Genomic DNA, 57,671 nt, shown 5'->3' with positions numbered 1-57,671 from the left:
CGTTGATCCTTGTTGCCCTCACTTTCCTGCCCATGCTCGCGCTCGGGCCTCTCGCTGAAGGAATCCATTGATGACCGCGACCGTCGATTCGGCTGCGCCGACGCAGCCCTCGCCCTCGCCCAACAAAAAACGGGTGCAGGGCGGCCTTCTCGACCCGAAGATGTTGTGGAAGTCAACGCCGGATGCGTTGCGCAAACTCGACCCGCGCACGCTGTGGCGCAACCCGGTGATGTTCATCGTCGAAATCGGCGCCGCCTGGAGCACCGTGTTGGCGATCATCAGCCCGACCTGGTTTGCCTGGTTAACCGTGGTCTGGCTATGGCTGACCGTGTTTTTCGCCAATGTCGCGGAAGCGGTGGCCGAAGGACGCGGTAAGGCTCAGGCCGAAACGCTGCGCCGAGCAAAAACCCAGACGATGGCCCGGCGGCTGAAGAATTGGGAAGCCGGCACGCCTGGAGTCGAGGAAGAGATCGCCGCACCGCTGCTGCAACAGGGCGATGTCGTCGTGATCGAGGCCGGCCAAGTCATACCGGGCGACGGCGACGTCGTGGAAGGCATTGCCTCGGTGGACGAATCGGCGATCACCGGTGAGTCGGCGCCCGTGATCCGGGAGTCCGGGGGCGACCGTTCGGCGGTCACCGGTGGCACCACCGTGCTGAGCGACCGGATCGTCGTGAAAATCACCCAAAAGCCTGGGGAAAGCTTCATCGACCGGATGATCGCGCTCGTCGAGGGCGCCAACCGGCAGAAAACCCCCAATGAGATCGCCCTGAACATCCTGCTTGCCGCGTTGACGATCATCTTCGTCTTTGCCGTCGCGACCCTGCAACCGCTCGCGATCTACTCCAAGATGAACAACCCCGGCGTCCCAAATACCGAGGCGCTCAACACAAATGGCGTTACCGGGATCGTGATGGTATCGCTATTGGTTTGTCTGATACCCACGACAATCGGCGCACTTCTGTCCGCCATCGGCATCGCCGGCATGGACCGGCTGGTTCAGCGCAACGTGTTGGCCATGTCCGGCCGCGCGGTGGAAGCTGCGGGCGACGTGAACACCCTGCTGCTCGACAAGACAGGCACCATCACCTTAGGCAATCGCCAAGCAGCTGCCTTCATCCCCCTCGACGGCGTCACCAATGAGCAGCTGGCCGATGCCGCGCAGTTGTCCAGCCTGGCCGACGAAACACCGGAAGGTCGCTCGGTCGTCGTGTTCGCCAAACAGCACTTCGGGCTGCGCGCGCGCACTCCGGGCGAGCTGACCCATGCTCACTGGGTGGAATTCTCAGCGACAACCCGGATGTCGGGTGTCAACCTCGACGGGCACCAATTGCGCAAGGGCGCGGCCAGCTCGGTCTCGGAATGGGTGCGCAATCAAGGCGGCACGGTGTCGCACCAGCTCGGCGAGATCGTTGACGGGATCTCCGCCAGCGGCGGCACCCCCTTAGTCGTCGGTGAGATCCGCGACGGCGAGGCCGCAGTGCTGGGAGTCATCCACCTCAAAGACGTTGTCAAGCAAGGCATGCGGGATCGCTTCGACGAGATGCGGAAGATGGGAATCCGAACGGTGATGATCACCGGCGACAACCCGTTGACCGCCAAGGCGATTGCAGACGAGGCCGGCGTCGACGACTTCCTCGCCGAAGCCACGCCCGAGGACAAACTGGCGCTGATCAAACGCGAACAAGCCGGCGGCAAACTGGTCGCGATGACCGGTGACGGCACCAATGACGCCCCGGCGCTGGCCCAGGCCGACGTGGGCGTGGCGATGAACACCGGCACCTCGGCCGCCAAAGAGGCCGGCAACATGGTCGATCTTGACTCAGACCCAACGAAACTCATTGAGATCGTCGAGATCGGTAAGCAGTTGCTGATCACTCGCGGCGCGTTGACGACGTTCTCAATCGCCAACGACATCGCGAAGTACTTCGCGATCATCCCGGCCATGTTCGTCGCGCTGTTTCCCGGTCTAGATCTGATCAACATCATGCGGCTGCACAGCCCGCAGTCGGCGATCCTGTCCGCGGTGATTTTCAATGCGGTCGTGATCGTGGCGCTGATCCCGCTGTCGCTGCGGGGTGTGCGCTACACGCCAAGCAGCGCGTCAAAGCTGTTGAGCCGCAACCTCTATATCTACGGGCTCGGCGGAATCGTCGCCCCGTTCGTCGGGATCAAGCTGATAGACCTCGTTATCCAATTCGTCCCCGGGATGTCCTGACATGAAGTTTTCAAATTTCGTCCGCGTGCACTGGGCAGCCTTCCGTGCACTGCTGGTGCTGACCGTGATCACCGGCTTGGCTTATCCCCTGTTCATCTGGCTGGTCGCGCAGATCCCCGGATTGCATGACAAGGCAGAGGGATCGATTCTCACCGTGAACGGCAAGCCGATCGGCAGCCGGCTGATCGGTCAGCTGTTCACCGACAAGGACGGCAACGCACTGCCGCAGTACTTCCAGAGCCGACCGTCGGCGGCCGGCACCGGGTACGACCCGACGTCGACGAGCGCGAGCAACCTCGGGCCGGAAAGCATCGTCGACACACCGGCCGACCCAGCGCAATTGGCGGCGGGGAAGTCCGCCTCGGACGCGGGCTTCAAGCCGAGCCTGCTGACACAGGTGTGCACGCGTAGCGCAACCGTGGGCCAGCTGGAGGGTGTGGACGGTTCGCGTCCGTTCTGCACCGGCGGTGGTGTGGGCGCGGTGCTCTCCGTGATCGGCTCCCGCGACGCACGCGGAAACGTCATTCACCCCACCCAAGTAATCAGCGTCAACGAGCCGTGCCAGACGACGCAGACGCCGTTCCTCACCAGCTACCAGGGCGTGCGGGTGCAGTGCGCGAAGTACGGCGAGGACTACTCGCTCGGGCAGATCGTGCCCATCCGTGGGGCCGCACCCGCCAACCCTTCCGTACCCGCCGATGCGGTCACCGCCAGCGGTAGTGGGCTCGACCCAGACATCTCGCCGGCCTACGCCGACATCCAGGTCGCCCGGGTGGCCAGGACTCGCCATGTCAGCCCCGATCAGATCAAATCGATCCTGGCCCAGTACCGCAGCGGCCGCGACCTTGGATTCTTCGGAGAGCCCACGGTGAACGTGTTGCAGCTCAACCTCCAACTCGACCGCAAATATCCGGTATCGAGCTAGCGGCTTAGGGGGATGATGGTTGACGTGAGCGACGTCTCCCTCAAAGACCACCATCCCAAGCGGGGCGAGCTGCGCATTTACCTCGGTGCCGCACCGGGTGTCGGCAAGACGTACGCGATGCTCGGCGAGGCACACCGACGGCTGGAACGCGGCACCGATCTGGTTGCCGCCGTGGTGGAGACCCATGGCCGCCGCAAGACGGCGGAGATGATCGAAGGCATCGAAACCATCCCGCCGCGGTACATCGAATACCGGGACAGCACCTTCCCCGAACTCGACGTGCCCACCGTGCTGGCACGTCATCCGCAGGTCGTGCTGGTCGACGAACTCGCCCACACCAATACACCGGGCAGCAAGAACCAGAAACGTTGGCAGGACGTCGAGGAACTTCTCGACGCCGGGATCAGCGTGATCTCCACGGTCAATATTCAGCACCTGGAAAGCCTCAACGACGTCGTCGCCCAGATCACCGGTATCGAACAGAAGGAGACGATCCCGGATTCGATCGTCCGCGAGGCCGCGCAGGTCGAGCTCATCGATATCACGCCGGAGGCGCTGCGGCGCAGGCTTTCCCATGGCAATGTCTATGCCCCTGAACGTATCGACGCCGCGCTGTCGAACTACTTTCGCCGCGGAAATCTCACGGCCCTAAGGGAATTAGCGCTGTTGTGGCTGGCCGACCAGGTGGATACCGCCCTGGCAAAGTACCGCGCGGAGAACAAGATCACCGATATGTGGGAGGCACGCGAGCGCGTCGTGGTGGCGGTCACCGGTGGTCCGGAATCGGAAACGTTGGTTCGGCGAGCTTCTCGCATCGCGTCGAAATCCAGCGCCGAGTTGATGGTTGTGCATGTTATCCGGGGCGACGGGCTGGCCGGCCTGTCCGAGACCCGGATGCACAAGATCCGCGAACTGGCCAACAGTCTGGACGCGTCGGTGCACACCGTGATCGGTGACGACGTCCCCACGGCGCTATTGGATTTCGCCCGCGAGATGAACGCCACTCAGTTGGTGATCGGCACCTCGCGACGGTCCCGATGGGCCCGCATCTTCGAGGAGGGTATCGGCACGACCGTCGTCCAGCAGTCGGGCAAGATCGACGTGCACATCGTCACCCACGACGAATCCAAGCGGGGTTTTCATTTCACGTCGTTTGCCCCTCGTGAGCGACGCATCGTATCCTGGCTGGCCGCAATCATCGTGCCGTCGCTCATTTGCGCCGTCACGGTGACGATGCTGGACCCCTATCTGGACACCGGCGGGGAAAGCGCGCTGTTCTTCGTCGGAGTCTTGCTGGTCGGCTTGCTGGGAGGTGTTGCCCCGGCGGCTCTTTCGGCGGTGCTGTCCGGACTGCTGCTGAATTACTTTCTGATTGCTCCGCGGCACAGTTTCACGATCGCCGAACCCAACAGTGCCATCACCGAATTGGTGCTGTTGCTGATCGCTGTCGCGGTCGCGGTGCTCGTCGACTTCGCCGCCAAACGCACCCGCGAAGCCCGACTGGCGGCTCAAGAGGCCGAGCTGCTGACGCTGTTCGCGGGTTCGGTGCTGCGCGGCGCGGACCTCGAGACGCTGCTGGAACGGGTGCGCGAAACCTACACCCAGCGCGCGGTGAGCATGCTGCGCGAGCCCAGCGAGGAAGCCCGCGCCGCCGGCAAGAAGAGCTACATCGTCGCCTGCGTGGGCAAAGATCCTTGTGTGACGGTCGATTCCGCGGATACCGCGATCGAGGTCGGTGACGACGAATTCTGGATGTTGATGGCGGGACGCAAGCTGTCCGCCCGCGACCGCAGGGTGCTGACGGCGGTGGCCAAGCAGGCCGCCGGCCTGATCCGTCAGGGCGAGCTGGCCGAGGAGGCCAGCCGAACCGAGGCGGTCGTGCGTGCCGACGAGCTGCGGCGCTCGTTGCTCTCCGCGGTCAGCCATGACTTGCGCACACCGCTGGCGGCGGCCAAGGTCGCGGTGTCCAGTCTGCGCGCCGAAGACGTCGCGTTCTCCGCCGAGGACACCGCCGAATTGCTGGCCACCATCGAGGAATCCATCGATCAGCTGACCGCGTTGGTCGGAAACCTGCTTGATTCTTCGCGTCTGGCAGCGGGCGTGGTCTGCCCGGACCTGCGCACGGTCTATCTTGAGGAATCCGTACAGCGTGCGCTGGTCAGTATCGGCAAGGGCGCCACCGGCTTCTACCGATCCGCGATCGACCGCGTCAAGGTCGACGTGGGCGATGCGGTGGCGATGGCCGATCCCGGGCTGCTGGAACGGGTGCTTGCCAACCTGATCGATAACGCGCTGCGTTACGCACCCAACTGCGTGGTTCGGGTCAACGCCGGGCGGGTCGGCGATCGGGTGCTGATCAATGTGATCGACGAAGGCCCCGGAATCCCGCATGGGGCCGAAGATCAGATCTTCGAGGCATTCCAGCGGCTGGGCGATCACGACAACACCACCGGTGTGGGACTGGGTATGTCGGTGGCCCGCGGCTTCGTGGAAGCCATGGGAGGCAGCATCGCGGCCGGCGACACTCCTGGGGGTGGACTCACCGTCGTCGTAGAATTGGCCGCACCGCCGCAACCGATTGGTGTCCGATGACCAGAGTCTTGGTGATCGACGACGAGCCGCACATCTTGCGCGCGCTGCGCATCAACTTGTCGGTGCGCGGCTACGAGGTCGTCACCGCGGCGACCGGTGCCGGCGCCCTGCGCGCCGCGGCCGAACACAAACCCGACGTGGTGATCCTCGATCTCGGCCTGCCTGATATCTCGGGCATCGAGGTGCTCGCCGGTCTGCGCGGGTGGCTGACGGTACCGGTGATCGTGTTGTCCGCGCGCACCGATTCTTCCGACAAGGTCGAGGCGCTGGACGCCGGGGCTGACGACTACGTCACGAAACCCTTTGGGATGGACGAGTTTCTGGCTCGGCTGCGGGCAGCGGTGCGCCGCAATGCCGCGGCGTCCGAGTTGGACGAGCCGGTGGTGGAAACCGACGCGTTCACCGTCGACCTGGCCGCCAAGAAGGTCACCAAGAGCGGCGCCGAGGTGCACCTCACCCCGACCGAATGGGGCATGCTCGAGGTGCTGGTACGCAATCGCGGGAAGCTGGTCGGCCGCGAGGAATTGCTCAAAGAGGTGTGGGGGCCAGCGTACGCTACCGAAACCCATTACCTGCGTGTGTATCTCGCTCAGTTGCGGCGCAAACTCGAAGACGACCCGTCGCATCCCAAGCACCTGCTGACCGAATCCGGCATGGGCTACCGCTTCGAGGCCTGAGTGCGCGCCCAGGGCATCAAGTGCGCGCCCAGGGCGGCGGCACGCCGGGCGGAGCCACCGTGGGCGCACACTGAAAGACGTTAGTCGGCAGCTACTACGCGATCGACAGCACGATGCCGTCGAGGATGTCGTGTTCGCTGACGGTCAACTCGTCGATGCCGGCCCGGGCGCGCAACTCACGGGCCAGCTCCTGCACCACGATCGCGCCGCCACCGATCACATCGGCGCGGCCCTCGTGCATCGGCGGCAGCGCGACGCGCTGCGCTCGTGTCATGCCGATCAGCCTCTCGCACACCGACATCAAGTCATCGCCGGAGACCCGCGAAAGATGAATGGCCGCAGCATCATACGTCGTCATGTTGTGTGCCAGCGCCGACAGCGTGGTCATCGTACCGGCCAGCCCGACCCAGGTCCGGGCTCCCTCGACGGGTACGGACCGCAGCGCGGGCCCCAGCCGCTCGCGCACGAACGCGCGCGCCGCATCCACTTCCTCAGCCGTCGGCGGGTCCGAGTGCAGGCAGCGTTCGGTCAGCCGGACACAGCCGATATCGGCCGAGTAGCTCGCGATCACCCGGTCTGCGCCCAGCACGATCTCTGTCGAGCCACCGCCGAGATCAACGACGACGAAAGGCCCACGGGCGCTGTCTAATTCACCGACCGCGCCGCGGAACGACAACTCGGCCTCTTCGGCTCCGGTGATCACCTCGGCGACCGTGCCGGGCAGCACCCGACCCAGCACGTCGGCGGTCATCGCGAAGAAGTCGTCGCGGTTGCTGACATCGCGAGCGGCCGAGGTGGCAACCATCCGAACCCGCTCGACGCCATGGGCTTTCATCAGCTCCGCATAGTCGACGAGCGCGACCCTGGCCCGCTCGATCGCCTCCGGGGCGAACTGGCCCGTGGCGTCGACGCCCTGACCCAAGCGCACGATCCGGGTCTCGCGGTGCACGTCACGCAGCTGCCCGTCGGAGACGTCGGCGATCAGCAACCGAATCGAGTTGGTGCCGCAGTCGACACCGGCGGCTCTCAGCGCCACAACGCACCGTCCAGGATCGTGGCCATGGCCGGCTCGGCGGCCAGCAACGCGACCGCCTCGTCGCCGAGCGGATTGACTCCGGGTCCCTTGGCCAGCGAATGCGCGATCAGCACGTGCAGGCATTTGACCCGGTCCGGCATACCGCCGCCGGAGAAGGTCGTCCCGAGTGGTTCGATCGCGTCGCGCTCGGCCAGATACGACTCGTGCGCCCGCCGATACGTGGCGGCCAATTCTGGGTTCGTGCCCAGCCGCTCGGTCATATCCCGCATCAGTCCAGTGGTCTCCAGCCTGCTCGCGGCGGCGGTGAGCGCGGGATGCGTCAGGTAATACAACGTCGGAAACGGTGTTCCGTCAGGAAGTTTCGGCGCGGTCTTCACCACACCGGGCTCGCCGCTGGGGCATCGGTAGGCGATCTCCAGCACGCCGCGCGGCTCGCGACCGAGTTGGCGTGCCACCGCTTCCAGGTCGGCACGATCAACCACCGGGAGTCGTGGGCTTCGGTGATTGCGGCGCCGGCGCGGGCTGGCCGGGTTCGGATGGCGCCGGCGCCGGCGCGTTGGCCGGTGGCAGGTGCGGCGCGTCGGCGATGGTGTGCCACAACGAGGAGTACCACGGCGCATTGCTCGACGTCTTCGCCGTCTCGGCGCCCGGCTGAGGGGACGCCGCCGCGCCGGGCGGCAGCTGGACCTGGAACGGTGTGTCCCCCGGCATCACAAACCCCAGGCGCTCGCGGGCCTGCGCCGCGATATAGGCCGGATCGCCGAGCTTGACCTTCTTTTGTTCGAGGTCGGCGATCTGACGGCGCAGCGCCGCTTCACTGGCGTTCAGCTGAGCCATCTCGGTGCGCTGCGCGAAATAGGTGCGCACCGGTCCCGCGATTGTCAACGTCAGCACGCAGACCACGGCGGCCAGCACCGCCGCGCGCCGGGCGGTGAAACCGAGCCGCTGCTCGGATCGTTGCTCGACGGACTCGGCGATCTGACGCTTGATGGGTTCGACGATGTGCTCGGCCGTCGCCCGGGCAGCGGCGGCGTTCTGCGCGAGTTTCGACGTTCGCGACGACGGCTTGGACGACGGTTTGGCGGCCCGACCCCGCCGGACCGAATCGCCGGCTTTCCCCGGGCGCGATGCCGGGGAGCGGCGCTTCGGGTCTGGCCGTTTCGCGTCGGGCATCGGACGCCTAGCCGTGTTTGCCGTTGACGGTCAAGCTATTTCACATCCAGTACGTAGCGCGGGAAGGCCAGGTCGCCGGCGTAGCGGGCGGCGTCGCCGAGGGCTTCCTCGATGCGCAGCAGCTGGTTGTATTTGGCGACCCGCTCGCTGCGGGCCGGCGCGCCGGTCTTGATCTGCCCGCTGCCGACGGCCACCGCCAGGTCGGCGATCGTGGTGTCCTCGGTTTCGCCGCTGCGGTGGCTCATCATCGTGCGATACCCGCTGTGGTGGGCCAGCGCGACGGCGTCCAGCGTCTCGGTCAGCGTGCCGATCTGGTTCACCTTGACCAGCAGCGCGTTGCCGGCGCCGCGTTCAATGCCTTCTTCGAGGCGCTCCGGGTTGGTGACGAACAGGTCGTCTCCGACGATCTGGACGCGGTCGCCGATGGCCGTCGTCAACGCCACCCATCCGTCCCAGTCGTCCTCGGAAAGCGGATCCTCGAGGGAAACCAGGGGGTAGCTGTCGAGCAGGCTCGCGTAAAACTCGGACATCTGCTCGGCGCTGCGGGTCTCTTTCTCGAAGCTGTAACCCGCACCGTCAGTGAAGAATTCGGTGGCCGCCACATCGAGCGCCAAGGCCACGTCGGATCCCGCCTTGAACCCGGTCGCTTCGATCGCCGACAGGATCAGGTCGAGCGCCGCCTTGGTGCCCGCGACGTCGGGCGCGAAACCGCCCTCGTCACCCAGCCCGGTGCTCAGGCCCTGCTTCTTCAGCACCGACTTCAGCGAGTGATACACCTCGGCGCCCCAGCGCAGCGCCTCCTTGAAACTCGGCGCACCGATCGGCGCGACCATGAACTCCTGGACATCGACCCCGGTATCGGCGTGGGCGCCACCGTTGAGGATGTTCATCATCGGCACCGGCAGGATGTGCGCGTTCGGGCCGCCGAGGTAGCGGAACAGCGGCAGCTCGGCCGAGTCGGCGGCGGCCTTGGCGACGGCCAGCGACACACCCAGGATCGAGTTGGCGCCGAGCCGGGACTTGTCCGGGGTGCCGTCCAGATCCACCAGCGCCTGGTCGACCAGCCGCTGGTCGTCGGCGGCCAGGCCGATCACGGCCGGGCCGATCTCGTCGAGCACGGCCTGCACGGCTTTGTCCACACCCTTGCCGCCGTAGCGCTCACCGCCGTCGCGCAACTCGACGGCCTCATGCTCGCCCGTCGACGCGCCGGAAGGCACCGCCGCGCGGGCAAAGGTTCCATCGATCAGGGCTACCTCGACCTCGACGGTCGGGTTACCTCGGGAATCGAGGATCTCGCGGGCCCCGACCTGCTCGATAATCGGCACTAGGATCTCCTTGCCTGAACGTGTCCATTAGCTGATGCCTGCCCCGGGCCGGCCTTCAGCCTAAAGCCTGGGTCGGTGATTCATCCTTCTACAGCGGGTGACCCGCCGCATAGGCGGTCGCCCAGTCCCGGACGGCACGCGCGTAGACGCCGGAGTTGTTGTAGGCGCGCAGCGCGGTGACCCATCCGCGGGCCGTCGCGAGATCCTTTCCGCGCCAACATAAGTACCCAGCTGCCGCGAGGGCGGCGTCGTCGATGTTGTCCGGGCTCAGCCGGCCGTCGTTGTGGGCGTCGACCCCGTACAACCGCCAGGTCTCCGGAATGAACTGCATCGGCCCCATCGCGCGGGCTATCGCGGGCTGGCTGTCCGTGGTGTCCTGCGCGGCATCGACAATGCGCAGGTTGCCGCCGCTGCCGTCCAGCTGGACACCCCGGATGGGTGGATTCACATCCCCGTTGGGCGACAGGGTGGCGCCGCGATAGGTGCCGTGGTGGCTCTCGACCTGCCCGATGCCGGCCAGCGTGGTCCACGCGATGTGACACTTCGGGTTTTCGACCTCGGCGACCCGGGCCGCGTACGCGTAGGCCTCCAACGCGATGAGCGGGATCTCCAGGGCCGCGGCGCGGGGCCGCGCCCAGTCCCGCAACTGGTCTGCGGGCCGACCGCTGGCATGAGTGTTCACCGCGGGCACCGGATCCCCGAATGGCGGCGGCACGCCGGCGGGAATGAAGAGGCTGAGTTGCCAGGTGCAGCTGGAGGCCATGAGCATCGCGGTCGCGCCTATCACGGCGGCCGCCCGCAACCAACGCCTCGGCGACACCACGTTCCCCTTAACTTCCCCTACACCAACGTCACCCACTGATTATCGTCCCATGACCCTTCGCCGTAACCGGTCGCATTGAGCCGGCAAACGCGGTTTCAGCCAATTTGTCGCTTAGCTGCCGCTTGCCGTGGCTAGCAAAGCGCGAACAATGCCGACCACTGGGATTCACCAACTCACAAGCCACATTACCCGTCGTGGCCACGGAAAACGGCAAACATCGCGGCGATCGCTGGTCGGCAAATCTGCGCGCGCGATTTCAACCGGCATCAGCCTCGGTCTCGGCTCCGCTTGGTGCCTTTGCCGGACTTCTTGGATCCCTTGTCGGTCTCGCCGTCTGTCTGGGCGTCCTGGCGCCCATCGGCTTCGTCGGACTCGTCTTCGGACTCGTCGTCCTCGTCGTCGTCCGAATTCGCGTCGACGTCTTCGTCCTCGAAGTCCTCGTCCGCCTCGTCGGCCTCGTCCGCCGCCTCGGGCTCGAGGTCATCGGTCAGCTCGGATGGCCAATGCTCGCGCCACTCCGCCTCGGTGACCTCGCCCAGCGGGGCCACGTCGAACTCTTCGGGCACGCTGTCCCCGCGGCGCGTGGCGGCGAGCGAGCGCTCGACCGCGCGGACCATGTCCACGAATTCCAAAACTGCTGTGCGCAGCCCACTTTCGGCGTCGGTATCCGTCGACACCGAGATGGAGGTGATCTCGGCGGGAATCAGATCGGCGGGCAGGCCGGCGGCATGCGCGCGCTGAATCACCTTCTGCGCCAGCGCTAACGCCGGCTGGCCGGTATGGACGTCGTCCATCACCGAATTGCGGGGTTTTTCAGCGGCTTTGCGCTCTTCCCATTGGGCCAGTTGTTCTTCGAGCGAAATCGATTGGCCTGCAAGAACTCCCGGCACGCGGTTACCCAGCTTTCGCATCAGCGTGGTGGCAACGTCGTCGATGTCGAACGGGAACTGCCGCGCCTCCTCAGCGATGCGGGCGTGGAAGAGCACCTGCAGCAACACATCGCCAAGCTCTTCGCACAGTGCCTCGGCGTTGCCGCTGCGGACCGCGTCCAGCAGCTCGTAAGTCTCCTCGAGCAGGAACCGGCGCAGCGAGTCGTGGGTTTGCTCGCTTTCCCACGGCCCGGCGGTGCGCAGTTTGTCCATCATCGCGACGGCGTCGACGAGACGTTCACCGCGCGGCGTGTCCGGCGCCGAGATCAGCCGGGCGCCGGCGGCCAGCCGCGCGGTCACGGCGGGGTGGTCGGGGTCCGACGACAGCAACACCGGCGCTGGATCATCGGGGCCCCCGGTGTCCACCGGACGCGCGGAGGACAGCGACCAGGGCACCGCGACGGGCATCTCCTCGGTGTACTGGATCTCACCGGTCAGGTGCTCGATCGCCTCGACGGGCACCAGCGATGGCCGACGGGGGTCGAACAACACGACGATCATGTGCGCCGTTCCTCCTCATCGCTTCGTCCCCCGCTAGCGGGCGGTGCCCCCACTGCATCGTCACCGGCGCGGATCATCGCGCCTGTCGCTCCTCCCCGGTTATCGGCGCAGGTGACGAACTCGTTATACCAATTTCTTGCTGCGGTTTCCCTTGCAGGGCGGTCACCAAGTTGGCCACCATCTGCACCAACTCGACATCGCGAAGCCGCGGCGCGCCCACGCCGCCGGCTCGCGGAATCGGAACCTGCACCGTGGACGTGGTGGCGCGGTAGTTGGCGGCCGGATACATCCGCTTGAGCCGCACCTGGGCAGAATCTAGCAGCGTGATCGGCGACAGCCGCACCGTCGCCCCAGATGGGGCCGATACCTCGGTGATGCCCGAAGCCCGGCACAGCAGCCGCAACCGCGCCACCGCCACCAGCCGCAGGGCCGGTTCGGGCAGCGCGCCATACCGGTCGGTCAGCTCCTCGACGACGGCGTCGACGGCCGCGTCGTCGGGCGCGGCGGCCAGGCGGCGGTAGCCCTCCAGCCGCAGCCGGTCACTGGCGATGTAGTCCGGCGGCAGGTGCGCGTCCACCGGCAGGTCGATGCGGACATCCTTGGGTTCCTCGGGTGTGGTCACCATGTCACCGTCGGCGGCGGCCTTGTAGGCCTCGACGGCCTCACCCACCAGCCGCACATACAGGTCGAAGCCGACCCCGGCGACGTGCCCGGACTGCTCAACGCCCAGCACGTTGCCGGCGCCGCGGATTTCCAGGTCCTTCAGCGCGACCATCATGCCCGCTCCCAGCTCGTTGTTCTGCGCGATGGTCGCCAGCCGGTCGTAGGCCGTCTCGGTCAGCGGCACCTCGGGCGGATAGAGGAAGTAGGCGTATCCCCGTTCCCGGCTACGGCCCACCCGGCCGCGCAGCTGGTGCAGCTGGGACAACCCGAAGGTGTCGGCGCGCTCGACGATCAGCGTGTTGGCGTTGGAGATGTCCAGGCCGGTCTCGATGATCGTGGTGCACACCAGGATGTCGTATTCGCGATTCCAGAACCCTTCTACGGTGCGCTCCAGCCGTTCTTCGGGCATCTGTCCGTGCGCGACGACGACCCGTGCCTCGGGCACCAGCTCACGGACCCGGGCCGCCGCCCGGTCGATCGAGCTGACCCGGTTGTGCACGTAGAAGGCCTGCCCGTCCCGCAGCAGTTCCCGGCGCAACGCGGCGCCGACCTGTTTGGCGTCGTCCGGGCCGACGTAGGTCAGCACCGGGTAGCGCTCCTCGGGCGGCGTCAGGATCGTCGACATCTCACGAATCCCGGCCAGGCTCATCTCCAGGGTGCGCGGGATCGGGGTGGCGCTCATGGTCAGCACGTCGACGTGGGTGCGCAGGCTCTTGATGTGTTCCTTGTGCTCGACGCCGAACCGCTGCTCCTCGTCGACCACGACCAGGCCCAGGTCCTTCCAGCGCACCCCGGTCTGCAGCAGCCGATGCGTGCCGATCACGATGTCCACCGACCCGTCGGCGAGGCCGTCGATCACGGCGCGGGACTCGGTGGGATCGGTGAAGCGGGACAGCCCCTTGACGGTCACCGGGAAGCCGGTCATCCGATCGCTGAACGTCTGCAGATGCTGGTCGGCGAGCAGCGTGGTGGGCACCAGCACCGCGACCTGCTTGCCGTCCTGGACGGCCTTGAATGCCGCGCGCACCGCGATCTCGGTCTTGCCGTAGCCGACGTCGCCGCAGATCACCCGGTCCATCGGGATCGGCTTTTCCATGTCGGACTTGACCTCGGTGATCGCCGTCAGCTGGTCGACGGTCTCGGTGAAACCGAACGCGTCCTCCATCTCGGCCTGCCACGGGGTGTCGGGCGCGAACGCGTGGCCGGGGCTGGCCTGCCGCTTGGCGTACAGCGACACCAGCTCCCCGGCGATCTCGCGCACCGCGCGGCGGGCCTTGGTCTTGGTGTTGGTCCAGTCGCTGCCGCCGAGCTTGCTCAGCGCCGGCGCTTGCCCGCCGACATAGCGCGACAGTTGATCCAGCGAATCCATCGGGACATAGAGCTTGTCGGTATTTTTGGTGCCAGTCCCCTTCCTGCTGGAGGCGTATTCCAGCACCAGGTACTCGCGCCGGGCGCCGCCGACGGTGCGCTCTACCATCTCCACGAAGCGCCCGATGCCGTGCTGATCGTGCACCACCAGATCGCCGGCGGTCAGCGCCAGCGGGTCGACGGTGTTGCGCCGCTTGGCCGCCAGCCGCTTGCCTTCCGGCGACGTCGCCCGGTTTCCGGTCAGGTCGGTCTCGGTAATGACCACGAGGTTGGCGCCGGGGACTATCAGGCCGTCGTGCAGCGGGCCCTTGAGCACCCCCACCACCCCGGCCTTGGGAGCCGCACCGCAGTCCAGCATCGCGGCTGGTGTGTCGGACTCGGCCAGCCGCTCCACCACGCGATGAGCGGTGCCGGTCCCGGGCGCGACGACCACGGCGTAGCCGCCCGTGGAGACGTGCGCTCGCAGCATCGCGAATATGCTCTCGATGTCGTGCTGGTGCCCGCGCGCCGACGGCGCCGCCCGGACGTCGAGCTCCACGGCTGACTCGTCGGACAGCTGACTCAGCGTCCACCACGGATGCCCGGCCCGGCCCGCCGCGGCCCGCACCTCGTCCAGTTCGGCAAAGCCCGAGCCGCTCAGCTGCTCGACGTCGACCGGCGCGTCCGCGCCCATCGCCGCGACAGACCACGACGCCTCGAGGAATTCGCGGCCGGTTTTGATCAGGTCGGCGGCGCGGCTGCGCACCTTCTCCGGATCGCACAGCAACACCGGGGTGCCCTCTGCCAGCTGATCGGTCAGCAGCGCGTGAGCCCCCTTTTCTGGGGGATGCAGCACCGAGGCCAGCGCCTCCATCCCGTCGACCGGGATGCCTTCGGACAGCTTGGCGAGCATGTCGGAGACAGTGCCGCTGATCGCGCCCTCGGCCGCGGGATGGCGGGCAAGCAGCTCGGCGGCCCGTGCCTTCACGTCGTCGGTCAGCAGCAATTCGCGGCAGGCGACCGCGACGAGTGTGTCGACCTCGATCTCCGGGATGGACCGCTGATCGGCGACCGCGAACATCCGCATCTCGCTGACCTCGTCGCCCCAGAACTCGACGCGCACCGGGTGTTCGGCCGTGGGCGCGAAGACGTCGAGAATGCCACCGCGAACGGCGAATTCACCGCGCCGGCCGACCATGTCGACCCGGGTATAGGCCAGTTCGACCAGGCGGGTGATCACGCTCTCGAATTCGACTTCCGCGCCGACGCGCAATGTGACCGGTTCCACAAGACCCAGCTGCGGCGTCATCGGCTGCAACAGCGAACGCGCGGCGGTCACCACGACCCGCAGGGGCGGACCCAGCGTGGTGTCGTCGGGATGCGCCAGCCGGCGCAGCACCAGCAAGCGGGCGCCGACCGTGTCGACGCCCGGCGAAAGGCGTTCGTGCGGCAGCGTTTCCCAGGATGGGAACAACGCCACCGCGTCGCCGAACACGCCGCGCAGTTCGGCGCTCAGATCGTCGGCTTCGCGCCCGGTGGCGGTGACCACAAGCAGCGGCCCGCGTCGCGCCAGGGCGCTGGCCACGAACAGGCGCGCGCTGGCCGGGCCGACCAGGTTCAGTTCGTCCGGCGCGGCGGCCGCATCCGCGGCCAGCTGCTGGAAAGTGGGCGCCGTCAGCGCTAATTCAACGAGCCCCGCGATCGGGGTTTCTGGGCGAGCGGGCCCCGGTGCGGTCATGATGCACCCATTCTAGGTGCGGCGAAAAATGCACAGAACAACGTCAATATTGCGCCCGCGGCCGTCAAGGCATCGTAAGGATTCCGCCATGCGGCGCCGGCCGGGCGCACCTTGAAGGCATGACATTGCTCGACATGCTGCCCTCCATCGGTCGGGCGGCGCCCCGACGGCTGGATCCCGCGATCTGGCCTGTCACTACGCATTCCGATGAGGAAGGCCGGCTCTGCATCGGCGGCGTCACGCTGTCGGATATCGCCGACGAGTTCCACACCCCCACCTACGTGATCGACGAAACCGACTTCCGCTACCGCGCCCGTCGCTACCGCAAGGCGTTGCGCGACCGCAATATCGCTGAGATCGTCTACGCCGGAAAGTCTCTGCTGACCACGGCGGTAGCACGCTGGGTCCGCGAAGAAGGCCTGGGCCTCGACGTGTGCTCGGCCGGTGAGCTGGCCGTCGCGCTGGCCGGCGGAGTGAATCCCGCCCGGATCATCATGCACGGCAACGCGAAATCGCCCGAGGAGTTGCAGGAGGCGGTACACGCCGGGGTCGGGCGCATCGTGCTGGATTCCTGCATCGAGATCGCGTACTTGGCCGGATGCGCCCGCAAGAGCCAGCCGGTGCTGATCCGGGTGACCCCGGATATCGACATCCATGGGCACCGCGCGGTCACCACCGGCATCAGCGATCAGAAGTTCGGCCTGACGCTGCACGGCGACCGCGCCGACGTCGCGGCCCAGCGTGTGCTGGCGCATCCGATCCTTGACCTGGTCGGGCTGCACTGCCATATCGGCTCGCAGGTCACCGACGCCACCCTGTACGGCGAGGCCATCCGCCGAATGATCGCCGCCATGGCCGACATCCGCGCCCGGCACGGAATCATCCTCACCGAGCTGAACATCGGGGGCGGCCATGCGATCCCCTACCTCCCGGGCGATCGCGAACTCGACATCGACGACCTGGCCGTCGTCCTCGAAGACGCGCTCGATGAGGCCTGCGCCGCCGAGCATTTCCCGCGGCCAACCCTCGTGGTGGAACCCGGTCGCGCGATCAGCGGCCGGGCCGGCGTGACGCTGTATCGCGTGTGCTCGGTCAAAACGCAACCGGGTGGGCGCACCTTCGTCGCGGTCGACGGCGGCATGAGCGACAACCCGCGGGTGTTGTTGTACGGCGCCCAATACACCGTCACGCTGGCGAACCGCCATTCGGGGGGACCCAAGCAGCGGGTCACGGTCGCCGGCCGGCACTGCGAGGCCGGCGACGAGATCGCCCGCGATGTGGAGCTGCCGGTGGACCTGCATCCCGGCGACCTGCTGGCCGTGGCGTGCACCGGCGCCTACCACCACAGCATGGCGTCGAACTACAACATGGTGTGCCGGCCGCCGCTGGTGGCCGTCAAGGACGGTCGGGTCCGGCAACTGGTTCGCCGCGAGACGGTCGCCGACCTGCTCGCACGCGACTGCGGCTGACTGGGCCCGCGGGGCCAGGGGGCGACTGGCCTCGCAGGCGCGCGCGGCGAAAGCCCTACTCGTCTTGCAGCCGGGGATCGGATTCCAGATGGGTCAGGCCGTTCCACATCAGGTTGACCAGGTGTGCGGCCACGACTTCCTTCTTGGGCTCACGGGTGTCGAGCCACCACTGCGCGGTCATCGACACCGAACCCACCAACGCCTGCGCGTACAGCGGCGCCAGATCCGGATCCAGGCCGCGGCGGGCGAAGTCGCCGGCCAGGATCGACGACACCTGGCCGACGGCGTCGTTGAGCAGGCTGGAGTAGGTGCCGGTGCTGATCGCGGCGGGCGAGTCGCGGATCAGGATGCGGAAGCCGTCGGTGCGTTCCTCGACGTAGGTGAGCAGCGCCAGGGCGACGCGCTCGACCCGCACCCGGGACCGGTTGTTGGTCAGCGACGAGGTGATCCCGTCCAGCAGCGCCGACATCTCCCGGTCGACAACGACGGCGTACAGGCCCTCCTTGCCGCCGAAGTGCTCGTAGACGACCGGCTTGGACACGTTGGCGCGCTGCGCGATCTCCTCGATCGAGGTGCCGTCGTATCCACGTTCGGCGAAAAGCGAGCGCGCTATGCCGATCAGCTGGTGTCGGCGCTCGCTGCCGGTCATCCGGGCGCGTGGCGCGCGCACTTCTTTGTCCGGGGCTGCCACGTCACTCAGGGTATCGGTTTGGCCTGGTGAAATTGCCCAGGTTCGACTGCGGGCCGCTGATGGCTTCCACACCGTCTAAAGTCTTGGTGGCGCGGTAGGCGGTCAGCCGCCGTCGGCCGCGATCCGCAGTCCGTCGTGGTGTAATCGGCAGCACCTCTGATTTTGGTTCAGATAGTTCAGGTTCGAGTCCTGGCGACGGAGCTTCGGTTGCTTGTCTTGCCAGGGGGCACGGGATGAGATTTTTGCCACCGGTGCAGGTGAATGACAGTCTTGACGACGTGGCGGCGCTGCGGCGTTCCGCCCGGCGTGGGACACAGCACGAGGAGAATCGATGTCGTTTCGCGGTGACATTGCGGTCGTCGTTTTAGCGGCCGGGCCAGGCACCCGGATGCGCTCGGATACCCCCAAGGTGCTGCACGCGATCGCCGGCCGCAGCATGTTGTCGCATTCAATCCACGCGATCGCCAAGGTGGCGCCGCAGCGGCTGGTCGTGGTGCTCGGCCACGAGCACCAGCGCATCGCGCCCATCGTCGCCGACCTCGCCGAGACCCTCGGCCGTCCGATCGACGTCGCCCTGCAGGACCGCCCCCGCGGCACCGGCCACGCCGCGCTCTGCGGCCTGTCCGCGCTGCCGCAGGACTACGCCGGCGTCGTCGTGATCACCTCGGGCGATACCCCGCTGCTGGACGCCGACACCCTGGCCGATCTGATCGCGACCCACAACGCGGCGTCGGCCGCCGCGACGGTGCTGACCACCACGCTGCGCGATCCGTTCGGCTATGGCCGCATTCTGCGCACCCAGGACGGCCCCGAAAAAGGCCAAGTGATGGCGATCGTCGAGGAAGCCGACGCGTCCGACTCGCAGCGCAAGATCGGCGAGGTCAACGCCGGTGTTTACGCCTTCGACGCCGTGGCGCTGCGCTCGGCTCTCGGCCGGCTGAGCTCCGACAACGCCCAGCAGGAGCTGTACCTGACCGACGTCATCGCGATCCTGCGCGGCGACGGCCGGCCCGTGCACGCCCGCCACGTCGACGACAGCGCGCTGGTGGCCGGGGTGAACAACCGCGTCCAGCTCGCCGCGCTGGGCGCCGAGCTCAACCGCCGCATCGTCGCCGCCCATCAGATGGCCGGCGTGACGGTGATCGATCCGGCCACCACCTGGATCGACGTCGACGTGACGATCGGCCGCGACACCGTCGTCCACCCCGCGACCCAGCTGCTGGGCCGCACCCGGATCGGGGGTGGCTGCGTCGTCGGCCCCGACACCACGCTGACCGACGTCACCGTCGGCGACGGCGCCTCGGTGGTCCGCACCCATGGCGACTCGGCGGCGATCGGCGGCGGCGCGACGGTCGGCCCGTATACCTACCTGCGGCCCGGCACGGTGCTGGGAGCCGACGGCAAGCTCGGCGCCTTCGTCGAGGTCAAGAACTCCAACATCGGGACCGGCACCAAGGTGCCGCACTTGACGTACGTCGGCGACGCCGACATCGGCGAGCACAGCAACATCGGGGCGTCCAGCGTGTTCGTCAACTACGACGGGGAGACCAAACGGCGCACCACCGTCGGCTCACACGTCCGCACCGGCTCGGACACCATGTTCGTCGCACCGGTGACCGTCGGCGACGGCGCCTACACCGGCGCGGGCACCGTGTTGCGTGACGATGTGCCGCCGGGGGCGCTGGCCGTTTCCGCCGGCCCGCAACGCAACATCGAGAACTGGGTGCAGCGGAAACGTCCAGGCAGTGCGGCCGCGGAGGCAGCGGACAAAGCCGCTCAGCAATCTAGGACGGCGTCTGGGCCGTCCGCACCCGAATAGACACCATGAATTTGGTGCCTGGCAACCCGGCCGTCCTTCCGTACCATTCGCTACGTACGATGGGCATTTCCAATTTCGATCCCGAACGGCGAGGGCAGCACGGTGAGCCACGACTGGACCGATAACCGCAAAAATCTGATGCTGTTCTCCGGCCGGGCGCACCCCGAGCTGGCCGAGCAGGTCGCCAAGGAACTGGACGTACACGTCACCGCGCAGACGGCGCGGGAGTTCGCCAACGGCGAGATCTTCGTGCGCTTCCACGAGTCGGTGCGCGGGTGCGACGCCTTCGTGCTGCAGTCGAATCCGGCGCCGGTGAACAACTGGCTGATGGAACAGCTGATCATGATCGACGCGCTGAAGCGGGGCAGCGCCAAGCGGATCACCGCCGTCATGCCGTTCTATCCCTACGCCCGGCAGGACAAGAAGCATCGCGGCCGCGAGCCGATCTCGGCCCGGCTGGTCGCCGACCTGCTCAAGACCGCGGGGGCCGACCGGATCGTGACCGTCGACCTGCACACCGACCAGATCCAGGGTTTCTTCGACGGGCCCGTCGACCACATGCGCGGCCAGACCCTGCTCACGACCTACATCAAGGACAACTACCCCGACGGCAACATGGTCGTGGTCTCCCCCGACTCCGGCCGGGTGCGCATCGCCGAGAAGTGGGCCGATTCGTTGGGTGGCGTCCCGCTGGCCTTCATTCACAAGACTCGCGACCCGCGGGTGCCCAACCAGGTCGTCTCCAACCGCGTCGTCGGTGAGGTCGACGGCCGCACCTGCGTACTGATCGACGACATGATCGACACCGGCGGCACGATCGCCGGCGCGGTGAACCTGCTGCGCTCCGACGGTGCCAGCGACGTGATCGTCGCGGCCACCCACGGTGTGCTGTCGGAGCCGGCCGCCGAGCGGCTGGCCTCCTGCGGCGCCCGCGAGGTCATCGTCACCAACACGCTGCCGATCGGCGAGGAGAAGCGCTTTCCTCAGCTGACGGTGTTGTCGATCGCGCCATTGCTGGCCAGCACGATTCGCGCTGTCTTCGAAAATGGTTCTGTCACAGGACTATTCGACGGAGACGCCTAGATGGCTGCCGAGGCTGTCATCTACCACAATCCCAAGTGCAGCACCTCGCGCAAGACGCTGGACTTGTTGCGGGACAACGGTTTAGAGCCAGAAGTTGTTCAGTACCTGAAGACTCCGCCGTCGCGCGCCGAACTCAAGAAGATGATCCGCGACGCGGGAATCGAAGTACGCACCGCGGTGCGTAAGCGTCAATCGCTGTATGCCGAACTGAACCTCGTCGACGCAACGGACGATCAGTTGCTCGACGCGATGGCCGAACATCCCATCCTGATCGAGCGCCCGTTCGTCGTGACGGCCAACGGCACCCGGCTGGCCCGTCCGATCGACGCGGTCCACGAGATTCTGTGAGACGGCTTGCGGCCGCCGCCTCCATTACCGCGCTGACGACGGCCATGCTCCCGGTGGCCGGTTGTGGCCCGAAAGCTCCTGACTACTCCACGGTTTGGACGACGAGTTCGACGGCGACGACCACCACTACGGTCGAGAAACCGGTTCCCTTGTCGCAGTATCTGAACAGCATCGGCGTGACGGGCAAGCAGGTGGCGCCGAGCGCCCTGACCGATCTAAAGGTGTCGATACCGACACCGCCGGGCTGGTCGGCGTTCACGGATCCGCATATCACGCCCGAGACGGTGATCCTGGCCAAGGACAAGAAGTATCCGACCGCGCGGCTGGTGGTGTTCGCCCTCAGCGGGGACTTCGACCCGGCACAGGTCATCAAGCATGGCAACGACGATGCCCAATTGTTCGACAACTTCAAGCAATTGGACTCCTCGACGGAGCCCTACAACGGCTTTCCCTCGGCGATGATCCAGGGCAGCTATAACGGCGACAACGGCACCCGGCTGCACAGTTGGAACCGGATCGTGCTGCCGACCGGGTCGCCGCCGGCCAAGCAGCGCTACCTCGTTCAGCTCACGATCACCGGCCTGGCCGACCAGGCCGCCGCGCAGTCGACCGACATCGACACGATCATCCACGGATTCGTCGTCGCCGCTAAGTGATCAGGCACTAGCCAAGCCGGGGAAGTTCACTAGGGTTGTCACTCATGACCGACTGGACCGCCGCCGATCTGCCGTCATTCGCCGGGCGCACCGTGATTGTCACCGGCGCCAACAGTGGGCTGGGTGCCATCACCGCACGTGAGCTGGCCCGAGTCGGCGCGACGGTCATCATGGCCGTCCGCGACCCACGCAAGGGTGAGAAGGCCGCTCGCGACATGCGCGGCCAGGTCGAGGTGCGGCAACTCGATCTGCAGGCCCTGACGTCGATCCACCTGTTCGCCGAGGGCCTCGACAAGGCCGACGTGCTGATCAACAACGCCGGCATCATGGCTGCCCCGTTCGCCCTGACCGCTGACGGCTTCGAGAGCCAGATGGGCACAAACCACTTCGGTCATTTCGCGCTGACCAACCTGTTGCTCCCCAAGCTGACCGACCGGGTGGTGACGCTGACATCGATGGCGCACTGGCCCGGCCGGATCGACTTCGACGACATCAACTGGAAGAACCGGCGCTATTCGCCCTGGCTGGCCTACAGCCAATCGAAGCTGGCCAACCTGCTGTTCACCAGTGAGCTGCAGCGCCGGCTCAAGCTGGCCGGTTCACCGCTGCGCTCCCTGGCGGCCCATCCCGGTTACTCGCACACCAACTTGCAGGGCGCCACGGGCCGCAAGCTGGGCGACGCGATGATGTCGGCAGTGACCCGGGTGGTTGCCACCAGCCCCGAGTTCGGCGCGCAGCAAACGCTGTACGCCGCGTCGCAGGACCTGCCCGGCGACACGTTCATCGGCCCTAAGTTCGGCTGGATCGGCCGAACCCAACCCGTCAGCCGCAGCCGGCATGCTCAGGATCCGACCACCGCGACCGCGCTCTGGGACCTATCCGAGCAGCTCACCGGCATCAAATTTCCGCTCTGAGGCGCCGATGCGCTAACCTTGCCGGGCGTCACGGCGAGGGTGGCAGGCGTCTAGCCGGCACCGTTATCGACGGAGATCGACATATGTCGCGATCCTGGCCGTGCCTGGAAACCTAGGTACAGAGCACACAGGAGCGACACGATGGCGAAGTCCGCAGTCAACCAACTCACGGCCACGGTGCGAACCGAGACGGGCAAGGGCGCGTCGCGGCGGGCCCGCCGCGACGGCAAGATTCCCGCCGTCCTCTACGGCCACGGCGCCGACCCCCAGCACCTGGAATTGCCCGGGCGTGACTTCGCGGCCGTGCTGCGGCACTCCGGCACCAACGCGGTGCTGACTCTCAACATCGCCGGCAAGGAACAGTTTGCGTTGACCAAGGTGCTCGACATCCACCCGATCCGCCGCACCATTCAGCACGCCGACCTGCTGGTCGTGCGTCGCGGCGAGAAGGTCAACGTCGAGGTCAACGTCGTGATCGAGGGCGAGGCCGGACCGGACACCCTGGTCACCCAGGAGACCAACACCATCGAGATCGAGGCCGAGGCCCTGTCGATTCCCGAGCAGTTGACCGTGTCGGTCCAAGACGCCCCGCCCGGCACGCAGTTCACCGCCGGACAGATCACACTGCCCTCGGGCGTCAACCTGGTCTCCGACCCGGAGATGCTGGTGGTCAACGTCGTGAACGCGCCTACCGCCGCCGATCTCGAGGAAGAGGGCTCGGGCGACACCGGCGAGGCCGCCGCAGCCGCCGAGGAAGAGGCGGGCGAGGGCGACACCTCCGACCAAGAGTCCGAGTAGGCGGCCGTCGAGGTGGCCGATCCTCTTTTGGTGGTCGGCCTGGGCAATCCCGGAGACAACTACGCCCGCACCCGGCACAACCTCGGGTTCATGGTCGCCGACCTACTCGCCGCGCGACTGGGCTCAAAGTTCAAGCTGCACAAGCGCTCCGGCGCCGAAGTGGTCAGCGGTCGGCTCGCCGGGCACTCGGTGCTGCTGGCCAAGCCGCGCTGCTACATGAACGAGTCCGGCCGCCAGGTCGGCCCGCTGGCCAAGTTCTACTCCGTGCCGCCGGCCGACATCATCGTCGTCCACGACGAACTTGACCTCGACTTCGGTCGCATCCGGCTCAAGCTCGGCGGCGGCGAAGGCGGCCACAACGGGCTGCGTTCGGTGGCCTCGGCGTTGGGCACCAAGGACTTTCAGCGGGTGCGCATCGGGATCGGGCGTCCGCCCGGACGCAAGGATCCGGCGGCGTTCGTGCTGGAGAATTTCACCGCCGGCGAGCGGCCCGAAGTCCCGACGATCTGCGAGCAGGCCGCCGACGCCACCGAGTTGCTGATCGAACTGGGGTTAGAGGCCGCGCAGAACCGCGTGCACGCCTGGTAATTCACGTTCAGTGCGCGCCCACGGCGATCGTCCACGTCGAGTGCGCGTCCAGGGCGGCGTGGTACGGCGTGTCGCCGCCGTCAGCGCACACTCGGCGAAAAAGAGGGGCCGCTAGCGGAAAGCCGAGCAGCTACCTGGTGGTGACCAGCGTGACGGAGGTGGACCGGCGCAGCTTGCCCGACGGCGTCTTCGGGATGGTGCCCGGACCGAGCACCACGACGTTGCGGGGCCGCATGTCGACCTCTTTGAGCACCTCGCGGGCGACCTCGTGTTCCATCCGGCGCACCTCGGCCGGGTCCTGGAACGCGTTGGACTCGACCGCGACGGCGAACGACTCGCGTGAGTGGCCGGCGTCCAGGCGAACCGCCACGGCGCAGCCCGGGCGGACACCGTCGACGCGGCAGGCGGCCCGCTCGATGTCGGTCGGGTAGACGTTACGGCCGGCCATGATGATGACGTCCTTGACGCGGCCGCAGACCACGATGTGGCCTTCTTCGGTGATGTAGCCGAGGTCTCCGGTGTCGTACCAGCCGTGCTCGTCCTGGGCGGAGATGAAGCCGCCCATGGTCAGGTAGCCCGGGGTCAGCGACTCGCCGCGCAGCTCGATCACGCCGACGCCGCGCGGGGCCATCACGTTGCCCTGCTCGTCGATGATGCGGGCCTCAAGATCCTTGAGCAGTGGACCGAGCGTCGCCAGCCGGCGGGTGTTGCCCTTGGTGGCGGGCACGGCCCGGCGCAGGGCGGCCAGCAGGTCGGTGTCGACCTCGTCGACGACGAGGCCGGCGTTGCACTCCGAGAACGACACCGCCAGCGTCGTCTCGGCCATACCGTAAGCCGGCAGGATCGCCGAGGACCGCAGGCCGAACGGCTTGCCCGCGTCGAGCAGATCCTCGACATCGGCGGGCTCGACGGGCTCGGCGCCCGACAGCGCGAAGCGCAGGGTCGACAGGTCGAACTCACCGGGCTTGGCATTGCGACGCAACCGCTTGGCCAGCAGCGCGTAGGCGAAGTTGGGCGCCGCGGTCATGGTGCCCTGGTACTTGTCGATCAGCTTGGCCCACAGCAGCGCGTCGCGCAGGAAGTCCATCGGCGTGACCTTGACCAGCTCCGCGCCGAAGTACATCGGAATGGTGAGGAAGCCGACCATGCCCATGTCGTGGAAGCAGGGCAGCCAGCTGACCATCACGTCTTTGTCGATGTCGTACTGCGCGCCGATGAACATCGCCTCGGCGTTGGAGTAAATGTTGCGGTGCGTGATCTGGACGGCCTTCGGCGAGCCGGTCGAACCCGACGTCAGCTGCATCAGCGCCAGGTCGTCCTCGCCCACCTCGACGGGGTCGATCGGCTCGGACGCCAGCAGGTCGGTGACGGTGAGGACCTTGATGCCCTTCGCTTCCAGCACCGGAATCGCGACCAGGAAGGGCTCGGAGACGATCACGACCTGCGCCTCGATCATGCCGATGACGTTCATCGTGTCCTCGGCCCACACGGCCAGATCCGTGCGCGGGGTGGGCTGGTGGAGCATGGTCAGGCTGGCACCGCGCATCCACAAGCCCTGTGCGGTGGGGGCGATCTCTACCGGATAGCCGGCGAGCACGCCGACGGCGTCACCGAGGCCGATGCCCGCGGCGGCCAGGCCGCCCGCGATACAACGCGCGCGCTCGTGGACCTCGCCCCAGGTGTGGCGAACAGGCTCGTGGGGTTCACCGGTGACCATGCCCTTCTTCGAGACGCGCGCGTTGTGGAACATCTTCTCGGTAAACCTGCTCACGCAAACCTCCTCGGTTCCGGCGCTATCCCCAAGACCCGAAATTTCATGTTCCGCTCGCCAGGCAAGACTTTGCAGCAGGCGCGCGAGCACAGTTGGGAAGCGGTTAGATCTCGAAATAGTGATTGGCCAGCAACCCCGTATCGGGTTGCCCGATCAGCACGACGACCCCGGCCCGTCAAGCCCGGCCAGCATCGATCAATCGGCCGTCCACCGCGACTTCCGGCGGACGGCCAGACCGAATCCTCGAGCTGATCGATAGTCGTCACCGCGAGTTATCTTAAACTCCTCTTAAGTAACAACCCACCATTTCGGCAATTTGAGTCCGATTTCACAGCTTGTTCAGTCGTCGGTCATCGGTGTCGGGACCACACGGGCGCCCGGTACCGGACCGCTGGCGACGCGCACCGTGCGGCACACCCCGGCACCGGACAGGTGCGTGCCGACGTCAACCGCCGAGACCGCCGAGGTGCACAGGAATGCGCACGTCGGGCCCGAGCCGGACACGATGCCGGCCAGCGCCCCCGCCTCTGCACCGGCGCGCAGCGTGCGCCGCAGCGCGGGATTCAGGCTGACCGCGGCCGCCTGCAATTCATTGCCCAGCAGCGGCGCCAGCTGCTCGGGATCGCCGGCGGCCAACGCGGCCAGCACCGGCCCGGGCTCGGCGAGCCGCGGCGTGTCCGCGGTTTCCCGGAGCCGGTCAAGCTCGCCGAACACCTTTCGCGTGAGCAGCTCGCCGTGGGCGAAGGCCAGCACCCAGTGGAAGGTGTTGCGGGAAAGCACCGTGGCCAGCTCCTCACCGCGCCCGGTGCCCAACGCGGTGCCACCGTGCAGGGCGAACGGCACGTCGCTGCCCAGCTGCGCGGCCAGCATGCGCAGATCGCGGCGCGGCACGTTGAGCTCCCACAGCGAGTTCATCGCGACCAGCACCGCCGCCGCATCGGCGCTGCCGCCCGCCATACCGCCGGCCACCGGGATGGATTTGTCGATCATGATCGAGACGTCGGGCGCGCGGCCGACGTGTTCGGCCATCAGCTCGGCCGCCTGCCAGGCCAGGTTGCGTTCGTCGGTGGGCAGCTTGTCGGCACCCTCGCCGACCAGCTCGAGTGACAAGACGTCGGCATTGCGCACGGTCAGCTCGTCGAGCAGCGAGACGGCGTGAAACACGGTCGTCAGCTCGTGATACCCGTCATCGCGCCGATCGCCGACCCCGAGGTACAGGTTGACCTTTCCGGGCACGCGGACGGTGACGGACCCGGTGGGCACCCACTGCGCCGCGGTGCTGCCGTCAGACATCCCCAACCACCGCCACGGCAGCAGACTATCGCTGTGGCACGCGAACCACACGCAACTGCGCCTTACCAGGCGCCTTAGAAGGGGCGCAGTCAGCTGCCGAAAGCCTGCGGGTGCGCGGGGTCGCCGGACCGGCGCAGCAGCCGGACGAAGTCGTCGATGGACAGCGTCTCGCCGCGGCGGGCGGGATCAATGCTGGCCGCCAGCAAGCGATTTGCCGATTCATTGCCCGAGCCCGCCCACTCCGAGAACGCGTTGCGAGACGTCTTGCGCCGTTGCGCGAAGGCGATGTCGACCAACTCGAATACCTGGCGCCGGAAGGCGTCGTCGGTGGGCCACGGCGCGCTGTCGTACCGGTCGATGCGGACCAGTCCGGAGTAGACGCGGGGCACCGGCCAGAACACGGTCGGCGACACCGTGCCGCACCGGCGAACCCGCCCGAAGAAGCGCACCTTGACGCTGGGCACGCCGTACTCCTTGCCGCCCGGCTCGGCGGCCAGCCGCTCGGCGACCTCGGCCTGCACCATCACGGTGACGGTCGCAATGGTCGGGAATTCGGCGAGCAGATGCAGCAACGCCGGGACCGCGACGTTGTAGGGCAGATTCGCGACTAAGGCTGTTGGGCCTGTCGGGCTTGGGGCCAGCTCGTCGCGCCGCAGGTTCAACACGTCGCGGTTGAGCACCGTGAGCCGTTGGATCTCGCTGTGTGAGTGCTGGCCGACGGTCTGCGGCAGCCGCTCGGCGAGCGCCGGGTCGATTTCGACGGCGGTGACAGTGGCACCGCGGTCGAGCAGCGCCAGTGTGAGCGAGCCGAGACCCGGGCCGACCTCCAGGACGTGGTCGGCTCGACCGATTCCGGAGGTCGAAACTATCCGCCGGACCGTATTGGCGTCGTGGACAAAGTTCTGGCCCAACGATTTTCGTGGCCGAAACTCAAGTTCTTTGGCCAGCCGCCTGATATCGGTTCGTCCGAGCAGCTGGATTGTCAGCGCGCACCGGCTCTTCCGCTGCACACCGGCCACGCGCCCCAGCCCTGGCGCTCCCTGGTCACCTCGGCGACCGTGATCTGCTCGTCGCGGCTGGCGAGGTCGGCCCGCGGGGCAAACCGCAGCCCGCCGTTGCGTTCCCAGGTACTTTGATCGAACTGCACGCCGCCGTAATAGCCGTTACCGGTGTTGATCGCCCAGTTTCCGCCGGCCTCGCAGCCGGCGATGGCATCCCAGATGGATCCATCGGTCACCGGCGGCACCTCGGTGCCGGGCTTGGTGCCCACCCGCACCACCGAGTCGCGGGCCGGCGCAATCACGATGTTGGCGATCGGCAGCCGGCCGGTCTCGACGCCGTTGACCGTGGCCACCGCGTAGGTCACGTCTTGGGTGCCCGGGCTACCCGGGTCCTCGACAACCTGGCGGCTCATGTTCATGTCGGGGTCTTCGACCTTGCGTGCGTTGGGCGCCAACGGGACTCGCTCGGTGACCTTCTCGATGCGGTTACGCGTCACCTGGATCTGCATGCCGTCGACGATCGGCGCCGTCGCGGCGGGCACCACCTGGTCGCTGTCTTGCAGCGGCACGCCCGCCGCATTCAGCAATCCCGCGACGTTCGGCGCCGGCAGGTGCACCATGCGGACGTTGCCGCCGTCGTTGATCTGGACGCTCTTGGCGCTGACGACCGGCAGGGCCATGCCGGCCAGCGGAACTCGGCTGGCGCGCGAGGCGGCTGCCGGGGCGGTGTCGGTCATCGCGAGCTGGGCCAGCGCCTCGTCGACGGTGGAGGCCGTCGTCCACACCTGCTTGGTGTCGCTGCCGTCCAGCGAGATCTGCAGTGGCCGGCTGCGGCGCAGGGTGATCTTGTCCGCGTTGTGAATCTGCACGTCGGCGGCGGGGTACAGGTCGTCGCGTTGGTCGACGACGTAGCCGTTCTCTTCGACGATGTCGATCACTTTCGACTTCATCGTCGTCACCCGCATCGCGATGCCGTCGACGGTCAACGTCACCGTCTTGGACACCGAGACCGCGAAACCGCCGGCCAGTGCGAGTACTAAAAGCAGCCCTGATACGACGAGCCGCAACATCGGCGATGGGGTCTGATGAAGCCTTCTCAGTACAGTCAACGCGCGCCTATCCCGACCTCAGCAACCACTTAACGACCTACCCAGCAACATTCGACAACAGTGCAATAAACCAACGATTCGATCACAAGACGGTAACGAACCGGTCAACCTGGAGCAACTCCGGCGCGAATGTGTTGTGGAAATCACCCGCCCGATTCGACGAGTCCGTAGACCCGCCCGGCATTGCTCGTGGTGATTCGGGCTAGTTCCTCCGCCGGGCGATCGAGCAGCTCCGCGATCGCACGAACAGTATAAGGAAGGCAATACGGCTCGTTGGGTGCGCCGCGATAAGGATGTGGTGTCAAAAACGGCGCGTCGGTTTCCACCAGCAGCTGTTCGGCCGGAACCAGCGGCACGGCCTCGCGCAGCGCGCGGGCGTTACGGAAGCTCACCGTCCCGGACAGGCTGACAAACCACCCGGCTTCGGCGCAGCGACGGGCCATCGCGCTGTCGGACGAAAAGCAGTGGAAGATCACGGTGTCGGGCGCGCCCTCGGCGTCCAGCACGTCGAGCACCGCGGCGTCGGCGTCCCGGTTGTGAATCATCAGCGGCTTGCCGCACCGCTTGGCCAGGTCGATATGCCACGCGAAGGCCTCCCGCTGCACATCGGGCGCGGCGCAGCCGTCCAGCCGACCGGGCCAGTACAGATCGATCCCGGTCTCCCCCACGGCCACCACGCGGGGATCGGCCACCAGCCGCTCGATTTCGGCGCGCGCGGCGCCGTCGAGGGCGTCGGCGCGCGTCGGGTGCAACGCCACCGCGGCGTACACGCGCGGGTCCCAGCCCGCCGCCCGCACCGCCCAGCGCGCCGAGTCCAGGTCGTCGGCGATCGTCACGACGGCGCCCACCCCCACCGCGGCGGCGCGGTCGACGATGGCCACCACCCCATCGGCGTCGTCGGCGCCGCATGCGTCGAGGTGAGTGTGCGCATCGATCAGGGGTGCCAGCGGCTCCGGGGCGGGTGGCGCTTCTCGTTTACCAGGTCGGCTGGAGCTCACGCGCACACAATAGGGTGAATCTCAATGAGGCCCTATTACGTCACTACTGCGATCGCGTATCCAAACGGTGCGCCGCACGTGGGTCATGCCTACGAATACATCGCGACCGACGCGATCGCCCGCTTCAAGCGGCTCGACGGTTTCGACGTGCGCTTCCTGACCGGGACCGACGAGCACGGCCAGAAAGTCGCCGAGACCGCGGCCGCCGCGGGGGTACCGACCGCCGAGCTGGCCCGGCGCAATTCCGATGTCTTCCAACGCATGCAGGAAGCCCTGAACATTTCGTTCGACCGCTTCATCCGCACCACCGATGCCGACCACCACGAGGCGTCCAAGGAGATCTGGCGCCGCATGCAGGCCGCCGGAGACATCTATCTGGCGACCTATTCCGGTTGGTACTCGGTGCGCGACGAGCGCTACTTCAGCGACTCGGAAACCGAGGTCGTCGACGGGACCCGTATCGCCACCGAGACCGGCGCGCCGGTGACCTGGAGCGAGAAGGAGCAGACCTTCTTCTTCCGGCTCTCGGCCTACGCCGACAAGCTGCTCGCCCACTACGAGGCCAACCCCGACTTCATCGGACCCGAGGTGCGGCGCAACGAGGTCGTCAGCTTCGTCTCGGGCGGGCTGACCGATTTCTCGATCTCGCGAACCACCTTCGACTGGGGCGTGCAGGTGCCCGAGCACCCCGACCACGTCATGTACGTCTGGGTCGACGCCCTGACCAACTACCTGACCGGCGCCGGATTCCCCGACACCGACTCGGAGTTGTTCCGCCGCTACTGGCCCGCCGATTTGCACATGATCGGCAAGGACATCATCCGGTTCCACGCGGTCTACTGGCCGGCCTTTTTGATGTCGGCCGGAATCGAGCTGCCGAGAAGGGTTTACGCGCACGGGTTCTTGCACCACCGCGGCGAGAAGATGAGCAAATCGGTGGGCAACACCATCGACCCGGTGGCGCTGGTGGACGCGTTCGGCGTGGATCAGCTGCGCTACTTCCTGCTGCGCGAGGTGCCGTTCGGCCAGGACGGCGGCTACAGCGAAGAGGCCATCATCAACCGGATCAACACCGATCTGGCCAACGAGTTGGGGAACCTGGCGCAGCGGTCTTTGTCGATGATCGCCAAGAACCTCGACGGGGTGATGCCCGAACCGGGCGAGTTCACCGCCGCCGACTCCAACCTGCTCGCGACGGCCGACGCGTTGTTGGAGCGGGTGCGCGCGAATTTCGACGAGCAGGCGATGCACTTGGCGCTCGAGGCGATCTGGCTGATGCTGGGCGAGGCGAACAGATACTTTTCGGCCGAGCAGCCGTGGGTGTTGCGCAAGAGCGAATCCGAGGCGGACCAGGTGCGGTTTCGGACCGTGCTCTACACGACCTGCGAGGCGGTCCGCATCGCGGCACTGCTGGTTGCGCCGGTGATGCCAGAGTCCGCCGGCAAGCTGCTGGACCTGCTCGGGCAGGCCGCCGACCAGCGAACGTTTGCCGCGATCGGTGCGCGGCTAACCCCTGGCTCGGTGCTGCCGGCGCCCACCGGCGTATTCCCCCGGTACCAGCCGGTTTCGGAAAACGAGTGAGCGAAAAACGAATGGCAGCAACCGCCGTCAGGGCACGCGACAGGAAATATGTGCAACATGACCTCTGGCATAGACCATAATCGCTCTGTGGAGCGACGACAGAATCGGCACCAGCACAATCAATCGCCGATGACCACCTTGAAGCAGTTGCCTGCCCTGGTGGTGCTGGAGCGGATTCCGGTCCCGGTGCTGGCGGTCGGCGACGACGGCGCGATCTTGTTCACCAACACCGCATTCGCGGAAATGGTGGGCTACGAATCCGACGAGGTGCTGGCGCTGCGCTTCGGCGAGGTTTTCCACCGGGCTCCCGACTCGGAGTCCTCGCTGCTGTCGGTGGTCCATGCCCTGGCGAACGAGGTCGTCGAATTGGCACACAAGGACGGCTCGGTCGTGCGTGCGCTGATGAGCAAGTCAGTGGGAATGCGCGCCGACGACCGATTCGCCCTGGCGACCTTCCAGGACCTGACCGAGCAACTGTGGGACGACGAGCGCTAGCGTCCCGCTGAGCGGGCCGATCAGCGCCGGGCTCGCAGCACGATCACGCCGGCACCGACGACGGTCACCGCGAGCCACGCGCCGCCCACCCACCAGAGCCACCCCAGGTCGGAGTGGTCCTCGGGTGCGTTGACCGGACCGGCCGTCGGCGAGTGTTCGACGGTGACGGGTTCCTGTCCGGCCACGGCCACCACCGCGACACCCTTGAGCCGCTGCCAGCGCTTGTTATCGGCGCCGAGCCACCGGATCAGCTCGTCGACCTGAGCGGAGGTGCCGTTGGACGTCGCGACCAGCAGTGACCGGCCATGGTTGAAAACCGTTTGGAGAGAAGCGAATTTCATCACCGGATCCAGCGCGAGCGTGGTCGGTTTGCCGTCGGCGGTGTAGGCGTTGACCGTGATGGGCCCGCTGGGCCCGGCCGACACCGGGAGCACGACGTTGGAATGGTTCCACCCGTCGGCCGAAATCAGGATCGCGGGATTCGAGGAATCGATGGCCTGCTGCACGCTCGTCACATGGGTGTAGATCGGCGTCGAGCTGATTCGCTGCAGACCCACCATGAGGCTGACGGCGCGCAGGGTGTCCGGCAGCGAGTGGGCCTCGATGCCCACCTGGACCCGGGGCATCAGCGCCTGGGGCAGCGACTGGAAGCCGTCGGGCACCGGCGGTGCGGCGGGCTTGCTCTCAATGGTGGTGTCGCCGTTGATGTTCAGCGCCAGTAGTTGGTTTCCGGGCCCGGCGGTGTAGAAGTCCCCGCAGTGTCCGACGTTGCTCGCCACATCGAGCACCACATCAAGGCTGGTGTAGCGCTGCAGCAGCCGGTCGGGCACATCCACCCAGCGGTCGATGGTGCCGTGGCCGTCGGTCGGGAAGTGATCGATGGTCTCCGGGCCGATGTTGACCGTGATCTGACCGCCGATGTTGGACGGCGTCGGTGTGTAGGAGCCCTGCAGATGCACGCGCACGTTGCGGATGGATCTGCCGAACCGGGTCTGATCCAACCCGATGGACACCCGCGGCTGCAGCGAGGTGGCGTTGGCGACGGTCTGCCCGAGGTCGCGCATGGTCGTGCTGTCGCCGGGCTGTTGCGGGTTGGGCTTGAGTTGATCCACGACGGCCTTGGACGAAACCGCCAGCTGGGACAGGTCATTGAACAGCACGGCGGTGTCGGATTCGTCGGCCTCGCCCAGCGGTCCCGACATCAACAGGTACGTCGCCGCGCCGGAGCCTTGCAGGGCCAGCCCGTTGTCCGACCCCTCTTTGACGACGATCTGGCGTTCCAACGATTGCGGCGGGCCCGGCGGCGCAACCTGTCCTTCGGCCAATGGGACGACGACGATCTCGGGGTTTTGCCTGCCATAGCGCGAGGCGGCCGAGGCGGCCAGCTGGATGGCCGTGTCGGACTCGGAGGCCGACGGCGATGGTGGCAGGTAGATGCTCAGCTTCTTCAGCACCGGCGGCAAGAAGTGCGCCACCGTGGTGGGCGGCTGTTCGACGCCGGTGTAGCTGATCGACGGACTGGTCAGGCGCAGCGGGCTTTCCGGGTACAGGCAGACCCCATCTTGCGGCACCAGGTAGGTCCGCAACGTGATCGTCAGCCAGTTGTCGACCACTTCGGCACCGGCCAGCGGGATGACAAGTGGTGAATTGTCCGCGCCGGGCAGGTTCAGCCGCGCCAGGGTGCGCTGGTCCTGGCTCACGGTGAGCGTGCCGGTCCGCAGATTGATCGGCAGCTCGACGGTGGTGTTCAGCGCGGTCGGCGTCAGCCCGCGCAATACCGGCACGGTCAGGACTTGCGTGCTGGTCAGGCCCCAGAATTCCAGGTTGGGTGCAGACCCGAGGTCGGCCAGCGACAGGGTCAGCGAGTCCGTCGTCGTACCCGCATCCGAGGGCGCGGCGCCCGCGGGCGGGGCGCTCAGGACCAGGAATCCGATCACACCGGCCAGAGCGGCAAGCCTGGCTACATACTTCTGGTACACCACCGGAACAGTATGCATTCTTTCGGTACGTTGTCGAAACGGCGCGCAGTCGAAGCGGCGGGCCGAGGCTCGCGCTGGGCTTTTGCCCAGGTTCACCCGATTTCCGAGACCGCGGCGCTGTCCCGACGTACCGCAGGGGGCCGGGCATGCCGCATGGCTTCGCGGGAAAGGAACTGGCGGAAGTACGCCAGCGACGCTTCCGAGACAATGCCGGGAAGCAAGAGTTCCGATACCCGGGTCAAGCGCTCCAGGTCACCGGTGACGCCGCCGTCGTTATCCAGGCCGGCTATCGCGTCGGCCAGCGCCCGGGCGCCGAACATGGCGCCGACGATCGTCTCGCTGACCCACTCGGGATTGAGGTCTTGCCGCAGGTCGCCCTCCGCGATCGCCCGCCTGGCCTCGGCGGCCAGCAGCTCAACCATGCCCGCGCAGAAGTGGCCCGCCGCTTGGTTGAAACCGCGCAACGTGCAGGTCAGCTGCTCGGCGGCGCGGGCGGTCTGGTCCGAGCTCAGCATCCCGACGATCGTGAACGTGCCATGCAGCAGGTTTTCGAGCCCCGGTGACGCCTTCACACACACGTTCCGGAACGCGTTCAGCAGCGCGTCGGCGCCCTCATCGATGATGGCCGACGCGAGGGACTCTTTGGAATCAAAGTGGTGGTAGAGGGCACCTTTGGTCATCCCGGTGCGTTCGATGATGGTGCCCCAGCCGGCGGCCGAATAGCCGACCTCGCCGAACACATCGATGGCCGCGTTAAGGATCTTTCGCCGGGTGACCTCAGACCGGACCTGGCGCGCCATTACCCGTGCTCCTCCGGCGTTTCATCGAGTGCGCAGATAACGGTGATCTCGTCCCACATTGCGCTGCAACAGAATCAAGATTAACAGCAGTCGCAAGCCCAGCCGGGATGTTCGCCCTGGTTACGACGAGTCGTCGGAGGTCGACGAGGGATCGGCGGGGGTTGAACTGGTGTTGATCGCCAGCGCACCACGTCGCCGCAGGAATTGGCGGAAGTAGTCGTCCCGGTCGGGTTGCAGGATCCCGGCTAACAGCAGGCCCCAGCACTTTTCGAGGTCGAGCAGGAACCGCTCGGGATCGTCCAGATTGCTGGTCTTGCGCAGCCCCATGTGCAGGGACACCATCATGCGTCCCACATCCAGCGGCTCACATCGTTCGTCGACGTCGCCCTCGACGATGGCCTGTTGCACGACGTCACCCAGGGCTTTGACCCACTGATCCAGCAGCTTCTCCTGCAGGCCTTCCGAACGCCCGACCGACTCGATCAGGTTCAGTCCCGCCCTGACCTGGTCGGTCTTGATGTCCTGAATGGCGATCAGGTACGAGAAGTCGATCAGCGTCTCCAGACCCGAAAGACCCCGCGTCACCAGGTCCTGGACGGCCAGGGTGCCCGCCTCGGTCTGCCGGTCGATGATCGCGACCGCCAGGGCGTGTTTCGACCGGAAGTGGAAGTACATCGCGCCCTTGGTCAGTTCGGCCTCGGCGAGGATGTCGTCGAGGCCCACCTCGTGGTAGGCACGCCGGGCGAACTGGTGCGATGCGGCGCGCAGGATGTGTCGGCGGGTCGCATCGGCCCGTCCGTCGGATGAATGGCTCGTCATCGAAGCGGACAACTCAGCTCTCCGGCACCGGGGGATCGCCGATCAACGTCGGTCAGCGGCGGCAACCCAGCGCCAAACCGGAACCTCGCAACGCCCGCAAGCGTCCCCTCTGCGAGGCCCTGAGCTGGGTTGATCGCGTTCATATCATGGTGCCTTCCTCGAGCAGGGCGCACACCTCGGCTCTTCAGCGGTTCGAACAAGCCCGCACCGCGATTCTCGGGACGACATTAGAACTGACTCTGAGATTAGCAGCAGGGTCTCGGCATTAACGCCTGCGTTCACGAGGCCGGCGATACTTGTAGTCAGCATCACTCCCGAAAACGTTGACTATTGGTATGTTTTTCGGGTTATTATCGACTCGTCAGTTTGTAGAGCGAACCTCTCGGGGATGGAAAACATGTCGTTCGTCACCACTCAGCCGATCCGCCAGGCCGCACCGGCCCGCGCGGCTCGCTGACCCAGGGGTTCAGACAATGGACTTTGGCGCTCTGCCCCCGGAGGTCAACTCCGCACGGATGTACGCCGGCCCAGGGCCCGGCTCGCTGAGCATGGCCGCGGTGGCCTGGACGAACTTGGCCACCGAGCTGCACTCGGCGGCGAGTTCTTACCGCTCACTGATCTCGGGATTGACCACCGGACGGTGGCTCGGTCCGACGTCGTTGACCATGGCGTCCGCGTTCGGACCCTATGTGGCGTGGATGTCGGGTGCAGCCGCGCGGGCCGAGGAGGCAGCCAGCCACGCCACGCTCGCCGTCGAGATATACGAAGCCGCCTTCGCGATGACGGTGCCGCCACCGGCGGTGACGGCCAACCGGGTCCAGCTCGCGACACTGATGTCCACCAACTTCTTCGGCCAGAACTCGGCCGCGATCGCCGCCAACGAAGCCGAATACGGCGAGATGTGGGCGCAGGACGCCGCGGCGATGTACCAGTACGCCGGAAACTCGGTGGCCGTCTGCGACGTCACCCAGTTCAACGTTCCGCCGAAGGTCACCGATGACGCCGGGTTGGTCGCGCAGAGCAACGCGGTCGGCCAGGCCGGCGCCGCCACCGGGTTGCAGCACGCCGATCTGGCGAATCTGGTCTCCCAGGTGCCTTCCACGATGCAGGCGCTCACCACACCCGCCACCGGCACCGTTTCGACCGGTACCAGCGCCGTTTCGACCGGTACCAGCACGGCCGTGTCAGACACGCTGACCAGCCTCACGTCCCAGCTGCCCAACTATCTCCAGGCGGGAGTAACCCCGCTGTACGGGATGTCCTCCGTGCTGTCGATGGCCCAAACCGCGCAGGGTATGGCCCGGACCGCCGCGGAAGGCGCCGCCGCCGCCGCGCAAGGTGCGGCGTCGGGTGCGGCGAGTGCGGCCTCGGCGCTGCCGAGCATCGGCTCCAGCGTGGTGGGCAGCCTCGGCTCGGCCGCGTCGTTGGGCCCGATATCGGTGCCCACGGCGTGGACCAGCATGATCCCCCATGCCCCGATGGCGGCCGCGGCGCTGCCGAACATCGCCGTCGGCGGCAGCTCGATGCCGAACATGCTGGGCGGACTGCCCATGGCGCGAGGCACCGCACCGCGCACCCCTCCGGTTCCGCGCTACGGCCTCATCCCCACCGCGATGGCTCGGCCGTTCGCCGCCGGATAAGGCCGGTAAAGCAATGCCTTCTATGACCGTCTTGTACAGAGGGAGCGGTACGTGAAGTACACGCCAACCAAGGTCGCCGGCGTCACGATCGTCGACCTCGAACCGCAGCGGGACCACCGCGGCTTTTCGTCGCGGTCATTCTGCGCCAAGGAATTCGATCGTTACGGCCTGACGTTCAAGGTCAGCCACACGGATGTGTTCTTCAACTACACCCGCGGCACGGTGCGGGGGCTGCACTTTCAGGCGCCGCCCTTCGTCGAGTCCCGGTTGGTGCGCTGCACCCGCGGTGCCATCGCCGCCGCTGTCGTCGACATCCGGCCCGATTCGCAGACTTTCGGCGACCACATGATGGTCGAGCTGAACGCCGACAACCACCGGGCGCTGTTCCTGCCGCCCTTCGTCGCCTACGGCTTTCAGACGCTGACCGCCAACACCGAGGTCAACTACCAGATCAGCGGTCACCGTGAGCTGGCCGACGAGCAAGGATTGCGCTGGAACGACGCGGAATTCGGAATCGAATGGCCACTGCCGGTCACCGTCATCTCCGAGGAGGACGCGAGCTGGCCCGCATACGCGCCGCGGCCGGTGCCGATCGTGAGCGCAGCATCATGCTGAGGGGCGCCGCCACTGCGCCGGCTCTTCAGGTGACCTACCCGTCATGTGCGACCTAAGGACGCCGAGCCATGATCATGCCAATGTCTCCGGCACCGTCCGTAACGGTGTTGCGCCCCAACCAGCCACCGTATAAGCGAAGGCCAACAGGGATGATCTCGTTGCCGGGTGGTCGACTTCCTGGTTCCGCGTTGGCCACCCAGATGGTGGCGGTGCCCGACAGCAAGGCCGCGCGGCGCTGGCAGGACCTGTACGCGGGACGGCTGCGCGTCAGCGACACGGTGATCGTCTCCGGATCGGTCATGCTCGCCCAACTCGTCCGATTCGGGGAGTCGCCGGCCCGGACCTCGGCCTACTCGGGCCCGGTCATGACGCTGTTCTCGATTCTCTTCGCGGCGCTGTGGCTGGCGGCTCTCGCGGTGTTCCAAACGCGGTCTCCGCGCATCATCGGGTCGGGCATCGACGAGTACCGCCGGATCGGCAGCGCATCGTTCTGGACGTTCGGCATCATCGCGATGGTCACCCTGCTCGCCAAGGTCGATCTGGCCCGCGGCTACCTCGCGATCGCGCTGCCCGCCGGCACCTTAGGACTGCTGGCCAGCCGCAGCCTGTGGCGCCAGCACCTGGGCAGTAAGCGGGCCCGCGGCCAATGCCAGACCAAGGTCCTCGCGGTCGGCGATCGCCAGGCCGTCGCGCACCTGGCACACGAGCTGGCCCGCAACCCCCGGGCGGGCTGCGTCGTGGTCGGGGTCTGCATTCCCGGATACGGCCCGTCGCGCGGCAACACCCTGGTGGTCGACGGCCGCGAGGTCCCGATCCTGGGCGACGAAAGCCATGCGGTGGACGCGATCGACCAGTGCGGCGCCGACACCGTGGCGGTCACGCGGACCGAGCACTTCGGGGTCCGCGGGATCCGAGAACTGATGTGGCAGTTGGAGACCAAGGACGTCGACCTGGTCGTCTCGCCCGGCGTGATGGACGTCGCCGAAGCGCGACTGACCCTGCAGCTGACCGCCGGGTTGCCGCTGCTGCACGTCGAGAAGCCGCAATACGAAGGCACCCAGCGCTTTCAGAAGCAGGCCTTCGACTTCTGCTTCTCCCTGGCCGCCCTGATCGCGACGGCGCCGGTGCTGATCGCCGCGGCGATCGCGATCAAGCTGACCAGTAAGGGCCCCGTCTTCTACCCGTCCGAGCGCATCGGCATGGACGGACACCCGTTCACCATGCTGAAGTTCCGCACGATGACCGAGGGCGCCGACAAGCAGCTCGACCAGCTGCTGGCGCACAACGAGAGCGCCGGCGGCATGCTGTTCAAGATGCGCCGCGACCCCCGCGTCACGCCGGTCGGCCGGATCCTGCGCCGCTTCAGCATCGACGAGCTGCCGCAGTTCATCAATGTGATCAAGGGCGACATGAGTGTCGTCGGGCCGCGGCCGCCGCTGCGCCGGGAAGTCGAGAACTACGACGGCGACGTCGCGCGCCGGTTGCTGGTGAAGCCGGGCGTCAGCGGATTGTGGCAGGTAAGCGGTCGCTCAGAGCTTTCCTGGGAGCAAACGGTCCGGTTGGATCTGTCCTACGTCGACAACTGGTCGATGGCGGGCGACCTGATGATCATTGCCAAGACCGTGAAGGCCGTTCTGACAAGCCACGGCGCATACTAGGGAGTCATGACTGAGCCGACGGCACCCGGTGCGGTCGTATCGTCAGTGCCGCTGCGGCGGGTGGCTCACGCGTTCTCCATCCAGCTGATCTGCCGCGCGCTGGGGATGATGGCCTCGGTGGTGTCGGTGGCCATGACCGCCCGCTATCTGGGTCCCGGACGTTACGGCCTGCTCTCCATCGCGATGCTCTTCATCGCCATGTGGACCAGCCTGGCCGACCTCGGCATCGCCACCGTGATCGTGCGGCGGGTGACCTCCGGCCGCGGCGACCTCGAGCGCCTGGTCCGCGTCAACAGCGGTATGGCCCTGGTCTACTGCCTTCCGCTGGCGCTGCTGGCGGCCGGGTCGGGCTTGCTGGTCTATCACGACTCCGATGTGCAGGTGATGCTCATCGTGCTGTCCGGGGCGCTGCTGATGCAGACCATGGTGACGCGGTTCGAGCCGGTGTTTCTTGCCACCGTGCGGTTCACCGCCGTAGCGATCTCCGACGTCGTCGGCAGGCTCGGCGCACTGGCCATGGTCGCCATCCTGGTGACACAGCGCGCCGACGTCATCTGGTTCGCTGTCGCACAACTCATTCCGCCCGCCGTGGCACTGCTGATCCAGGGCGCCGCCGCGATGCGCCACATCTCGGTGCGGCCGGTCTTCGCGCCACGGGAGGCCACCGACCTGTTGCGGGAAAGCCTGCCGCTGATCGGATTCCTCGTCGTCGGGCTGCTGTACTGCCGCGCCGACGGCGTGATCCTGTCGCTATTGAGCACCCACTCCGAGGTCGGTGTGTACGGGTTGGCCTTCACGATCGCCTTCAACACCATCGTGGTGTCGCTGATCTTCCTGAAGTCGACGCTGTCGACGGCCACCGAGCTGTTTGCGCGTGACGTCGTCGCGTTCGCCGGCTTTCTGCGCCGCAGCGTCGAGTTGATGTACTTCGTCGCGGTTCCGGTAGCGGTGATCGGCGCGCTGCTGGCAGGTCCGTTGATCGGGCTCTTCGGCGACCAGGCGTTCGTCGCCCGCGGGACCCCGACCCTGGCGTTGTTATTCGTCGCTGCGGCACTGCGATTCGTCAGCGGCACGCTCGGCCAGGGGTTGGTCGCCAGCCACCATCAGCGGATCTTGTTCTGGTTGACCATCGCCACCCTGGTGCTCAACGTCGGGCTCAACCTCTGGCTGGCCGGGCGCTACGGTGCGATCGGGCCCGGCGTCGCGCTGGTGTGCACGGAGTTCTTCAACATGGTGATCAGCAGCTGGTGGCTGCACCGGCACTGCGGCTACCGCACACCGATGGTCTTCTTGCTGCGGGTGTTGGTGCCGACGGGCGCCAGTGTCGTTGTCACACTACTGCTTTCGGGCCATCACGTGGTTGTCATCCTGGCGGTCGGCGCGGCCGTCTACCTGGCCACCAGCGCGGCCGTCGGGCCGCTGCGCTGGTCGGACCTGAGCTCGCTGCGCCGGAGTCAGCTCGCGGCATGAAGCATGAATTGGATCGGTCCTATCTGAAGCAACCGGTCGGCGACTCGGCCGCGCTGCCGTCGACGCGGTCACTCGCGGTGCTGATCGTCGCGCACTCCGGTGAGTCGCTTCAGGCGTGCCTGGCCAGCGTCGCCGAGCACCTACCCGAGCTCGGAGTCTATGTCTGCGCCAACGACATCGAGGACTTGGCCGCACGGCACCCGGCCGTGCACTGGGTGCCGGGGTCGGCGAATGGTGGCTTCGCGGCGGCATTCAACGCGCTGGTCGAGCACGCACCTCCCGACGCCGATCTGCTGTTGCTTCGTGCCGATGCCCGACTGCTGGGGCCCTTGACCCGCACCCGGGAGTTGCTGCGTCGGCCGAAAGTCGCGGCGGTCTCGCCGATGGCCCAGGACGGCCCGGCGGCCGGCCGCAGGCCCTGGGACGTCGCGACCCGGCGCCACACCGTCGCCCGGGCACTGATGGCCGACGCCGGTCATTCCGACTCGCTGCGCGGCACGCCGATCTCACCGCGCTATGCCCGACAGCCGCTCGAATCACAAAGTCTCGACGGCGATTTGGACGGTACCTGTCTGGCGATCAACCGCGCGGCGTGGAACACCATCGGCGGATTCGACGAAGAGTTCTTCGGCTACGGCGAAACGGCCGACTGGCAGGCGCGGGCCCGCGCGGCGGGCTGGCGGTTGCTGCTTGCCGACGAGCTCGGCGTCGATCGGGGCGGCCCGACGACCGGCCGGGGCGACCAGCGCCGCCGCCAGCGGGAGTTGGCGCGCACCAACACCGCGCTACTGCTCGAACACCAGAAGAGCGTTCATCACGCGGATCTGTATCTGGCCGGTACCACGCTGCTGCAGCGCGTCCAGAGCTCCAGGCGCGAGGTGCCCGTCGCCCGCCGCACCGACCTGCCGTCGATCGTGATCTCCAGCAACCGCCTGGTGTACGGCGGTGCCGAGCGTCAAAAAGCATTGCTGGCAACGGAATTGGACCGGCGCGGCTACTCGGTCACCATCGTCTGCGTGCAGCGGTTCGGCCCGTTGATCGCCGAGATCCCGCCGACCGTGCGCGTCGTGCGCCAGCCCTGGTGGGCGCCGGTGATCGACGTGCCAGAGGGCCCGACCGTGCTCATCACCGCCGACACCAATACCGAGGCGGGGTTTGCGACATTGTGGCGCGCGGCCGGCAAGGGCCGGCGCTGGCTGGTGGCACCGCATGTTCCTCCCGAACAGGACCGGCCCATCTATTCCCGGCCACTGACCGTTGCCATGCGCCAGGCAGACGGTTTCATCGTTCTGGCGCAACGGCACTGGGACATGCTTGCCGCACAGCATCGGCTCTGGGGCCGGCGTTTCGTCGCCCCCAACGGCGTCGCCCGGGCCGGCGATCCCGTGCCACCGACCCGGACCCGGACCGCCGGCGAGCCGCTGCACCTGGTGATGTTGTCGCGCATCCTCGAGCACAAGAACCCGCACCTGCTGGTCGAGGCCCTCGCCGGACTGACCGATATGCCTTGGCAGCTATCGATTTTCGGTGATGGCCCGGACCGGGAGAAGCTGCAGGCACGCACGCCGGCGGAGCTGCGCGACAGGGTGCACTGGCGCGGCTGGGTAGCCGGCCCCGAGACGGCGCTGGCCGATGCGGATCTGCTGTGTGTTCCCAGCCGCTCCGAGGCTTTCCCGCTGGTGATTCTCGAGGCGATGGCCCGGTCGATACCGGTTGCGGCGTCGGCGATTTGCGCCGTACCCGAGATGCTGGATTTCGGAAAGGCGGGATTCCTCGTGGACCCCGTGTCGGTGTCGGGATGGCGAGAGCGCTTGGCCGACATCCTCGCGGAGCCCGACGAATTGCCGTCGATCGGGCAGCGCGGCTACGAACGCATGCACAAGCACTATACGGTGGAGGCGATGACCGACGCCTACATCGAGGCGATCAACGCGGTATTGTGAATCTCGTTGTGCCGCTTCGAATTCACTGCTCGCGCTGGCCCAGTATCTTCTCGATCGTGCGCAGCGATGTCTTGTGCTGCGAGTACCGCCCGGAATAGAGGAAGTACCGGGGCTCGACATAGAGCTCGCCGATGTCACTCGGCACGTCCGCAAAGTGCTGCGACACAGCGCTGTCGACGAAGAAGGCATTGGTACCCGAATGGGAATTGCAGCACACCAGCCGGTAGTCGAAGCGTCTGAACATTTCGGCGAAACTGCTCAGCGAAGCCCCGAAATAGTCGTCGGATTGCCATTGGTGGTCGGGGTCGTAGCTGATCTGGAATTTCACCGGCGGCGGGAACTTGGCGTTGTACTCGACGATGAACAGCTTCGGGCGCATGCCGTCTGCCAAGAGCTTTTCGATCAAGTAGATGTCGTTGCCGTCCAGGTCCAGGGAGACGACGTCGACCGCGGTGGCACCGATTCTCCGCAGACATGTCCCGCTCAGCGCCACGATGTTCTCCGCGGTGATCCAGGCCTTCTCGTAGGTGAAGTGCGGGCCGTCCCGGTAGGTGACCGCCAAGTCCTGTCCCCCGACCCAGAAGCCCTTCCAGCCCAGGGCGGCAAGGATCAGCGTGTTGTTTTCCGTCCCGTCGCCGACACCGAATTCGGCGAATACTCCGTCGTCGAGGTGGCCGATGCGACGCAGGATCTCCAGCGTGATGCCGTCCTCGTCCGTCGACGAAAAACACTTCTTGCCCGCGCGGTTCAGCGGATTCGGGTGGTTCGCCTTCAGCGACTGGGAATGGTCGAAAAGGATCAGATCCTTGAGCTGATCCCGCGTTTGGGTGCCGAGGATGCGCCGGATCTTTCCCTTGAGCGTCTCTTTGGGCATTTGGTCACTAAAGCTACCATCCCGAGAGCGCAGAATTTGCGTATCGCGGTCGACAACTCCGCACGTGGGAGTTCTTGTAGCCCCGGCGATTTCCCACGTCCGGCAGCGCCGGCCCGCGTTTCGCGGATCGCCTCGGCGCGGGTTGCCCGCCGCGCGGAATGTGCCGTAGGTTTTCCACTGTCCGCTCCGTTTTGCTGATATCGCGAGGACGCTCAGGAGGGATTGAGACCGTGCGGTGCCGCATCTGCAGTTCGGCCACCACGCCGGCGTTCAATCACGAGGTGCTCTGCAAATACGATTGCACGTACTACTTCTGCGATAACTGCGGTGTGCTGACCACCGAAGAGCCCTATTGGCTGGACGAGGCGTATGCCAGCCCGATGGCGGCGGCGGACACCACGATGCTGTGGCGCAACCAATACCTGGCGCGGGCGATGTCGGTGTTGCTGTATTACCTGTTCGATCCGCGGGGCCGGTTTCTCGACGCGGCCGGGGGCTACGGCGTTTTCACCCGTCTGATGCGCGACATCGGCTTCGACTACTACTGGACCGACAAGTACTCCCCCAACCTGACCGCGCAGGGCTTCGAGGCAAAGGTGGGTCCGGGCGCGCCGTATACCGTCGTCACCGCCTTCGAAGTAATGGAGCATCTCGCCGACCCCGTCGCGTTCGTGGCCGAGCTGCTCGACACCACCGGCACCGACACGATCGTCTTCACGACGGAGCTTTTCGACGGCGGACCCCCGTCGACCGAGGAATGGATGTACTACGCCTTTGCCACCGGGCAGCACATCACCTTCTACCAAAAGCGGACCCTGGAACTGATCGGGCAACGCTTCGGCATGCAGTTCCACACCTCCAAGACGCGGTGGTGGGCGATCGGCGGTATGGGTCTGCACATCTGGACGCGGGCGAAGATCAATCCGCTGGTGTGGCGGCTGCTCGCCTCGCCACATGTCACGAATCTGCTTGCGGCAGTGCCCCGGCGATCGCTGGAAACCAAGATGTGGACCGACGCCGATATCTTCCTACAGGCCGACGGAGAGCAGTGAATTCACCTCGGGTGCTTTGGCTTTCGCCGTGGACGCGGCCGGCGGTGCGCGTGCAGTCCGAGGCGCTGATCCGCCATGGCGCCGACGTGCTGCTGGTGACCTCGGACAAACACCCGGAGTCCGACGCCGCCCGCGATTACGAGCTGGTGCTCGATCCGCGGTTCAAGACCGCGTCGACCTGGGTGCCGACCCTGGCGGCCTGGCGCCAGATCCGCAAGTTCGCACCCGACGTGGTGATCGCCGAAATCGTCCGTGACCCACGCTGGATCGTGCTGGCCGGGCGGGCGCCGCGGATTCAGGTGGTACACGACGACCGGCCACACGACCCCGACGAACAGACACCGGCCTACGAGCGTGCGGTGTTCGACCGATGGGGCGCCCGCTCGGCGGCCACCATCACCTATAGCGAGTACGTCGCGGCCGGTATCGCCGCGCGCCGCGACGTCGCCGGCACGCCGGTGCACGTCGTGCCGCTCGCCAGCGATGTCGACCTACCCCGCATCCCGCCGTTCGTGGGCGCCGAGGGACGCCGTGACTTCGTTCTGTTCGGCCGGCTCAACCCCTACAAGAACGTCGACGTCGTGCTGGAGGCCTGGCAGCGACACGTCGGCGGCGAAGGCTGGCGCGGCGACAACCTGGTGCTGATCGGCGACGGCCCGCTCGACGCGGCCGCCTTGCCCAAACACACGGTCTGGCGCAACGGCAGCTACCGCTACGCCGACGTCATCCCCGCGTTGTCGACCGCCAAGGGCTCGATCTCGCATTACCGGCGCGCGTCACAAAGCGGTGTGCAGGTGCTCTCGATGCAGCTGGGCGTCATGCCGATCGTGTCCACCGCGGGCGGGCTGCCCGAATACCAGCCACCGGGCTGCCCGCCGATCGGTATCGACGACGTCGCCGGGCTGGCCGCCGCGTTCGACCTGCTGGCCGACTCGTCCGTCGCGGCGCGGCTCGGGGCCGCGGCGGCGCGCCACTACGCCCAGCACTGCGCCGTCGACATCGTCGCGGAACGCTTCCTCGAAGTCATCGACGAGGTGCTGGCCCGCCGGCGCTGACGCCTCAGGCGGTCCGGGAATCCCCCGCCCGGCACTGCGCACGAGCGCTCGCGACATGGTCGGCAAGCCGTACACCCAGCGCGATGCCGAGCAGCGTCGGGTTGGCCTGGCTCGACGTGGGCAGCACCGATGTGCTCGCGATGTACAACCCGCGCACCCCGTGCACCTGAAGGTTCGCGTCCACCACGCCGTCCTCGGCGGCCTCCGACATCCGGGTGGTGCCCACCTGATGGAAGCCACCCATCTCGGCCAAGTACTCGCGCACCAGGCCCTCGACGTCGTCGCTGAGCCATTCCACGGACCCGGCACCATGGCGGCGAAGGTGTTCGTCGATCAGGCCGATGGCCTTGCGCACACTCACCAAGTCGTCCTCGGAGAAGTGCATATGAGTGCGAATCCTGCGCATTCCCAACGCATCTCGCTCGTCGGTCAGCTCCACGCGGCTCTCCCAATGCGGAAGATGCTCGCCGTGGTAGTGCAGCGCATACGTGTTGTCGGCGCTCTTGACGAAAAATCCCGGCGCCTTGCGGCCCCTGCGCAGGAACCTGGCGTAGGAGAACGTGATCGCGAAGCGGATCGACGGAAACAGGTCGCGAACGATGTTGCGCAGATGCGCGAGCACCCGCGGCGAGCCGGCCCGCTTGGTGTGTGCCTCACGGATCGCCTCCGCCAACAGGAAGCGACCGAACGGCGAGATCAGCGTCAGGTAGACGCCCGACAAAATCCCGCTTCCGTGACTCGGGTCGCTGATCGCCGGATTCACCAGCCAGACAGCGGCATTCGGCATCCCCGCGTCGCGCAGTAGCTGTGGGTCGAAGGTGAAGCGGCGGCGAACGTACACGCCGTCGCGGTCCCGCTCGTAGGCGTGGGTGACCTTGTCGGTGTTGAAATGCACGCGCGCGACGCGGGCTTCGACGTGGGACATGTACCAGCGCCCCAGGTGGCCGCCGGCATTTCCCAGACCTGCCGGGTGATGGCGATCCGACACCATCAGCAGCCGGGTTGCCTCCAGCCCGCCGGTCGCGATGATGTAGTCCCGCGCGACGACCCTGCCCTGCCGGCCGGCGAGTGTCTTGACGACGAGGTGGTCGACGGCGTCGCCGGCCTCGGTCGTCACGATCTCGGTGCAGGTGAGGCCGGTCCACAGCGTGAGAGTGGGGGCGTCTCGCAACGCGCTGCGATATTCGCGGCCGAACCGCGTCGGCAAGGCCCAGCGTTCGAGATCGGTCGTGCGCACCGCGCCGTCTGGAAGTCCAACGACCAGACTGTTATTCGCGATCTCGGGGATCTCGCGTGCATTGAAGTTCGCCTGACCGCACCCCGCCCAATCGCAGGCTCGTTGCCGGTAGGGATCGATGTCTTTGTCGCCGATCGGCCAGGGCGCCTGCGCGGTGATCGGCCGGTCCTCGAAATCGATCGGGTCGAACTTGACGCAACGCCCACCCCACAGCGCCGTGGTTCCGCCGACCTGTCGCCGGACCGTCAGCTCGCTGCGCGCGTGGAAGTAGTCGTCCTGGTGCGAATCGAGAGTCGCCAGGTCCTGTGCGGCTTCGTCGGGGCGCTCGAGGCCGCTTTCGATCAACGCCACCCGCACGCCGGCCCCGGCGAGTTCCAGCGCCGTGGCGATGCCTACCGCGCCGGCCCCGACCACCACGACGTCGGCCTCGATCGTCGTGGTGGCGGCTAACTCCTCCGGCCCACGGATCACGCGACTGCACCTTCCCGGAACTGCGCGACGAGGCCGAGGAACCGGGTCAGGGTCTCCGCGTCCAGCGGGGACGAGACGGCGCTCGCCGCTTCGGCGATCCGGTGCGGCTTGGTGGTGCTGTAGAGAATCGCGGGCGATCCGGTCGCGGCGGCCGACGACCCGATGATCAACTTCGCGAGCACGCCGGGAGCCAGCGGATCGAGCTGCAGGGCCGCGCGCCACCGTGCGGCCAGCGACTCGTCGGCCGACAGCGCCGCGGACAGCGTCATGTACGGCCTGTTCAGCACGCCGAACGCGAGATCGGCGGGGCGCGGCGCGGGATTGAGCAGGTCGCTGCGGAATTGGCTGACGCCCTCGGGCGCGAACGCAGCCGCGAAATCCACCTCGAGCCCCTCGTCTTGAGAGACCCCCCAGGCGCGAATCTTGCCCTGCTGCTTGGCAGTCTCGAAGAACTCACGCAGTTCGCCGTCGCGCACCGTGTCGCCGGGCTTGGGCGCATGCAGGAAGAGGATGTCGACGTAGTCCACGCCCAACGCGGCAAGGCTCTCGTCGAGGCTGCGCGCCGCGATCGCCGCGTCATACTCCCGGGCCGTCGTGTCGGGCCCCTGGTGCCGCTTGACGGCTCGGCGCAGCGCCGGTGCTTTGCGCAGCAGCGCCCGCGCCGGGGCTTGAAACCGGGCGAGCCGCCGTGCCGCGCCGCCGACATCGATGCCGAACTTGGTGGCGATGGTGACGGCGTCGCGGCCGACCGTGCGCACGAACGCCCCCAGCTCCGCCTCGGCCATTCCCAGGCCGTACATCCGTGCGGTGTCGAAGTGGGTGATCCCGCTGTCCACCGCGCTGCCGAGGACGGCCATCCGCTCCTTGCGGGACGGCGACTGCATCAATCCGCCGCAGCCGAAACCCACCGCACTCACCGCGAGCCGCGGTCCCTGGAGTTCAATTCGCTTCAATCGCGCAGCCCCCGTAGATCCGGCGTAGTTCCGCGTCAATGATCTTGGGGCTACGAGTGGCCGCGATGTGCGCCTGCCCCCGCAGCCCATCACGCTCGGCCAAGCCCGGGTCGCGCAGGTAGCGGCCAATCGCGGTTGCCAACGCGGGCACATCGCCAACCGGCACCAGCATGCTCGGGTCCGATGCGATCTCCGCTGTTCCGCCCACCGGAGTGGCCACGAACGGCCGCGCGCCGGCGAGGGCCTCGGTGAGGATCATCGGCATTCCCTCCGCGTAGGACGGCAAGACGACCACGCGAACCGTCCGGAGCAGATCGCGGATCTCGTCGGGGTGTACCGGGCCTTGGACCGACATGCGCTCGGTGGGCGGCGGGGTGTAGTCGTCGATGCGCCCGACGATCCGAAGATGCCCTTCGATGCCCTGGTCGAGCAGCAGCCGCCAGGCGGCGACCAGGTCTGCGACACCTTTGCGGTGACCGATGGTCCCGGCGAACAGCGCCACGGGCGGCGTCAAGCTGGCCGGCGGGGCATCTCGATCGATCGCGATCGGGTTGGCGACCACGGAGGTGTGCACCGACGGCGCCACCGCGAGAACGGCGGCACGAGCTTCCTCCGACAACAGGATCACGTGGTCGGCAAGTTTCAGCGTGGCTCCCACGAAGCGCGGCCGCGACGCCGCGAAATCGTGAAAGTCGGAGCCGTGAATGGTGACGATGATCCGGAACCCTCGCGCTCGCGCCAACCGGATCAGCGGTCCCTCGCGCAGCCACGCTCCGCCGTTGGAGATATGGAAATGCACGATGGCCGGGCGAGCGGTGCGGGCCAGCGCCGCGCCCGCGCGGGCGGTGAGCAGGAAGCTCTTCGCGTGGTTGCCGCCGTCCCAGGTGGACAGCACGCGGATGTCGTCCGCGCCGATGTTGTTGTCGCGGATGACCCGGATGACGGACTGCGTCCCGCCGAAGCTGTACATGTCGGGCCCGACGTGGGTAACGGCTAACACCCGGCTAGGTCCCCCAGCAAACTGGCCACCAGGTCAAGATAAACCAGGTCAGCGCTGGTCTGGGTAACGCTTTGAAAAATTTAGCTGGGCGCGGCGGCCAGCTCCGGAATCTCGTCGACGCTATCGCGGCCGGCGTCGGGGTCCCGGCGGTCCAGCTCAGCAAATCCCATCGTCGCTCCGAGGGCCAGACCCAACGCCAACGCGTCCATCGGCATCTCGGGCAACGGCCAGACCGCGGAAATCGCCAGCAGACTGGTGCTGACCGCCGCGCTGATCTTGGCCGGCGCCGACGCGCGTCGGGCCGCCCGGATAATCGGGGTCGCCGCGAACCATGCGAACACCGCCACACCCACCACCCCGGCCTTGGCCAACCACCATTGGTAGAAGAGGTGTGAGTAGGTGGGCCCCAGCTTCCAGGAGAAGGCATCGGGGTCGTTCCCGGTCGGCAGCTGATAGGCGTAGCCGAGGCCGTGGCCGAAGATCGGCGCCTCGGCGATCGCGGTGTTGAGCCGGGCGTTTTCCTGCAGCCGGTCCAGCGTCGACTGGTCGACGGCCAGCGCGCTCGTCGAAATACCGCCCAGCACGCGTTGGCCGAACGCGGCGAACTGGTCGCTGAGCCACGCCCCGGCCTGCGAATGCTGCAGCAAGAACAGCGATCCGGGCACCGTGACCGCCAGGGCAGCCAAGCTGACCAGCACGACCGTGCCCAGCCGGCGCAGGGCCGGCAACCCGAAGCTGGAGAGCAGGGCGACCAACGCGGCGACCACCATCGCGATCAGTGTGTTCCGCGAGAAGGAGAGCAGCGAGATGATCAACGCGGGCGGACCCAGCGAGTAGAACATCATCGGCTTTACCCGGCCGACGATCGCGGCGGCGACCAGCGCCGACAGTACGGCGGTGGCCGGCGTCTGAGTGGACAGCACGATGCGCAGGGCCTGGCCGGCGCCCGTCGCCTCCTCCAGGCTTTCCGCCCGGCCGGCCAACCGAACGGCATGCAACGAACTGACGATCGCCATGCCCGCCGAAAACCAGAGAATCACGATCACGACGCGGACCAGCCACTCGGCGTGACGTCCCCAGACGACCAGCATTCCCAGCACGAACCCGGCAACCATTTCGAGCAGCGTCGTCGATTCACGCGCCACCATCAGGTCGTCATGCCCGGCCCAGAAGCCGTAGAAGGTGTAGAGCAGCACGGTCATCGCGAACACCCCCGGCAGGAGGTAATCGGAGAACCGGGGTTTGACCTTGGGGAGCAGATACAAGATCGAGAGCAGGGCCGTGATCTGGTAGGCGTAGATCGCGACCGGGCCGATGACCTTTCCGACGTGCAGGCCTTCCGGCAGCGCCGCGAACGCCCCGACGAACGTGACCGCGACCATGCCTTCGGGCTTCACCCAGTACACGACCAGGCAGAACAGGGCGGCGATCAGGAGCACGCCCTCGGTGGTCCGGCGTACCGAGAACACGCCGAACAGGAAGCATCCCACCAGGAACACCGTCAGCAGAGCGGCAGCCACCACCAGGCGGTCGCGACTCCGCAGGTAGGGAATCACGCCGACCCGCTGAGCTTTCCCCGGTAGGCGCGGGCCGCGGCCCTGCTGTGCACCGACGGCTTGGCATCGGTCAGCACGGTTCCGACGAGGTTCGCGCCGGCGGCACGCAGCGCGGCCAGGGCGTCGGTGAGTTCGTCGACGGTGGTGCGATTCGCGCGCACCACCAGCACCGTGGCCTGCACCGCGCCGGCCAACAGGCCGGAGTCGGCCGTGGCCAGCACCGGCGGGCCGTCGACCACGGTGTGGCCGAACCGCGACGACAGGTTCGCCAGGACGTTGTCGATCACGTTCGGCGTGAACGCGCTGGCGGGCACGCCCTCGCCGCGCCGGCCGGACCGGGCCGCGAGCAGGAACAGCCTCGAAATCGGGGTCGCGCGTACGGCCTGCACGGCGATGCTGGGATCGGCCAGCGCGTGCGCCAGTCCCTCGCCCGATTCGACGCTGAGCAGGCCGGCGATCACGGGCCGCCGGGTGTCGCCCTCGACGAGCAGCACGTCTTGGCCGAGCTCGGTGAATGCCCGGGCCAGGTTCAGCACCGTCGTCGTGGTTCCCTCACCGCCGAACGGCGCCGCCAGCAACACCCGGCGGGAATCGGGCCCCATCGCCCGGCTCAGCCGGGTGCGCAGACCGCGCACCGCGTCGTCGAATGCGATGTCGGTGCCGAATTTCGGTGCGGTGCCACGCTTTCCGGGCAGCTCTCCCAATGTCGGCAAGCCGGACAGCTCTTCCAGCTTCTCGCGGGTGCGCACGCTGCGGTCGGTCGCCTCCCGGGTCAGCGCCACCGCGACGCTCAGCAGCAGACCGGCGACGAGACCCATCGCCACGTTGCGTACCGGCGACGGCGCGATCGCATGAGTGGGCACCCGGGGCGCCTCCACCACTCGCGCCCTGGCTACCGGCAGGGGCTTGGGTGTCGGCTGGCCGGGCACCTCCGGCGGTGGCGGTGTATCACCGGTGTCGGGTCGTGGTGCGGTGCTGCTCTGCGGCGCGCCATTATTCGAGTGCGCGCTCACCCCGAGCGTCGGGACCATCGTGGCGAACTGGTCGGCCATCGCCCCGGCCAGCGCCGCGGCGCGCGTCGGATCGGTGTCCTTGACCGAGATCGTGAACAGCATCGACTTCGCGGTGTATTTCACCTGCGTCTGACTCACCAGGGCATCGGGACTCATCGGGACCTGGAGCTGGCTGATCGCGCGCTCGGCCACCGTGCGCCCGCCGGCGATCTGGGCGTACGACGACAGCCGCTCCTGCGCGGTCAGCGTGCCGTTGTACAACTCGGTGAGGTCAGTGGCCCCGGAGAACGAGATCAGGATCGTGGCTGACGACTGATAGTGCTTGGTCTGCAGAGCCGTAACGACCACGGCGCCCAGCACACACGCCAGGAACGCGCCCGCTGCCAGCTTCCAGTGCGCCGCGATAATCCGAACAAAAGTACGGAAATCCATCCAACCAATACCCTTCTAACAGCACCGCAGGTCTAGAGCATCCATTCGGTCTCTTAAACAGCCGCTGCGCAAACCCAACGCTCATTATGCAGCATCGTCAAATCGAGATCCGATCGTCCGCCCAGGCAGTGGCGGACTTTGCGTGGGTTGCCGACGCACCCTACGCGCCATTCACTGCCGAGGCGGGGAAGTGACCACCTCGCGCGGTATGTCGACCGTCGCCAGCGGGTACCACCCGGTCCCGTCGCGCCCGTCGCGGGCCAGCCGCATCGGCGGGTAGTCCACGACGTGCGAGGCGTCGGGTTTGTGCTGTTGCCAGGTGGCCGCCGCCTGCAGGGTGTAATTGCCGGGCGGCAAGCTGCCGACATCAACGGTCACGGTTTCGTCGGCCGCCGCCGGGGCGGGTTCGGCACCGGAGTTTTCCCCGCGGACCAGGGTCCTCAGATTCACGGTCGATTGCATCTCGCGGACCACCGCCCCGGTGAAATCCACCAGCCGGTAGCCGGGGACCCATTTCTCGGAAGCGCCGGCCGAGCCGTAGTTGGTCCAGGTGACGCCGATCGTCGCTTCCCCGTCATGCGACGCTTGCGAGCCTTTGCGCGCCTCGGCCGAATATCGGTAGCCGGCGACGACGTTGGCTTTCGACCACAGCAGGAACAGCGCCGGGTCCATCGGCGAGGTCGCATTCACCGCCGGGAAGTTGAAGCTCGACGTCATCGACACGTGGTACTTGACGACGTCGCGCAGTCCCTTCTCGTAGTAGCTCTTCGGGTCGGTCCCGTCGGGCAACTGGCACCACTCGGTGATGACCAGTCCCGACGCGAGCCGGTCCTTGATCTGCTTGACGAGCGGATCGTTCAGCTTTACGTAGTGCGATCCGTCGGACTCGGCCCACACCGGCAGCGGTGCGTAGACGCCGAGGCAATCGGACCGGATACCCACCGGCGCCGACAACGCTTTTGTGACCCAGTCGGCGAACAGCTGCCGCACGATGTCGACGTTCATCGGGGTCACCACCAGCTGGGTGTGGGGGAAGGCGTTGACGTTCGCCGCCACCAACTTCGCGATCGACGCGCTGGTGATGCTCTGGTCACGAAACTGGCTGTAATACCCCAGCTTCGCGACGCTCTCGTCCGGCGACGGGCCCGGCGCGTTCAGCTTGTCGCGCAAGTAGGCGATGTGGTTCTCGCTGAAGTCGCCGTAGCCGGAGAACTCGAACACGCTCAGCCGCTCGTCGCGGTCATAGCGGCGGCCCAGCGCGGCCAGCAGCTGGCCGAACCCGTCCAGGTAGCGCTGGTCATTCCAGTTCGGCACCACCTGCGTCACCCCGGGTGTCCACCAGTACTTGGGCGGCGAGGGATAGTCGGTGGCCACCGGCCGCATCCAGTCGGGAATAGCGATGCTGGTGTTGGACGGATAGACGGTGTCGCAGCACGAGCTGTAGGCGACGATCCGAATCGTCAGCCGCATGTTGCGGCCGGCCAGCTTCGTCAACGCGTCGTCAATCGCGCTGAAGTCGAACTTGACGTCGTCGGGAGCGTCGGGTGGCAGTGTGCTCGGGTCGACGGGCTGCAACTGCCGCCAGGTGAAACGCATGCTCGCGTCATACGCCGCCGGCCACGATCCATACCGGCGCTGCGCGGGATTCACCTGTGGAAAAAGCGGCCTCATCAGGTCCTCGTACTGGCCGCGCAGCGGATTCGGCACCTCCTGCACGCCCAGCGGAATGGCCGGACTGGCGATCGCGCTCAGCGGCTCGGGGTCGGTCGTCTTGCTACACGCGCTCAAAACCAGCGCCGCGCACACCGCAACGGCCAGCGTGCATTTGCCCAGTCTTCGGATCACGTAGCGATGCTAGATTGCGCCCTGCGACAAGGCCTCACGATCGGCCAGGAATGGCATCGGCATCCAGCGCGCCGAGAACAATGCCTCCATCGCATCGCCGGGGACGGGTCGGGACAACAGGAACCCTTGCGCGCGGTGACACCCGTGCTGCATCAAAGTCAGTGCGGCAGCGGGCGTCTCGACTCCCTCGGCGACGACTTGCAAACCGAATGCCTCGGCGAGCCCGATGATCGCGCGGACAATGGCCAGGTCGCCGGCGTTGGTCCCCAGGTCGCGCACGAACCCGGCGTCGATCTTGAGCATGTCGACCGGCAACTGCTTGAGGTGTGAGAGCACCGCATAGCCGGTGCCGAAGTCGTCGATCGCCAGCTGCACCCCGACCTCTTTGAGCTCCGCGAGGGTATTGAAGGTCGCTTCGATGTCGTGCACGACGGCGCGCTCGGTGATCTCCAGGCACAACGACCCGGCATCGATACCGAACTCTTCGATCGTCTCGGCGACGCTGCGCACGAAACCGCGAGTGATCAGCTGCACGGGCGACACATTGATCCGCAGGGTGGCACCCAGCCCCACGCCGTTGGCACGCCACCGGCCGAATTCGGCACACGCGGTTCTCAACACCCAGCGGCCCAGCTCGCCGGCCAGGTTGGTCGATTCGGCAACGCCGATGAACGAGTCCGGCAGCAGCATCCCCCAGATCGGGTGCCGCCAGCGGACCAGCGCCTCGGCGGCCACCACCGCGCCGGTCCACAAGTCGACCTCGGGCAGATAGTGCAGCAGCAGCGCTTCGCTGCCGATATCGCCCTGCAGATGCAGCTCGATGTCGTTACGGAAGGCGCTTTTGAGTGACATATCGTCGGTGAACACCGCGATCTGGTTGCCACCGGCACGCTTGGCGGTCAGCACGGCCTCGTCGGCACGGCGCAGCAGCGCGGTGCAGTTGTCGCGCTCCGGCATCCCGACGGCCAGCCCGATGCTGACGGTGCGACTGATCATGTGGCCGCCGATGGCGAGCCGCTCGCAGAGCATCTTCGACAGCCAGCGGGCGAACGACTCCGCGGTCTCCGGCGACATCGACTGCTCGGGCACGACGACGAACTCGTCGCCGCCGAGCCGGGCGATCATGGCCTGGGTGCCGGCACAGACCTGGATGCGTTGCGCGAAGACTCTGATGAACCAGTCACCGGCGGTGTGGCCCAGATAGTCGTTGATCGGCTTCAACCGATCGAGGTCGAGAAACAGCACCGCGACGGGTCCCGGCTTTCCAGCGGCAAGCCGTTCGGACAAGTGCGCGACCAGTGCCCGGCGGTTGTACAGGCCGGTCAGGTCGTCGTGCTCGGCCAGATAGCGAAGCTTCTCCTCGGCGGCAAGGCGCGCTTGCAGCTGGGCGAACAACGCGGCGACCGCCTCGAGCGTGTTGATCTCGGTCTGCTTCCACTTGCGATCGCCGAACCTGACGAACCCGAGCACGCCGGTGGTCACCTCCCCCGACACCAGCGGCGCGGCCGCCACCGAGGGAGCGCTGGGTTGCATGGGCCCCGTCAGCCAGCGCCACCGCGAACGCCGACCGGGAGATATCACCACCGGCTTTCGGCCCTGCTCGCACTCGGCGAGCAGCGCGTCGGCGTCGGTGTAGGGGACGATGGCCGTCGCGCCCGGATCCGCGACCTCGGCGCGCGGCGGGAACTCGGCGACCAGCACCGAGGCACGGGACAGCTCGTCGCGGCGCCGCAAAAAACAGGCGTCCAGCTTGAATTGCTCGACCAACCGCGCGAGGACTTTCTGGCTCACCTCGGGCGCCGTGGATACCGTGGCCTCCATCAGCGCGGTGGCGAGCGAGGCTACGACCAGGTCTAGGCTGCGCGGCATGGAGACCTCCGATATGGGGCGCATGTCCAGGCCGAGTGGCCAGATTTGGGCAGGTCACGGAATATATTAGTTAGACAACCGTACCATGCACGACGCATTTCCTCCGGGCTTACACACGGCATCGCGGGCTGGGTCAACCGTTGGTTGAGCCGGTGTTGTCGCGCGGGATGTCAAGGGTCGCAATCGGGTACAGCCCGGAGCCGTCGCGTCCGTCGCGAGCCAGCGCCATCGGTCCGTAGTTCACCACGTGCGAGGCGCCCGGCTTGTGTTGTTGCCAGTCCACCGAGGCGCGCAGCGTGTAGTGCCCCGGCGCCAACCCGGACAGGTCGACGTGCACGGTCTCGGTGGACGACGCCGGGACCGCCTCCTCCCGCGAGGGACTGGAATCGTCGTGCACCAATGTCTTCAGGTTGACCGTGGCCGGCAGCGTCCGAACCACCGCACCGGTGTAATCGACCAGCTTGTAGTTGGGCGCCCACTGCTCGGTGGCGGCCGCCGCGCCGTAGTTCGTCCACTCCACCGAGATGGCCGCGACCGTGCCTTGAATCGATTGCGATCCCGGCTTGGCCTCGACCGAATACCGGTATCCGGCAGCAGCATTGGCCTGCGCCCACAACGCATACAGCTTGGGGTCCATCACCGATGTCGCATCCCGGTCCGGGAAGTTCGCGCTCGACGTCATCGACACGTGGTATTTGACGACGTCGTGCAGACCCTTCTCGTAGTAGCCCTTCGAGTCGGCCCCACCGGGCAGGGAGCACCATTCGGTGATCACCGGCGCGGAGCGCAGTCGCTGCTTGATCGCGTTGACGACCGCATCGTTGTTCCG

The 57,671-nt window shown here is 67.0% G+C and carries 46 protein-coding genes, 1 tRNA gene and 2 pseudogenes (2 of these 49 only partly in view); 23 read left to right on the top strand and 26 right to left on the bottom strand.

Annotated features, from left to right (window positions below; all coding sequences use genetic code 11):
- The 5 genes in view from kdpA to SKC41_RS13245 are tightly spaced (at most 12 nt apart) and all read left to right on the top strand, a layout consistent with a single transcriptional unit that may run on beyond the window.
- Positions 1-71, top strand: partial view of a potassium-transporting ATPase subunit KdpA gene (gene kdpA / locus SKC41_RS13265; protein WP_330977999.1) — the 3' end only. The gene continues 1,600 nt to the left of window position 1, outside the view; the window shows 71 of its 1,671 coding nt (coding positions 1,601-1,671); its start codon lies beyond the left edge, outside the window; it ends in the stop codon at positions 69-71.
- A complete protein-coding gene (gene kdpB, locus SKC41_RS13260; protein WP_330977998.1) occupies positions 71-2,218 on the top strand; it encodes a potassium-transporting ATPase subunit KdpB in 2,148 nt (715 codons plus the stop codon). Before kdpA ends, kdpB begins: the two co-directional genes overlap by 1 nt.
- Before the next feature lies 1 nt (position 2,219).
- Entirely contained in the window at positions 2,220-3,143 is a 924-nt protein-coding gene (locus SKC41_RS13255; protein ID WP_330977997.1) for a potassium-transporting ATPase subunit C, read from the top strand.
- A 12-nt stretch (positions 3,144-3,155) separates the two neighbouring features.
- Positions 3,156-5,735 carry a sensor histidine kinase KdpD gene (locus SKC41_RS13250; protein ID WP_330977996.1) on the top strand — a complete coding sequence of 860 codons (2,580 nt, stop codon included), beginning with the start codon at positions 3,156-3,158 and terminating at the stop codon, positions 5,733-5,735.
- On the top strand, positions 5,732-6,412 hold the full coding sequence (locus SKC41_RS13245; RefSeq protein ID WP_090605850.1) for a response regulator: 681 nt from the start codon (positions 5,732-5,734) through the stop codon (positions 6,410-6,412). The genes SKC41_RS13250 and SKC41_RS13245 overlap by 4 nt, the downstream gene beginning before the upstream one ends.
- Before the next feature lie 94 nt (positions 6,413-6,506).
- Here SKC41_RS13245 and SKC41_RS13240 read toward each other — a convergent pair whose 3' ends face one another.
- The 8 genes and pseudogenes from SKC41_RS13240 to mfd form a co-directional block, all read right to left on the bottom strand.
- Positions 6,507-7,448 (bottom strand): Ppx/GppA phosphatase family protein, encoded by a 942-nt coding sequence (locus SKC41_RS13240; RefSeq protein WP_330977995.1) that lies wholly within the window; start codon positions 7,446-7,448, stop codon positions 6,507-6,509.
- A complete protein-coding gene (locus SKC41_RS13235) occupies positions 7,439-7,930 on the bottom strand; it encodes a DUF501 domain-containing protein (protein WP_330977994.1) in 492 nt (163 codons plus the stop codon). Before SKC41_RS13235 ends, SKC41_RS13240 begins: the two co-directional genes overlap by 10 nt.
- On the bottom strand, positions 7,923-8,621 hold the full coding sequence (locus SKC41_RS13230) for an FtsB family cell division protein (protein WP_330977993.1): 699 nt from the start codon (positions 8,619-8,621) through the stop codon (positions 7,923-7,925). Before SKC41_RS13230 ends, SKC41_RS13235 begins: the two co-directional genes overlap by 8 nt.
- Positions 8,622-8,656: 35 nt before the next feature.
- A complete protein-coding gene (gene eno / locus SKC41_RS13225) occupies positions 8,657-9,946 on the bottom strand; it encodes a phosphopyruvate hydratase (protein ID WP_330977992.1) in 1,290 nt (429 codons plus the stop codon).
- 88 nt (positions 9,947-10,034) lie between these two features.
- Positions 10,035-10,766 (bottom strand): lytic transglycosylase domain-containing protein, encoded by a 732-nt coding sequence (locus tag SKC41_RS13220; RefSeq protein WP_330977991.1) that lies wholly within the window; start codon positions 10,764-10,766, stop codon positions 10,035-10,037.
- A gap of 441 nt (positions 10,767-11,207) precedes the next feature.
- Positions 11,208-12,199 (bottom strand): annotated as a pseudogene (locus SKC41_RS13215) (nucleoside triphosphate pyrophosphohydrolase); the annotation flags it as partial.
- Positions 12,196-12,270: pseudogene (locus tag SKC41_RS13210) on the bottom strand (16S rRNA (guanine(966)-N(2))-methyltransferase RsmD); the annotation flags it as partial. The pseudogenes SKC41_RS13210 and SKC41_RS13215, both read right to left, overlap by 4 nt.
- A 2-nt stretch (positions 12,271-12,272) precedes the next feature.
- Positions 12,273-15,947, bottom strand: coding sequence for a transcription-repair coupling factor (gene mfd / locus SKC41_RS13205; RefSeq protein ID WP_330977990.1), 3,675 nt, complete (start codon positions 15,945-15,947; stop codon positions 12,273-12,275).
- 119 nt (positions 15,948-16,066) lie between these two features.
- Here mfd and lysA point away from each other — a divergent pair, with 119 nt between their 5' ends.
- Complete coding sequence (gene lysA / locus SKC41_RS13200; RefSeq protein ID WP_330977989.1) at positions 16,067-17,416, top strand: diaminopimelate decarboxylase; 1,350 nt, start codon at positions 16,067-16,069, stop codon at positions 17,414-17,416.
- A 55-nt stretch (positions 17,417-17,471) separates the two neighbouring features.
- On the opposite strand, the gene SKC41_RS13195 is transcribed toward lysA, so the two are convergent.
- Positions 17,472-18,065 carry a TetR/AcrR family transcriptional regulator gene (locus tag SKC41_RS13195; protein ID WP_036472997.1) on the bottom strand — a complete coding sequence of 198 codons (594 nt, stop codon included), beginning with the start codon at positions 18,063-18,065 and terminating at the stop codon, positions 17,472-17,474.
- Positions 18,066-18,236: 171 nt separating this feature from the next.
- On the opposite strand from SKC41_RS13195, the gene SKC41_RS13190 reads away from it, so the two are divergent.
- From SKC41_RS13190 to pth, 8 genes are all read left to right on the top strand, one after another.
- Positions 18,237-18,308: transfer RNA gene (locus SKC41_RS13190), tRNA-Gln, on the top strand.
- Positions 18,309-18,438: 130 nt separating this feature from the next.
- A complete protein-coding gene (gene glmU / locus SKC41_RS13185; RefSeq protein ID WP_330977988.1) occupies positions 18,439-19,926 on the top strand; it encodes a bifunctional UDP-N-acetylglucosamine diphosphorylase/glucosamine-1-phosphate N-acetyltransferase GlmU in 1,488 nt (495 codons plus the stop codon).
- Between the two features lie 102 nt (positions 19,927-20,028).
- On the top strand, positions 20,029-21,009 hold the full coding sequence (locus SKC41_RS13180) for a ribose-phosphate diphosphokinase (RefSeq protein WP_330977987.1): 981 nt from the start codon (positions 20,029-20,031) through the stop codon (positions 21,007-21,009).
- Positions 21,010-21,357: an arsenate reductase (glutaredoxin) gene (arsC, locus tag SKC41_RS13175; RefSeq protein ID WP_330977986.1), complete on the top strand. Its 348-nt coding sequence runs from the start codon at positions 21,010-21,012 to the stop codon at positions 21,355-21,357. It abuts the gene before it with no gap.
- 44 nt (positions 21,358-21,401) lie between these two features.
- Positions 21,402-22,013: an LpqN/LpqT family lipoprotein gene (locus tag SKC41_RS13170; RefSeq protein ID WP_330978873.1), complete on the top strand. Its 612-nt coding sequence runs from the start codon at positions 21,402-21,404 to the stop codon at positions 22,011-22,013.
- A gap of 44 nt (positions 22,014-22,057) precedes the next feature.
- Positions 22,058-22,927 carry an oxidoreductase gene (locus SKC41_RS13165; protein WP_330977985.1) on the top strand — a complete coding sequence of 290 codons (870 nt, stop codon included), beginning with the start codon at positions 22,058-22,060 and terminating at the stop codon, positions 22,925-22,927.
- 141 nt (positions 22,928-23,068) lie between these two features.
- Positions 23,069-23,725 carry a 50S ribosomal protein L25/general stress protein Ctc gene (locus SKC41_RS13160; protein ID WP_330977984.1) on the top strand — a complete coding sequence of 219 codons (657 nt, stop codon included), beginning with the start codon at positions 23,069-23,071 and terminating at the stop codon, positions 23,723-23,725.
- Between the two features lie 12 nt (positions 23,726-23,737).
- On the top strand, positions 23,738-24,313 hold the full coding sequence (gene pth / locus SKC41_RS13155; RefSeq protein ID WP_330977983.1) for an aminoacyl-tRNA hydrolase: 576 nt from the start codon (positions 23,738-23,740) through the stop codon (positions 24,311-24,313).
- A 130-nt stretch (positions 24,314-24,443) separates the two neighbouring features.
- Here pth and SKC41_RS13150 read toward each other — a convergent pair whose 3' ends face one another.
- The 5 genes from SKC41_RS13150 to SKC41_RS13130 all read right to left on the bottom strand — a co-directional run bounded on the left by SKC41_RS13150 (position 24,444) and on the right by SKC41_RS13130 (position 30,491).
- Entirely contained in the window at positions 24,444-26,084 is a 1,641-nt protein-coding gene (locus SKC41_RS13150; protein ID WP_330977982.1) for a fatty acyl-AMP ligase, read from the bottom strand.
- Between the two features lie 339 nt (positions 26,085-26,423).
- Complete coding sequence (locus SKC41_RS13145; protein ID WP_442931603.1) at positions 26,424-27,377, bottom strand: 4-(cytidine 5'-diphospho)-2-C-methyl-D-erythritol kinase; 954 nt, start codon at positions 27,375-27,377, stop codon at positions 26,424-26,426.
- 89 nt (positions 27,378-27,466) lie between these two features.
- On the bottom strand, positions 27,467-28,396 hold the full coding sequence (rsmA, locus tag SKC41_RS13140; protein WP_330977981.1) for a 16S rRNA (adenine(1518)-N(6)/adenine(1519)-N(6))-dimethyltransferase RsmA: 930 nt from the start codon (positions 28,394-28,396) through the stop codon (positions 27,467-27,469).
- Complete coding sequence (locus tag SKC41_RS13135) at positions 28,360-29,487, bottom strand: transglycosylase family protein (protein WP_330977980.1); 1,128 nt, start codon at positions 29,485-29,487, stop codon at positions 28,360-28,362. Before SKC41_RS13135 ends, rsmA begins: the two co-directional genes overlap by 37 nt.
- Before the next feature lie 143 nt (positions 29,488-29,630).
- Positions 29,631-30,491 carry a TatD family hydrolase gene (locus SKC41_RS13130; RefSeq protein WP_330977979.1) on the bottom strand — a complete coding sequence of 287 codons (861 nt, stop codon included), beginning with the start codon at positions 30,489-30,491 and terminating at the stop codon, positions 29,631-29,633.
- An 18-nt stretch (positions 30,492-30,509) separates the two neighbouring features.
- On the opposite strand from SKC41_RS13130, the gene metG reads away from it, so the two are divergent.
- Positions 30,510-32,066: a methionine--tRNA ligase gene (gene metG, locus SKC41_RS13125; protein ID WP_330977978.1), complete on the top strand. Its 1,557-nt coding sequence runs from the start codon at positions 30,510-30,512 to the stop codon at positions 32,064-32,066.
- Between the two features lie 129 nt (positions 32,067-32,195).
- Positions 32,196-32,561, top strand: a complete 366-nt coding sequence (locus SKC41_RS13120) for a PAS domain-containing protein (protein ID WP_330977977.1) — start codon at positions 32,196-32,198, stop codon at positions 32,559-32,561.
- A gap of 20 nt (positions 32,562-32,581) precedes the next feature.
- Here the strand turns inward: SKC41_RS13120 and SKC41_RS13115 are convergent, their stop codons facing one another.
- The 3 genes from SKC41_RS13115 to SKC41_RS13105 form a co-directional block, all read right to left on the bottom strand.
- A complete protein-coding gene (locus SKC41_RS13115) occupies positions 32,582-34,558 on the bottom strand; it encodes a hypothetical protein (protein ID WP_330977976.1) in 1,977 nt (658 codons plus the stop codon).
- Between the two features lie 74 nt (positions 34,559-34,632).
- Entirely contained in the window at positions 34,633-35,340 is a 708-nt protein-coding gene (locus SKC41_RS13110; protein ID WP_330977975.1) for a TetR/AcrR family transcriptional regulator, read from the bottom strand.
- 120 nt (positions 35,341-35,460) lie between these two features.
- Positions 35,461-36,159, bottom strand: a complete 699-nt coding sequence (locus SKC41_RS13105; RefSeq protein WP_330977974.1) for a TetR/AcrR family transcriptional regulator — start codon at positions 36,157-36,159, stop codon at positions 35,461-35,463.
- A 473-nt stretch (positions 36,160-36,632) separates the two neighbouring features.
- Between SKC41_RS13105 and SKC41_RS13100 the strand changes: the two genes are divergently transcribed.
- From SKC41_RS13100 to SKC41_RS13080, 5 genes are all read left to right on the top strand, one after another.
- On the top strand, positions 36,633-37,799 hold the full coding sequence (locus SKC41_RS13100; RefSeq protein ID WP_330977973.1) for a PPE family protein: 1,167 nt from the start codon (positions 36,633-36,635) through the stop codon (positions 37,797-37,799).
- Between the two features lie 51 nt (positions 37,800-37,850).
- The gene (locus tag SKC41_RS13095) at positions 37,851-38,414 is read left to right on the top strand and encodes a dTDP-4-dehydrorhamnose 3,5-epimerase family protein (RefSeq protein WP_330977972.1); all 564 of its coding nucleotides are present in this window, start codon (positions 37,851-37,853) and stop codon (positions 38,412-38,414) included.
- Between the two features lie 149 nt (positions 38,415-38,563).
- Entirely contained in the window at positions 38,564-40,072 is a 1,509-nt protein-coding gene (locus SKC41_RS13090; RefSeq protein ID WP_442931602.1) for a sugar transferase, read from the top strand.
- A 6-nt stretch (positions 40,073-40,078) separates the two neighbouring features.
- Positions 40,079-41,542: a flippase gene (locus SKC41_RS13085; RefSeq protein WP_330977971.1), complete on the top strand. Its 1,464-nt coding sequence runs from the start codon at positions 40,079-40,081 to the stop codon at positions 41,540-41,542.
- Positions 41,539-43,485 carry a glycosyltransferase gene (locus SKC41_RS13080; RefSeq protein ID WP_330977970.1) on the top strand — a complete coding sequence of 649 codons (1,947 nt, stop codon included), beginning with the start codon at positions 41,539-41,541 and terminating at the stop codon, positions 43,483-43,485. The genes SKC41_RS13085 and SKC41_RS13080 overlap by 4 nt, the downstream gene beginning before the upstream one ends.
- A 22-nt stretch (positions 43,486-43,507) precedes the next feature.
- Here SKC41_RS13080 and SKC41_RS13075 read toward each other — a convergent pair whose 3' ends face one another.
- Positions 43,508-44,359 carry a hypothetical protein gene (locus SKC41_RS13075; RefSeq protein WP_330977969.1) on the bottom strand — a complete coding sequence of 284 codons (852 nt, stop codon included), beginning with the start codon at positions 44,357-44,359 and terminating at the stop codon, positions 43,508-43,510.
- A 230-nt stretch (positions 44,360-44,589) separates the two neighbouring features.
- Here SKC41_RS13075 and SKC41_RS13070 point away from each other — a divergent pair, with 230 nt between their 5' ends.
- Positions 44,590-45,411, top strand: a complete 822-nt coding sequence (locus SKC41_RS13070) for a class I SAM-dependent methyltransferase (protein ID WP_330977968.1) — start codon at positions 44,590-44,592, stop codon at positions 45,409-45,411.
- Positions 45,412-45,422: 11 nt separating this feature from the next.
- Positions 45,423-46,466 carry a glycosyltransferase gene (locus SKC41_RS13065; protein ID WP_330978870.1) on the top strand — a complete coding sequence of 348 codons (1,044 nt, stop codon included), beginning with the start codon at positions 45,423-45,425 and terminating at the stop codon, positions 46,464-46,466.
- A 4-nt stretch (positions 46,467-46,470) separates the two neighbouring features.
- On the opposite strand, the gene SKC41_RS13060 is transcribed toward SKC41_RS13065, so the two are convergent.
- From SKC41_RS13060 to SKC41_RS13025, 8 genes are all read right to left on the bottom strand, one after another.
- Positions 46,471-48,174, bottom strand: a complete 1,704-nt coding sequence (locus SKC41_RS13060) for a GMC oxidoreductase (RefSeq protein WP_330977967.1) — start codon at positions 48,172-48,174, stop codon at positions 46,471-46,473.
- The gene (locus tag SKC41_RS13055; RefSeq protein ID WP_330977966.1) at positions 48,171-49,082 is read right to left on the bottom strand and encodes an aldo/keto reductase; all 912 of its coding nucleotides are present in this window, start codon (positions 49,080-49,082) and stop codon (positions 48,171-48,173) included. Before SKC41_RS13055 ends, SKC41_RS13060 begins: the two co-directional genes overlap by 4 nt.
- 31 nt (positions 49,083-49,113) lie before the next feature.
- The gene (locus SKC41_RS13050) at positions 49,114-50,127 is read right to left on the bottom strand and encodes a glycosyltransferase family 4 protein (protein WP_330977965.1); all 1,014 of its coding nucleotides are present in this window, start codon (positions 50,125-50,127) and stop codon (positions 49,114-49,116) included.
- An 80-nt stretch (positions 50,128-50,207) separates the two neighbouring features.
- A complete protein-coding gene (locus SKC41_RS13045; RefSeq protein WP_330977964.1) occupies positions 50,208-51,683 on the bottom strand; it encodes an O-antigen ligase family protein in 1,476 nt (491 codons plus the stop codon).
- Complete coding sequence (locus SKC41_RS13040) at positions 51,680-53,128, bottom strand: Wzz/FepE/Etk N-terminal domain-containing protein (protein WP_330977963.1); 1,449 nt, start codon at positions 53,126-53,128, stop codon at positions 51,680-51,682. The genes SKC41_RS13045 and SKC41_RS13040 overlap by 4 nt, the downstream gene beginning before the upstream one ends.
- A gap of 171 nt (positions 53,129-53,299) precedes the next feature.
- On the bottom strand, positions 53,300-54,934 hold the full coding sequence (locus SKC41_RS13035) for a hypothetical protein (protein ID WP_330978869.1): 1,635 nt from the start codon (positions 54,932-54,934) through the stop codon (positions 53,300-53,302).
- Between the two features lie 48 nt (positions 54,935-54,982).
- The gene (locus SKC41_RS13030; protein WP_330977962.1) at positions 54,983-56,842 is read right to left on the bottom strand and encodes a putative bifunctional diguanylate cyclase/phosphodiesterase; all 1,860 of its coding nucleotides are present in this window, start codon (positions 56,840-56,842) and stop codon (positions 54,983-54,985) included.
- A 133-nt stretch (positions 56,843-56,975) separates the two neighbouring features.
- A protein-coding gene (locus SKC41_RS13025; protein WP_330977961.1) for a hypothetical protein crosses the window boundary here: on the bottom strand, positions 56,976-57,671 show its 3' end. It continues 861 nt past the right edge of the window; 696 of the gene's 1,557 nt are visible here — the last part of the coding sequence; its start codon lies beyond the right edge, outside the window; the stop codon is at positions 56,976-56,978.

Source organism: Mycobacterium sp. 050128 (genome assembly GCF_036409155.1).
Classification (GTDB): Bacteria; Actinomycetota; Actinomycetes; order Mycobacteriales; family Mycobacteriaceae; genus Mycobacterium.
Note: the sequence above shows the minus strand (reverse complement) of the source record. Positions and strands in the feature narration are given on the sequence as shown.

Coding starts and splice junctions, on each gene's coding strand:
- kdpB (WP_330977998.1), top strand. CDS start 71: ATGACCGCGACCGTCGATTCGGCTGCGCCGACGCAGCCCTCGCCCTCG.
- SKC41_RS13255 (WP_330977997.1), top strand. CDS start 2,220: ATGAAGTTTTCAAATTTCGTCCGCGTGCACTGGGCAGCCTTCCGTGCA.
- SKC41_RS13250 (WP_330977996.1), top strand. CDS start 3,156: ATGATGGTTGACGTGAGCGACGTCTCCCTCAAAGACCACCATCCCAAG.
- SKC41_RS13245 (WP_090605850.1), top strand. CDS start 5,732: ATGACCAGAGTCTTGGTGATCGACGACGAGCCGCACATCTTGCGCGCG.
- SKC41_RS13230 (WP_330977993.1), bottom strand. CDS start 8,621: ATGCCCGACGCGAAACGGCCAGACCCGAAGCGCCGCTCCCCGGCATCG.
- mfd (WP_330977990.1), bottom strand. CDS start 15,947: ATGACCGCACCGGGGCCCGCTCGCCCAGAAACCCCGATCGCGGGGCTC.
- lysA (WP_330977989.1), top strand. CDS start 16,067: ATGACATTGCTCGACATGCTGCCCTCCATCGGTCGGGCGGCGCCCCGA.
- SKC41_RS13195 (WP_036472997.1), bottom strand. CDS start 18,065: ATGACCGGCAGCGAGCGCCGACACCAGCTGATCGGCATAGCGCGCTCG.
- glmU (WP_330977988.1), top strand. CDS start 18,439: ATGTCGTTTCGCGGTGACATTGCGGTCGTCGTTTTAGCGGCCGGGCCA.
- arsC (WP_330977986.1), top strand. CDS start 21,010: ATGGCTGCCGAGGCTGTCATCTACCACAATCCCAAGTGCAGCACCTCG.
- SKC41_RS13170 (WP_330978873.1), top strand. CDS start 21,402: ATGCTCCCGGTGGCCGGTTGTGGCCCGAAAGCTCCTGACTACTCCACG.
- SKC41_RS13165 (WP_330977985.1), top strand. CDS start 22,058: ATGACCGACTGGACCGCCGCCGATCTGCCGTCATTCGCCGGGCGCACC.
- SKC41_RS13160 (WP_330977984.1), top strand. CDS start 23,069: ATGGCGAAGTCCGCAGTCAACCAACTCACGGCCACGGTGCGAACCGAG.
- SKC41_RS13145 (WP_442931603.1), bottom strand. CDS start 27,377: ATGTCTGACGGCAGCACCGCGGCGCAGTGGGTGCCCACCGGGTCCGTC.
- metG (WP_330977978.1), top strand. CDS start 30,510: ATGAGGCCCTATTACGTCACTACTGCGATCGCGTATCCAAACGGTGCG.
- SKC41_RS13120 (WP_330977977.1), top strand. CDS start 32,196: ATGACCACCTTGAAGCAGTTGCCTGCCCTGGTGGTGCTGGAGCGGATT.
- SKC41_RS13115 (WP_330977976.1), bottom strand. CDS start 34,558: ATGCATACTGTTCCGGTGGTGTACCAGAAGTATGTAGCCAGGCTTGCC.
- SKC41_RS13110 (WP_330977975.1), bottom strand. CDS start 35,340: ATGGCGCGCCAGGTCCGGTCTGAGGTCACCCGGCGAAAGATCCTTAAC.
- SKC41_RS13105 (WP_330977974.1), bottom strand. CDS start 36,159: ATGACGAGCCATTCATCCGACGGACGGGCCGATGCGACCCGCCGACAC.
- SKC41_RS13100 (WP_330977973.1), top strand. CDS start 36,633: ATGGACTTTGGCGCTCTGCCCCCGGAGGTCAACTCCGCACGGATGTAC.
- SKC41_RS13090 (WP_442931602.1), top strand. CDS start 38,564: ATGATCTCGTTGCCGGGTGGTCGACTTCCTGGTTCCGCGTTGGCCACC.
- SKC41_RS13085 (WP_330977971.1), top strand. CDS start 40,079: ATGACTGAGCCGACGGCACCCGGTGCGGTCGTATCGTCAGTGCCGCTG.
- SKC41_RS13080 (WP_330977970.1), top strand. CDS start 41,539: ATGAAGCATGAATTGGATCGGTCCTATCTGAAGCAACCGGTCGGCGAC.
- SKC41_RS13075 (WP_330977969.1), bottom strand. CDS start 44,359: ATGCCCAAAGAGACGCTCAAGGGAAAGATCCGGCGCATCCTCGGCACC.
- SKC41_RS13040 (WP_330977963.1), bottom strand. CDS start 53,128: ATGGATTTCCGTACTTTTGTTCGGATTATCGCGGCGCACTGGAAGCTG.
- SKC41_RS13030 (WP_330977962.1), bottom strand. CDS start 56,842: ATGCCGCGCAGCCTAGACCTGGTCGTAGCCTCGCTCGCCACCGCGCTG.